This window comes from Laspinema sp. D2d, from assembly GCF_025370755.1.
Lineage (GTDB): Bacteria > Cyanobacteriota > Cyanobacteriia > Cyanobacteriales > Laspinemataceae > Laspinema.
Genome location: NZ_JAMXFC010000001.1, coordinates 288,358 through 346,028, shown reverse-complemented (window position 1 = coordinate 346,028; position 57,671 = coordinate 288,358). Strand labels below are relative to the sequence as shown.

Sequence of the window (57,671 nt, the reverse complement as noted above, 5' to 3'; positions counted from 1 at the left end):
CCAAAGCCAGTTTTTTGAAACAGGTTGCCTCGCACTTCCCCTTTGGCATTGTCAACGAATGACATCCCGTTGCCCATGTTTTCGGAAAAGACGTTGGTAATGATCGTGGGTTTGGCAATACCACTGGCGAAGACGCCTTCGCGACTAGATTTAGATAAGGTGCTATTGGCGATCGTGGCGGAAACGCCGTGGATCCAAACCCCAACCCCAGAAGTCCCCGGGTTCGTGACGGTGACGCCGCGCAGTTGGGCCCCTTCTTCCAGATACATCGTGATATTTTGGCTGGGCCAATTGCCCATCGTCTTTGTACCACCCCCTTGGATGATGATGGCTTTCCCCTTAGTGGCTTCATCACCCACAATCGTCACGCCAGCTTTGACCACGAGGGGGAATTTTTCCCCTGATGTTGCGGTATAAGAGCCGTTGGCTAACTTGATTGTGCTGCCGGAGGTAGATTTAACCAAGGCTTGGCTGAGGGTTTTTAACGGTGCCAGTTGGCTACCGGCAGCAGAATCGTTTCCGTTGGTGGGATCGACGTAAAATGTAGCCATAATTGATGAGAATTCCTGAGTATTTGCTGGTAAAAACCGGGTCACACCAAGGGGAATGGGGGCGGATTGTTGGGCATTAGATAGGGTCAGTGATAGCGCACCCAGCGGGTTGGTAATTGCACCGATCGCCGGAAAGAAAAGAGGGTAGATGATGAAGCCCAAGCCCGTTACCTCGTCCTTGGTCGTCCGATTATGTTTACACTGTACGAAGCGCTTTCTGAAGGATAGGGAGGATGACGGTCACAAGTGGAATTGGCACAAGGAGGGCGATCGCCTCGGGCAAGGGTCAATCTACTTTTTGGGTGAGGGGGTATGACACTCCCCTGATTGTCCCCAGAACAAGCTATTCTATAGGGTGACTTTCTGTACTGTGGCCCCCGCCCTGTGACGAATTCACCCCACTGCAATGGGCTGAAACCCCAAGAAAATCTACGGTCAGTCCTCTTGAATCGGATTAAAACCCCTAGGAATTGGCGATGAGGTTCCCAGGGATCGGTCGGTGGGGTCCCGGTGGGGGAGTTACTCCGGGGGAATATCTTGTCTATTATTAATCATTGGTTAGAAAAAACGCGCACAATATCCGTTCATGATTGAAGTTGAGCATCTGAGCAAAATTTATGGCTCGACACCAGCCATTCAGGATGTCACCTTTACGGTGGAGCCTGGGGAAATTTTAGGATTTCTCGGTCCTAATGGTGCAGGAAAAACCACGACAATGCGGATTTTGGCGGGGTATTTACCAGCCAATAGCGGCACCGCCAAGGTTGCAGGTTACGAGGTCCATGAAGATTCGATGGCAGTGCGGCAACGAATTGGTTATCTGCCGGAGACGCCTCCTTTATATCCCGATATGACGGTGGAGGGATTTTTGTATTTTGTGGCGCGACTGAAGCAAGTGCGCCCCGGCGATCGCCCAGAACGGGTAAATTGGGCGCTCAAGCGTTGCAATCTGGAAGAAAAGCGATCGGTTCTGATTCGCAAGCTGTCTAAGGGGTTTCGCCAACGGGTGGGGATCGCTCAGGCGATCGTCCATGACCCCCCGGTAATTATTTTGGATGAACCCACCGTGGGTTTGGACCCCCGGCAAATCATTGAGGTGCGGAATCTGATTAAAAGTTTGGCGGGAGACCATACGATTATTTTGTCTACCCATATTTTGCCCGAAGTCAGCATGACTTGTAGTCGCGTGGCAATTATTAATCGGGGTCAAGTGGTGGCAACGGGTTCCCCGGATGAGTTGATGGTGCAACTCACGGGGGGGGCTTCCTATGAATTGGAAGGCGAGATGGCAGAACCTCGGGATGAGGTTGAAGAGGGGCTTGATTTTCTCCACAGTCTGGAAGAATTGCCGGGAGTGCGATCGGCAGAATGGGTTTCGGATCAGAAGTTGCCCCCTTCTCGGCGCAAGATTCGGGCGATCGCAGAACCGGGGATGGAACCGGGTCCCGAAATCATTGGTCGGTTGGTGACGAGCGGATTTCGGGTGCATGAGATGCGACGCACCCAAGCGAGTCTGGAAGATCTATTTTTGCAACTGACGACGGAGGAAACGATCGCCGAGTCCGATGCAGAGTCCGATTTGGTGCTGTCTGGTGGATCGGTATCGGAGGAAACCGATGAAGCGGCGATCGCCGATGCTGAAGTCATTGAAGAAGTAGCAACAGAAGCAGAAACCGAAACTGAACAACAAAAAGAACAAGAAGGAGAAGAAAACTAAATGGGAACGATTGTTGCCAATATTGTGGCTATTTATCGCAAGGAGCTACAGAGTTATTTCATCTCCCCTTTAGCCTATTTAATTGCCGGTTTTTTTTGGTTCATTTCTGGCTTATTTTTTGTTGCCATGTTACTTGGTGATGAGGGCTTGATTCAACAAGTAGCCATCATGGATGCTCAAGGGCAACAAATGGGAATTCCGATTCCCCCTTTTGATGTTCCTTACGAATTCTTACAACAATTTTTGCAAACCATTGGTTCCCTCTCTTTATTCATCCTGCCGATGTTGTCGATGGGACTCTATGCTGAAGAACGCAAGCGCGGAACTTTGGAATTGTTAGCCACTTCGCCGATCACGAATTGGGCAGTAGCAACGGGCAAACTCTTAGGAGTCGTGACGTTTTATACAACGATGATTCTACCTTTACTGGTCCTCCAACTGATTGCTCTGAATAGCGCTACTCCTCCCATGCCTCTAACGGTTCCTTTGCTGGCCCATTTTGGCTTAATTTTGTTAGCAACTGCGGTCCTTTCTGTGGGAATGTTTATTTCTTCTTTAACTGATAGTACAATTTTGGCGGCTATCCTCACCTTTGTGTTGGTGCTGTTTCTCTGGGCGATCGATGTGGTTGCTCAAGCGATCGGCGGACCTGTCGGCAGTGTTTTAGAGCATTTATCGATTCTCAAACATTACACCAACCTGATTCGCGGAACTTTGGATACGAGTAGTATCATTTTATTAGGCAGTTATGTGGTTTTGGGAATTTTTCTCACGGCTCAATCTATTGATGCTTTGCGCTTCCAACGGAGTTAAAATCGGTGATTGCCCGTCTCTAAGTAGCTCGATTAGGTAAAGTATTTTCCTGATTTTTATCCAAAAATTGGGCAGTTAATACCGCACTATATTGAGTCGCACTTGCTCAGAAGACACTGAGAAAAACACTCCTAAGAACAGAACTGTTTATTGCTTTTCCCTAACCATGAAAACGATTGAGAAAAAGCCCCGAGGCTTAACCAAGTATTTCAAATATGCAGTCTATTTGGGACTGTTCCTGACGATTGGCGGTGCTATTCCAGGACTTTTGACGGGATGGCAACCTGTGACCAGTGGATTGGTGATTGCAGGGGGGATCGTCCTATTGCTATGGCTGTTGTGGATGCTGACTAACGCTGAAGGGGGATGGAATCCGCGATCGGCACAAGCGGGGACTAATGCCTTCGTTGCAACGGCATCGGTTCTGGTGATTTTAGGGCTGATTAATTTTCTAGGGGTTCGCTATACAGAACGCTTTGATTTAACGGAAAATCAGCGCTTTACCCTAGCCCCGCAAAGCCAACAATTAGTGCGAAATCTGCCTCAGCCGGTTAAAGTTTGGGTGTTCGCCGGGGAACCTGAACGGGGGGATCTGGAATTACTGGAAAATTATCGCAGCCAAGCGCCTAATCTGTTTGATTTTCAATATGTGGACCCTTCCAAGCAACCGACGGTGGCGCGGCAATTTGGGGTTCAAAGTTTTGGCGAGGTTTATCTGGCATCGGAGGATGGCACAAGGCAGCAATTTGTGCAGACGGTGAGTTCTGCTTCCTCCCTCTCAGAAGCTCGTCTTACGAGTAGTTTAGAGCAGTTTACGAGCGATCGCAGTTACAAGGTATATTTGCTCCAAGGTCATGGGGAACGTCCTTTAGAAGCGGGACGAGGTGCGATCTCTCAAGCGGTTGCCAGCTTGCAGGATAAAAATTTTCTGGTAGAACCCCTGAACTTAGCCCGTTTGCCTCGGGTCCCTCCCGATGCCGCAGTGGTGGTGATTGCCGGACCCAGACAACCTTTATTTGCAAGGGAAGTGCAAGCGTTACAAGCCTATCTACAACAAGGCGGGAGCCTATTTGTGGCGATCGACCCGGATACCAATACCGGACTGGATCCCCTGCTGAAGGAGTGGGGAATCCAAGTGGATAAAACGATCGCGATCGATAGTTCCGGCAGTGGTGGATTGGTGGGATTAGGCCCTGCGGCCCCTTTAATTACCAATTATGGAGATCATCCCATTGTCCGCGACTTTCAAGGGGGGTATTCGTTCTATCCCTTAGCGCGTCCCCTCATTCTCAGTGATGTGGAGGGGGTCGAAAGTACCCCGCTGTTGCTGACTGGGGAGCAAAGTTGGGCGGAGTCCACCCCAGAAAATCCGGATCTGAAGTTCGATCCCCAAAGCGATCGCCCCGGACCTCTCCCCTTGGGGGTCGCCAAGACAAAAGCGATCGCCACGGATACTCCAACTCCAGAACCAGCAACTCCAGAACCAACCACTCCAGAAGAAACTACTCCAGAAGAAACTACTTCAGAAGCAGCAAATCCAGAGGAAACTACGCCGGAAGAAACTACTCCAGAGGAAACTACGCCGGAAGAAGAAACTTCCGAAGAAGAAACTCCTGAAGCAGCAACTCCCGAACAAGAAAATCCTGAAGCAGCAACTCCCGAAGGAGAAACTCCCGAAGAAACAACTCAAAGGGAAGCAAGACTGGTGGTGATTGGCAACTCAGAATTTGCGATTGATGGAAACTTTCAATTGCAATTAAATGGAGATGTTTTCCTCAATTCGGTAAGCTGGTTAAGCAAACAAAATGAGCAAACTTTATCCATTCGGCCCAAAACTGTTCTGAATCGTCGGATATCGATGACTCCGCAACAAGCTCAACAGTTAGCTTGGGCTGCTGTGGGAGTTTTACCCTTATTTGGATTGCTGACTGCTGCCGGTTTCTGGTGGAAACGACGTTAGATCGAAAGAGCGAACGACAAAAAAGATGAAATTTCAACGGTCTACTTTACTACTGTTATTCCTGGCGGTTAGCTTTACAGGTGCGGTTTACTTTTATGAGGTGAATGTCGTACCATCCCAGGAAGCGGCCCAGGAAAATCAGAAGCAAATTTTTACCTTTCAAGAAGACCAGGTAAAATCTTTTGTGCTAACGACTGAGGAAAGAACATTGCGCTTTCAACGAGGGGCGATCGCAGAAACTAGAAAACCCGGCGAACCCCTTTGGATTATGGAAGTCATCGAGAGTACACCGACTCCTGTTGAAACCCTTCCTCCCGAAACCCCAGAAACAACAGAAACAACAGAAATCCCAGAAACAATAGAAACACCCGAAACAGCAGAAACAACAGAAATACCAGAAACCCCCGAAACAATAGAATCAACAGAATCAACGGAATCAACGGAATCAATGGAATCTGCTCCTACATCGCCTTCTATTCCGGCGACTTATGCTGCCAATGAAGCCTATGTTGCCTTCTTGTTGAATGAAGTAGTCAGAGGAAAAAGCGATCGCATTCTGAGCGCAACCCCTCAACAAATTAGAGATTATGGGTTAGAAAATCCCCAGGCAACGATTGACATTACCCTCACAACCGGCGAAACTTATCAACTGGTTGTAGGTAATCGGGACTTTACCGGCAGCAATCTTTACGCTCAAGTCGATCCCCGCCGAGGGACCCTCACGGCTCAACCTGTTTTATTACTCTCAACTAACTTAGAAAATGCCGTCGATCGCCCCCTAGAAGAATGGATTCAAACTCCCGAAGAAAGTATCGAACAAAATCGGACCGTTCCTGAACCTTTACCCCAAGAAGGAGAGAATCCGCAACCACCTGTTCCTGAACCTTTACCCCAAGAAGGAGAGAATCAGCAACCACCTGTTCCTGACCCTTCCCAACAACCAGAACCGATAGAACCCGAATAGAAATACCGCCACTTCCGGTCCCCTCCCCTGTGTTTTGGGGAGGCGTCAGGTGGGGTTCCTCTGCTGATTTAGAGGCCGTTTAAATGCGTCAGTAGCTTAGGAATCATGATGCATCAATCCTATGTCATGTTACCTGGATATTCAGAGTGTATTAACTAATGACCAGTCCAACTGCAACATTACTTGTTTCTTGTCCCGATCGCCGGGGATTAGTGGCGACGATTGCCAATTTTATCTATTCCCATAATGGGAATATTATTCATGCCGATCATCATACGGATTTTGCCGCTGGGTTATTTTTAACTCGGATTGAGTGGCAACTGGATGGGTTTGATTTACCCCGGGAGGCGATCGCCTCTACGTTCAAAGAAACCATCGGCGACCCCCTCAATGCCAATTGGCAACTGCATTTTTCCGACACGATCCCGCGTCTCTCGATTTGGGTGAGTCGGCAAGATCATTGCTTACTCGATTTGCTGTGGCGGCAGAAGGCAAAAGAATTTCATTCTTCCATTCCTTTAATTATCAGCAACCATCCGGATCTGGAAGAGATTGCTCAACAGTTTGGGGCTGATTTTTATTGTATTCCTATTAGTAAAGGCAACAAAAATACTCAGGAAGCGAAGCAAATTGAATTGCTTAAACAGTATAACATTGATGTAGTCGTTCTGGCTAAATATATGCAGGTTTTGACCGGAGATTTTGTCCAAAAGTTTCCGACGGTAATTAATATTCACCATTCATTTTTGCCTGCTTTTGCGGGAGCAAAACCGTATCATCAAGCCTATAAACGGGGGGTAAAAATTATTGGGGCAACGGCCCATTATGTCACAGCGGACCTGGATGCAGGACCAATTATTGAGCAAGATGTCGTCCGGGTCAGCCATCGCGATGAGGTGACCGATTTAATTAGAAAAGGGAAAGATTTAGAACGGATGGTGTTAGCGAGGGCGGTTCGTCTACATTTGCAAAATCGAGTCCTTGTCTATGGCGATCGCACCGTCGTTTTTGGGTAAAGCTAGGCTATTGATACAACACAGGTTAGAAACTGGGTTTCTGAAAAAAGTTTCGGTTAATTTGTCAAAAATTAAGGCAATAAACCCGGTTTCTGGTCCTATTGTTTAATAGGTTACTGAACGTTGGATTAAGGGCAAGGCTGATTGAAAAGTGTTTTTTATTCTATACTGCTATTAATTTTATATCTCAGAGTAAAATGCTGAATTCCTTTCAACCCGAACCATCCTAAAAAACATCCCATAAAATAATAGGGGAAATCTGACCAAACAAAGGTTGACCCTAATACCATTTTCCCGATAAATGTGGCCCGAATGGCTTGTAAAAATGGGGGATGCCAAAGTTGGAAAAACTCTAAAAGGCAAGTGGCAATTAAAACCCCTATTGCTGCCCATTTTGCGGAAACTTTCGGCCAAATCAAAACAACGAGCAGTATCCAAAAAATTTCGTAGGGAATTCCGCCAAATGAATTATTGAGCCAGGATTGACCCGGACCGCGATAAAATTTGGTAAACAACCCGAAGGGGACGAGAATTGCTATACTGAGGAACAAAGCAAGGCGGTATTGAAAAAAGCGATGATTGGGGGAAAAGGGAGAAGTCATAGCGGATCAACGGTCCAATCTATTGATACCTGCCTCAACTATAGCGAGTTTCAATTATTCCGGCAAGGCTTGAGGAATAAAAGCAGTGGAAATTCCTTTCTCTATTTTTGTTAAGTTTTTAATTAAAACAATTTAAACCGATGACTTATTTCAGTGGATTGAAAGAATTTATCGAATCCTGGGACGATCGCTTTGTGGAAGCAAATCCCGCCGAGATATTTCGGCAAAGTCCCCTCGGCAATATCAACACGGAGGGAACTGCCGCTTGTGCAGATTCTCCCATTTTATCTAAATACCATCGCCAGTTTAAAAAATCTATTGAACCGGGTGTTCGGGATTTAACAATTGCCTTAATTTTTAAATTTAATTGTATCACTTATTCCAGTTGTCAAGGGCATTTTTCCACCTCAAAATCTCAGATGCGGCCTCGCTATGTAGGCATTCTTCCCCGAAATATTAATGAATATGATGATTTGGTGGAACAGTTGACAACGCTAATAGAGTTTACGAATGGCGTATTATCCCAAAATACCGTAGAAGTGGTTCTTACGCCGGATATCCTAGAATCTGAAAATTGCGTGATGCCTTGTTTTAATCTATTTTTTATCTCTAAATCAGCCGATGAAGCCACCTATTTTCAAGAGGTAGAAGCGGTTTATCAAACCTTTTTAAACCTGCTGACCGATCGCATATAATATTAAACCGACGAGTTTGGGAGACTATCCATGACAGAAATTCCTCGACCTTTGAATGAGGATGAACTGAAGGAGTGGCAGTGGCGACTCAATGAAGCGAATCGTCACAATGTTTTTTGTCACTGTCGTCACTGCGGGGAAGAATGGGTTGATTCTTTTACGGATGTACCTTGTAAATCCTGCGGCAGTGGTGATGTAGAGCGTATTGCTTGTTGGCAGTTTCCCGATGGCTGATTGAAGGGAGTATCTAGTTATTTTAGGGATTTATGCGGCCAAAGGATTGATAAAATATGCCCTTGGGTAGAAGCTAATAACCTAGAAATCGGTTAGCTTTGTAAAAGGAACGAAAGTTAGTTTATGAGTTTACAAGGGTAAACTCTAACTCCCAACCCTGGGAACATTGACTTTTAGTAAAAAATTTACCAATCTTTGCTGATTTAATAGGGATAATTATGACTAAAAATAAACAAGAAAAGCCCAAAAATATGGCCCGAGAAGAGGGCATTGTAGAAGATTTACCCCAAGTTGAAACAGAATCTTTGGGAACTGGAATAGCGAATCGCCCGGGCGCTAATAGTGGCGATCGCAGCATGGGAAATAAGATGAAAGAATATACTCATACCAGTCCTGAATTAACCGGGGGAGATGTGGATGCGGCATGGTCCGAAGCTCAAAATGTTGGGGATGAAGCGGTGGGAGGAACGGCACCAACTCCCGACCAAGATATTGTAGATGAAATCGGTGCAGCAGCCGGAGTGGAACAGGCCGATCGCCAAGAGTTAGGGGTTCGCGATGAATTGTCAGAACGAGATGAAGAACGCTGGGAATTAGACCCGGAATCCTCAGAAGAATATGAACTGCGGCGTGATAGTGTGGTCGGCGATCGCCTCGGTCAATTGTAGGAATTGAGCAAAATTTTACGTCAAGGAGCGAGGGGTTGAGCGCTCCTTTTTTTATCAAATTTCAGTTAAAAACTAAGTTTCTGAGTTAACTTTTGGACAGGAGGTAAAAATTGGGTTAGAAACCCGGTTTCTTGTCCCGGTGAAAGGCAGTCGGAATCCAAACTCTTCCTAACTCCTGAACACCCCCAGGAAATTTCCCCCTCCAGTCAGATTGGCATTTGCGGCCATTTTTTTTTAGACTCTAACCACTTTAGTGATTCCATCAACAGATTAAATTTCCCTAAATCTGCTATGACCCAGAGTAAACTGACGATCGCCTTTCCTCTAAAAAAGCCTCTATTTTCCGAATACCTTTCCGAGAATTCCCTCATTCTTCCCAATGGGAAACGCTCTAAATCGGCGATTCGCAACAGCTTACAAGCTTCTACCTTGGATGGCGTGTTTGCCACGTTTTTCTCCTGCGCCACTGGGGGGGTCTTGCTGAGTAATTTTTTGCTGGATCTTGGCGCAAGTAACGTCGAAATCGGGTTACTGGCAGCGATTCCGATGCTGGTGAATTTTCTGCAACCTGTGGGGGCTTATCTAGGCGATCGCACCACGAGTCGTCACTGGTACACCCTCTTGATTTTCAGCATTTCTCGCCTGCTGTGGCTGTTTTTACTCCTGGGAATTGGCTGGTTTCTCGTGGATCCCCGGCAAGCCCATAATCTGCTTGTCGGAACCCTGGCGATCGTTGCCCTCACCCATATTTTGGGGGCCCTTGGGAGTCCCTCCTGGGTGAGTTGGATGGCTGCCTTAGTCCCCGATCGCCTACGCGGGCGTTACTTTGGCTTTCGCAACAGTGCCGCGAATCTCACCAATTTACTGACGATGCCAATCTTGGGGGTGATGGTATCCCAATGGGATGGAGGGACCATTGAAGGCTATGGAATTATCTTGTGTGTGGCGATCGCCGCTGGCATTATTAGCTTATGCTTTCAGTTTTTGATGGCAGATGTTAACCCCCAAATTTGGGGCAGCGACAGCCGAAGTCTCCCCAAAACTGAACCCACTCCCCCCTCATCAGCGATCGCCCTGCCGAGTTTTTTAAAAGATAAAAATTTCCGGATGTTTCTGCTCTATTTTGGCGGTTGGATGTTTGCCGTCAACCTCAGCGCCCCATTTTTTAACCTCTATTTACTCAAAGATTTAGAAATTGATGTGAGTTGGGTTACCCTCTACAACAGCCTCGCTGCTGGTGCTAACTTGCTGATGCTGCCGATTTGGGGAAAATTAGCCGATCGCCTGGGAAATCGTCCCCTGTTACTCTTTGTCGGTATCCTTGTCGCCATTACCCCAGTGCTCTGGCTGGCAACAGGAACCCACGGGGTGGTGTTATGGGTGGGATTACCGCTATTGCACCTGATTAGTGGCGCAACTTGGGCAGCCGTGGATCTGTGCAGCAGCAATATCCAAATGGAAATCGCCCCGGCGAAACAGCCTTCGAGTTATTTTGCGATCGCGGCTGCCGTTAGTGGATTAGCCGGTGCCGTCGGGACCACCCTAGGCGGATTTATTGCCACCCAATCAGCCTTTGGCGGATTCGTTGGCTTATTTGCCTTCTCCGCACTCTTGCGACTAATGGCCCTACTTCCCTTGCTGTTCCTCCAGGAACCCCGTAGCCAAAGCCTCCGCCAGATACTTGACAACCTTGCAAGTTTTTGGTTAAAACCCCGGTTAAATTCTGATTCATAAGGGCATAATAAAAAAGTATCGGCTATTACATTCAGGACGGCCCAGCTTTACCCGAGAGCAGGATTTATGTCAAAACTTTATCGGCTTCTGTGCCAGTGGGCGATCGTCCTGCTGCTGGTTCTCACTCTCACCGCCTGCGGCAGTTTTCCCGGTGAAGATGTTACCACTCTTACTCTCAGTGGTTGGCAAAGTAGTCCCGTGGAAAAACAGCTTCTTGAACAGCTACTCCGGGATTTTGAAGCCACCCATCCTAAAATTAAAGTCCGGTATGAAGTCATCACGGATCAGTATTCTGACGTCATCAAAACGCGATTAATCGGGGATGCGGCTCCGGATATCTTTTATTTAGATACCCTAGAAGCACCGTTACTGATGCATCGAGGCGTATTAGAACCCCTTGATCGCTATATTACCCCAGATTTTGACCTCAGAGATTTTCAACCGGCGATGCTCAATGCCTTCAAATATAAGGGCAAAATTTACGGGTTACCGAAAGATTTCTCTACCTTAGGGCTCTATTACAATACTGAATTTTTCCAGGAAGCGGGATTAAGTGAACCGCCAAAAACTTGGGCGCAATTACAGGAGTATTCTGAACAATTAACGGTGCGACGCAATCGCGATCGGCGCATCCAACGGTATGGCTATGGCATGGTTCCCGAATTAACCCGTCAAGCCTTTGTAATTAAAGCCTTTGGCGGGCAATTTGTTGATCGCAAAGGGTTCGCCGCATTTGCTCAACCCAAAGCCTTAAAAGGACTCGCCCCGGTTATCGAACAATATCAACAAGCTCGCACCGCAGGCATTCCTTCCGATACCGGCGCAAGTAACGTCAGCGAAATGTTTGGACAGGGAAAAGCAGCGATGGTTCTTGATGGAAATTGGGCCATTCCTTACCTGCAAGAAACCTTTCCTCGGATTTCTTTTGCTATTGCTCCCGTCCCTACCATTAACGGCAAAAAAGGCACAATGGCGTTTACCGTTGCCTACGTCATGAATAAGCAATCTACTCATAAACCAGAAGCGTGGGAATTGATTTCTTATTTAACCGGAAAAGAAGGCATGAAAGCCTGGGCGAGTGGGGGATTAATTTTACCCACCCGCAAATCAGTCCTAGCCGAATTGGGATATCTCAATAATCCCCTCTATGCGCCTTTTGTTGCCGGTGCTGACTATGCCACCCTTTGGCAAGCCGGGGAAAATTTGTCCCTCGTTACTCAAAATTTTAACAATCAGTTTCTCAGTGCTTTATTAGGGGAACAATCTTTATCAGAGGCTATGAAAAAAGCCCAAGCGACTGCCAACCAGGAAATTAAAGCGAGTCTGTATTAATTCCCTGACATGAAGGTAGTTCTGTCCTCAGTCAAAGAGGTTCCTAAACTATGACTAGCATCCCACTCAAATCTATGCCTGTGTCTTCTTTAAATCCAGCGGCTTCTCGGGCTAAAACCCATCGAAATTTTCGCTTTTCCCCTTCCCTATCCGGTTATCTATTTATCGCCCCAGCTTTAATGATTTTAGGGGTGTTTTTGGGCTTGCCAATTTTGTATGCGATTTTCCTCTCGTTTCACAAAGTTGAGATTTTAGGGGAAATGAGCTATCGATTTGTTCACCTGCGGAATTTTACCCGGTTGGTGGATGATGGACGGGTTTGGATTGCGTTGAAAAATACCGCTGAATATGTGGCGATCGTCGTTCCGATTCAGACGTTCATTGCCTTAATGTTAGCCTTGGTCCTGAATGCTCAAATTCGCGGGAAAAACCTGTTTCGGGTGGTGTTTTTCCTGCCGACGATTACCTCATCGGCGGTGTTAACCCTGATTTTCATGTGGATTTACAATGCCGATGGGCTACTGAATCATTTTTTAGAAGGGTTTGGTTTACCGACTTACAATTGGTTGGGAGACCCAAATATAGCGCTGAAATCGATTATGATTATGAATATTTGGGCAAGCGCGCCCTTTTTCATGGTGATTTATTTGGCAGCGCTTCAAGATATCCCAGAATCTCTCTATGAAGCGGCCAAAATTGATGGGGCGAATGGGTGCGATCGCTTTCTGAATATTACCTTACCCTTACTCAAACCTGTGACCTTTTTTATCATTGTCATGGGTATTATTGGCACGTTTCAACTCTTTGACCAATCCTATATTTTTTCGGGAGGGTCCGGCGGTCCCAATAACTCCACCTTGACGGTAGTTTTGTTGATTTATCAATATGCTTTTAAGAATTTAGAGATGGGATATGCGGCTGCTTTAGCCCTCTTATTAGCAACGGCGATCGTCTTAGCGACCCTGGTGCAACGGTATTTGTTTAAAGAAGACATTCCTCAGTAATCGTCATCACAGGAGACTCACGGAGAATGAAGCGAATTTCTGGATTAAAAGCGCTGCTGTACGGATTCTTAATTCTATACGCGATCGTCACCTTTATTCCCTTTGCCTGGGCAATGTCGGCATCCTTTAAACCCTTAGCAGAAATTGTGGAAGGGGGGATGAATTTTATCCCCCAGAATTTTACCCTAGAAAACTATCAATCCATCTTTACCCGAGAACGCCTATTCGGGCGCTGGTTGTTCAATAGTGCCTTTATAGCCGTGTGCGTAACCGGGTTTAATATTGTGTTTAATTCAATGGCAGGTTACGCCCTAGCCCGGATTCCGTTTCGGGGAAATCGAATTATATTTGGGATGATTTTAGCTGTATTAATGATTCCCGGACAAATCACCTTAATTCCCACTTTTTTAATTTTAAAATCTTTGGGATGGTTGAACACTTATCAAGGATTAATTGTCCCCAGTATGGTCAATGCCACATTTATTTTTATGATGCGTCAGTTCTTTGTAAATTTCCCCAAGGAACTGGAAGAAGCGGCGGCATTGGATGGATTGAACCGATGGCAAACCTTTTGGAAAGTGGTAATGCCGTTAGCAAAACCGGCCCTAGCGGCTCAAGCTATTTTTATTTTTATGGGAAGTTGGAATAATTTTTTCATGCCCTTAATTGTCGTATCCAGTCAAGATATGTTTACCTTACCGTTGGGATTGAATACCTTTAAGGGTCAATATATCAGTTATTGGAACTATATCATGGCCGCTTCGATGGTATTTACATTACCCGCCTTGGCTATTTATGCATTTTTTAATCGTTATTTTGTGCAAGGGGTAACCTTTACCGGAAATAAGGGATAAAGGACGAAGAGGGAAATTTATCCCAGCTTTTTGGGAGGAGAAATGGGGATGATGACGGCGAATTCTGTTTCTTGTCCCGGTTCAGAATGAACCTCTAATTTTCCCCCATGTTTATCGACAACTATTTGATAAGAAATAGTTAAGCCGAGTCCTTTTCCCGCCCCAACATCTTTAGTCGTAAAAAAGGGATTAAAAATATTAGGGACCGTCTCTTTGGGAATGCCGATACCATTATCAATGATCCGAATTACGGCATGGGAAGCGGTGCGAGTTTCGGTACAAATGCGAATCCGAGGGGGGGTAGAATTTGGGAGAGGGGTACGTTTTCCTACAGCATCGATCGCATTATTGAGAAGGTGAAAAAATACTTGATTGATATCACTTGGATAGCATTCGACCCGTGGTAATTCTCCATAGGTAATCTCAGTTTCAATCCCTTCTAAACGACCTTTTAAAATTGAGAGGGTACTATCCAACCCTTCATGCAAATCTACATCCTTCAGTTCCGCTTCATCCAAATGAGAAAAGGTTCGCAACGATTCTACAATTTCTCGAATCCGCTTCGCCCCTCGCTTCATAGATTCGACAAGGGGAGGAAAATCCGCCATTAAAAATTCTAAATCTAATTCTTCGGCTGCTTCTTTCATCTCCGGCAGCGGATTGGGATAATGTTTTTGAAACAGTTGAATAAACTCTAGTAATTCTTTAATATATTTGCTGGCATGATTCAAATTGCCATCAATAAAGGTCACGGGATTATTGATTTCATGGGCAATTCCGGCCACCATTTGACCGATGGAGGACATTTTTTCGCTTTGGATTAACTGAGCCTGGGTTTGTTGTAAATCCCGTAAGGTTTGGCTGAGTTGTTGATTAGATTGGCTTAATTGTTGTTGGGAATGATAGAGTCGCAGTCCGGCCCTGACCCGGGCTAAAAGTTCGGCTGGATTGACGGGTTTGGAGAGAAAATCATCGGCCCCGGCATCAAGTCCTTGAATACGGTCCTCTAAATCGACTTTGGAGGTCAGTAAAATAAAAAAAGTAGAGGCTAATTCAGGGTTTGATTTAACGATCCGACAGACTTCTACGCCATCAAAATAAGGCATTACCCAATCGCAAATAATTAAGGCGGGATGAAGTTCTAGGGCGAGTTTTACCCCTTCTTCCCCATCTTTAGCAACGGTGACTTCATGCCCTTCTAATTTTAAGTCTCGTTTAAGGAGTAAGCGGGTGGCGGAATCATCATCTATGACCAGGATTTTATCCATAGTTTTTAGAGGAACTTATCATATAAGTTGGAGGGTCAATTTTGTATGGTATCATAATTTAAAAATCTCTAACTCTTTCCGTTCAAATACATGAAGAGTTAGGATGCCTATCCGGGACACTGGGGGAGGATTCAGGCTTATTCCTCGGGCCTGTTTCCGGGACGGATTTGAATGACTTTATCTTTCAAGTCAGAGGTGAGGCGGGACAGGGGGAAGCGGGGTAAAATGACCGTTAAGGTAGTGCCGCCCGATCGCTCTTTCGTGCTAACTTCACTCTGGACAGAAATTTCTCCCCCATGAATTTCTACACACTTTTTCACAATGGCTAGTCCCATGCCAGTGCCGGAAATTTTACCGACATTTCGGCAGCGTTGGAATGGCTCAAATAGATGGGGCAAGTCTTCCGGGGGAATGCCGATTCCACGATCTTTGACGTGAAAAATGGCTAGGTTTTGGCGATCGCACAGTTCTAGTTGAATCGGCATCCCTTCAGGGGAATATTTGAGAGCATTAGAGAGTAAGTTGGTCAGGATATGCCGCAGTAATTTTTCATCCATACAGGCAGAGAGACTCGGTTGAGATAAAATTAACTCAATCCCATGTAACCCGTTATCAATAAACTGCATATCCTCGACTAATTGCTGACAAAACTCCACTACATCTAAGGGATGGCGGTTGCATTGTAGGTTACCTGATTCAGCATGACCAATTAATAGAACATCATCAATCATTTGCGTCATATTGACGGAAACACTTTGAATCCGTTGGATGGCTTGGAGCTTTTTATCCTCTTTGGAATCGGGAAAGTCTTCTTGGTAATATTCCAACAAGTCAGCGGAGGAAAGAATAGTGGTGAGGGGGGTACGGAATTCATGGGAAACCATAGATACAAAGTGAGTTTTAAGCTGATTGAGTTCTTTTTCTTTCTCCAGGGCTTTTAGGGTTTCCTCTTCGGCTTGTTTGCGTTCGGTAATATCTCGCCCAACGGCTTGAAACTCAACGAGTTCATCTCCAGAAAAGACCGCCCGTTCAGTCCAATGATGCCATCGCACTTCTCCATTGGGTAAAACGGCGGATTCTTCTCGGTTGATCACGGGCTGGTTGACAAAATCCCGCTCAAAATCGGGGCGAAAGGGAACCAGAGAGCCATCCATCAGTTCCTCTCGACTCATGGTAAAATACCGACAGTAGGCATCATTAACGAAGGTCACGGTCCCATCGGGGGCAAAGCGACAGATAAATTCCGTTTGGTCTTCGATAATCGCCCGATAGCGGGCTTCACTGGCTCTGAGGGCGAGTAAGGCAGCGGAGCGATCGCGGTGTAGGCAAATGGCAGCGGCGGCGGCGCGCAAAATCGGCAGCAGAGAATCCAGATCGGCGATCGCACAATTCTCAAAGCCGATAAAGCCCACTAATTCATCCTTGAGGGTGAGGGGTAACATTAATACGGACTCCAGGCAGGCTTGCTCCAAAATCTCTCGTTCCACAGCGGGAAAATCGCTCACTTTCCCGGCTACAATTCCACCCTTGTTGAAGGTTTCAATCCAGCGCGAAGGTAAGGGATTGGGCGGAATTAGACCCTCTGTCGGTTGGGAAGTCTGTGGGCTAGAATTACCCCTGCGGTCTTTTGCAAACCACTCGCATAATATCAAGGGTTCAATTCCCGCCTGATCCTGATAGAGTTCGCTCATGTAAGCGCGACTTGCTTGCGCAGCTTGTCCCAGGGGGGCAAGTAACTGAATATAGGAGGAATTGGCTTCTTCAGGGTTAGAATCTACGGCACTTAATAACTGTTGTTGAACTTCTACGAGAGCCGATAACTGTTGATTCGCTTGGCTTAATTGCTGGGTTAACTGGCGTAGTCGCAATCCCGCCCGAACTCGGGCCAGTAATTCATCACTTTCTATTGGTTTGGAGAGAAATTCATCGGCTCCTGAATCAAGACCTTGAATCCGATCATCGACTTGTCCCCGGACGGTGAGGAGAATAAAAAAGGTAGTGGCTAAGATGGGGTGAGCTTTAATGCGGCGACAGACTTCCACACCATCTACTAGCGGCATCATCCAGTCACAGACGATTAAATCTGGACGGAGTTCTTCGGCGAGTCGCAATCCTTCGGCTCCATTTTTAGCCAAGGTTACATTATATCCCTGCATTTGGAGGTTCCGTTTCAGGAGTAAACGAGTTACCCCATCATCATCTATAACGAGTATTTTTGACATAAGTAGGTGCCGGGGCAATGGGACAATAAACCAAGGACAAACGATAATAAAACCATACCTCTTCTTCACTGTACATTTTTTCTGATTTTTCTTCAATTTTATATGGATTCTCGGCCTTGATTTGGGGGGGGATAGAGTACCTTTATCCTAGCCAGCGCCAGGGTTTCATAAAGGGTTAGACGGGCCAATCCTTCACCCATTTCTCAATATGGTTTAAAATCGTTTTCAATTGTCCCAGCAGTTCCTCGGCCTCCTTAAAATTACTCTGTTTGGCTTGTTTTTCTAAGTTTGCAGCTAATGTCGGCATGGCGATTGCGGCAATGGTGGCGCTTCCCCCTTGAATTTGGTGTGCCTTACGCCCGAGGGTGACGGCATCGCCTTGGATTAAGGCTTGATGGGCATCTTCTAGGTACTGTTTGCCATCCTCGATAAATGCTGTGATCAGTTCCACCGCAAACAGGCGATCGCCTCGGGCAATCTCTAATAGATGTTGTTCATCAATGGGATGTTCCCCAACTGATGAGGTAGATTCCGAAGAGAGGTCCAGTAGAGGTCCCTCAGCCGTCAGGTTGATGGGAACGGCAGTCACCTCCCCCGAGGTGGGGTGGCCCCACTGCGCGATCGCCTGTTGTAAATCTTTGACGGAAACGGGTTTTGTGAGATAATCATCCATACCGGCTGCCAGACATTTTTGGCGATCGCCTTCCATTGCGTAGGCGGTCAACCCAATGACCACCGTATGTCGCTGGTCTCCTTCTCTGTCCCGAATGGCGCGGGTTGCATCATACCCATCTAATACAGGCATTTGGCAATCCATAAACACGATATTATACGCTGTGTCCTGCATTTTGTCCAGTGCCTCTTGTCCATTATTCGCACAATCGGCTACAAACCCTAGGGATTCTAACTGATTCAATACCACTTTTTGATTGATACGAGTATCTTCCACTAATAAAATATTCAACCCATTATTAGACTGAGGTTTCTCGCTGTTCTCAGGGATTGAAGAGGCTAATCCCTCGCGATCGGAAGGGGGAGAACCAGAACCCTCATACCCGTCTGAACTAATTCCTCGAATTAAACATTCCAGCAACCGTGATTCTTTAATCGGCTTAATCAAATAGGCAGAAAACCCCAAATCTAAAAACTTTTTAGCTTGATAACTTTCATTGATTGACGTCATCATAATTAATGAAGTATTGGCTAAAACTGGTTCTGTGAGGATGAGCTGACCAAGAATTTCCCCATCCATTTTGGGCATTTGCATATCCAACAAGGCTAGATTAAAAGGCTCCCCGGTAGAGACCGCTTTTCTTAAAAGCTTAATGGCCTCTAAACCATCTTCGGCTTCAGATACTGCCATGCCCCAGTGACTCGCTTGCTGGCGCACAACTTGGCGATTAATCGGAGAATCATCCACAATTAATAGCTTTTTTCCCCACAGAATAGAGCAGGACTCATCTAAGGAAGGGGGTTGGGTAAACCCGATATTCGGATTAACAGTTGCCACCGATTCAAACTGCACCGTAAACCAGAAAGTTGAACCGACCCCAACTTGACTCTCTACGCCAATTTCACCGCCCATTAATTGAGTTAATTGCTTGCAGATAGCTAACCCCAGGCCAGTTCCTCCATATTTCCGAGTGGTAGAAGCATCGACCTGGGAGAACGATTGAAAGAGCTTTTTACGATCGCTAGGGGCAATCCCAATCCCACTATCCCGAACTGAAAAAGTGAGGGTAAATCGGGTGGATGCTTCCGGTGTTTCAAGAGATTGTTCGGGGGTTGATTCTGCCCAAGTGACCGTAATGACGACTTCTCCCCGTTCCGTAAATTTGATGGCATTCCCCAGCAGATTGGTAAGGATTTGCCGCAGGCGACTGGCATCCCCTTTAAGATATCGGGGAACATCGGGAGTAACCAGAACCGCTAATTCAATTTGTTTAGAAGCTGCCGATAAGGTAAATAAATCAACAGCATCTTCTAAGGTCTGGTTCAAGTCAAACTCATGAGAATCTAAACGCATTTCTCCGGCTTCGAGTTTGGAGAAATCGAGAATATCATCAATCAGGGTTAATAAATTTTCTCCGCTAATTTTTAGGGTTTGCACAAAATCCCGTTGTTGGGCCGTTAGTTGGGTTCGCAGTAACAATTCAGTCATGCCTAAAACCCCATTCATGGGAGTCCGAATTTCGTGACTCATGTTCGCTAAAAATTGCGACTTCAATCGAGCGGCTTCTAGGGCTTGTTCCCGCGCCTGGACTAATTCATCAATGTCAATACTCACCATCACAATTCCCCCGATCGCCATGTCTGGAGAATACCAAGGATGAATCGCCCAACTCACATAATGGGGGCTACCATCGGCATTTTCCCAGACATCTTCAGAACTGGACATCACGGTTCCTGTGAGTGCCTGTTGATGAATATTAATCCAGCGTGAGTTGAGGTTGGGGAAAATTTCATAATGACTGCGACCTAACAACGACGGCTGAGTAATTTGATAATCCAGACACCAGCGATCGCTATAGGCTAGATAGCACATTTCCCGATCAAACATTGCCATTGCGACCGGCGCATGAGTGACGATTTGCCGTAATTGCTGGCGTTCTTGTTCCAGTGCCGCTTCGTACCGCTTGCGTTCCGTAATATCTGTAGCCAGCCCATCAATCCGGATGGGAGAACCGGAGGCATCATAAATAATCCGCGAGCGATCGCGCAGCCAACGAATTTCTCCATTCGGTCGCACAATCCGATATTCAATATCTTTACTCTGGGGAGAAGTGAGAACATCAAACAACGGTTCTAGTTGGGCGGAATCCTCGGGATGAATCATCGTCGCCCAAAGATTGGGATTATTAAAAAACTCTTCCACTTTGCGCCCGTAGATTTTCTCAGCCGCCTGATTCATATACAACAAAGTGCGATTAGGCAGCGAGACAGACCACAAGGTATCATCAATCGAACTCAGAATGTTATCCAGCCGTGCACTGGTTTCAAGTAAGGCGGACTCGGCGAATTTGCGATCGCTGATATCTGCCCAATATCCGACGATTTCTAAAGGGTTTCCCGCGTCATCCCGGACTAATTTCTGTTCGTCTCGCATCCATCGCCATTCCCCATTTTGATGTTGAAAGCGGTATTCATCGCGGTTTTTACCGGACTCCAACAAGTGAGTTAACCCGAGTTGGAGGCAACTGGATTCCTCGGGATGGACTCGATTGACCCAAAAACTAGGGTTTTCCATAAATTCCCTTGGCGCGTAACCCAACAATGTGCTAACATTGGAACTAATAAAAGTAACGGCATGATCTCCAATGGCTTTGCGGCTATAAATCACCGCTGGACTAGACCGGAGCAAATATTGCAGGCGTTCCGTTGCCATCCGTTGCTCTAAATCCGCTTGCTTGCGATCAATGCCAATGGCAATGCGATCGGCGATCGTCCTCAGATAATCCAGGGTTGTGCTAGAGAACGGGTGAGCCGCAAAAATTTCCATGACCCCCACCACGAGATCATCTACAATCAAGGGATAGCCTGCAAAAGCGACGAGTCCAGCTTGCTGCACCCAGGCGCTCACATCGGCGTGAGTGAGGGCGTCATTGCTCCAGTAGATTTGGCGTAATTGGGCAATCTGTTGAGGGTTAAATTGACCTAAAAGGGCGCGATCGCCCTCGGGAGGCATACAGGGTCCGGCACTGGCTTGCAATTCCAAATTTTGACTGGAATCTACAGTCCAGATGGCAACCCAGGCAGCATCCAGATGGCGGACGATTTCCACCGCGCACCGTTGGATAATCTGACGTAAACTTCCTACCTGAGTGAGAGCAGCACCGACTTCAGCACCGAGGGTGGCTTGTTGCGATCGCTCTCGCAATTTGTCTTCAGTCCGCTTCCGTGCGGTTATATTTGTCGCCGTCCCCGTTGTTCCGACGACATTTCCCTGTTCATCCTGCAAAGCGACGGCATTAAAGCTGAGATAAATCGCACTCCCATCTTTACGAATGTGTTCCGTTTCATACTGAGAATACGACTTTCCAGCTAAGAGGTTTTGAAAAATTCTCCAATCAGTTTGGGCGGCCCGTGGGGGCTGAAATTCGGTGAACGATCGCCCTAACATTTCTTCGGGTTCATACCCGTAAATATGACGAGTTGCCGGATTCAAAAAAGTCCAACAGCCGTCCCGATCTACGGACCAAATTAAATCTTGTGAGGTTTCCACTAAATCGCGATATTTACGTTCGCTGGCTCGAATCGATTCTTCGGCTTGTTTGCGATAGGTAATATCAGATAACGTCGTCAACATGGCAGCTTCGCCATTAAAGGTAATAAACTGAATAGAAATCAAAACCCAAAATGGAGTGCCATTTGCCTTTTTAATATGCAATTCATACCCGGAAAGAAATCCATCTTTCCTTAATTGAGCCAACATCACTGCGCGATCACTGGGATTCACATAAAAATCTGGAGTTCTTGTACCGATTAACTCTGAGAGTGACATTCCTAACAGTTCCCCCAGGAGTTCATTGGCATAGACAATCGTGCCATCAGAAATCTGGCTAATCAGTAAGGGAACGGAAGTACCCTGAGCAATGGCGCGAAACCGTTCCTCACTTTCCCGTAAAGCTTGCTCAACTTGCTTGCGTTCAGTGATATCATCCAGCGTCCCATAAAGACCCAAAACGGTTCCGGTTTCATCCAAGTAATGGCTGCCACAAACATTTACCCATCGCCGCTTGCCCTCCAGGGTCCGCAGTTGAATTTCAAAGCAATTGTAGTGAATGGGATCATCGGTGAGTAAGGCTAATCCTTCGCTCCCCTGAGACTGTTCTTCTTCCACAATAAAGGCTAAAAATGATTTTCCCAGGCTTTCTTCTACGGTAAATCCCGTCATTTCGGTCCAAGCCGGATTGAGAAAGGTCCAACAGTTTTGTTTGTCAGTTTGAAAAATAACTTCTTTAATATGATCGACTACCGAGCGATATTTAGATTCGCTCGTACGCAGGGCTAATTCAGTTTGGTGACGTTGTTCAATTTCTGCTTGTAATTGTTGATTAATTTGTTGAAATTTGGCGGTGCGATCGGCAACTAACTCTTCTAAATGTTCCTGATAATGTTGTAACTCTTGTTGGGTCCGGAATCGTTCGCACTCTTCCATTCCTAATGCTACAAAGTCAGCGAGGGACGAAATCAGTTGTTGATCTTCTACCAACCAATTTCGCGGGATTTCCATTTGTTCGCAACAGATGACCCCCACCACTTGACCCCCTAAGCGAATGGGTGCATCCAACAGGGAGGCAATTCCCAAGGGTGTGAGATAACCCGCCGAAAATTCTTGGGTTGCGGGATGGGTGTGAGCGTCATCAGCGGCGATCGCCCGGTTATTGGCTAGGGCCTTAAAATAATTGGGGTAGTCCTGGGCAAACAGTTCAAGTCCCTCGGAATGCCGTTGCTGGCGACTCTCGAACAAATCCACACATCGAATGGCGGTGCGATCGCGATTATACCACCAAATACTCACTCGGTCTACTTCTAGGGTTTGTGCCGCAACTTCAGTAATTTCCTGGCAGATTTTGGTAAAATCCCCCTCTTTCCCCCGGTGAGAGCTTGTGAGGGCTAATAGGGCGTCATTTTGTCGTTGGATAATCCGTTGTTTGTGCGGTTCAAGCTGGCGATCGCGGATGATCCGGTTCCTCTGCTCAATCCCCCGTCGGATGGTCCGAATTAGCAAGGATTCGGTGAGTTCCGGGGTAAACAAACAGCCGAGGGCTCCAGCGGCGATCGCCTGTAATGCTAATTCCTCATCCTCCCCCGGAATCACGGCTACAATTCCCGGGAGAATGGGGGTTCTCGAACCTGGGGATTCTCCCGCTAATCTCATCTCATACAGGCGATGCAGGCGATCAAGTTCCCCCGTCTCCTCCCGGGACAACTCCAGGGCGATCGCATCAAACTGGTGCTGTTTTAACTCGGCGATCGCCGCCTCTACGGAGTCGATACAGGTTAACTCACTTTTCAGGGTCGGAGTTGTGGATAAAAGTGTTTGAATCGGTTTATCTTTGTTCAGGGTATTCTCAACCCACAGAATTTTCAGAACCAAAGGGTTTGACATAAAGTAAATTTTATAGAATTGACGCGAGCAATGAACGACAAGTTACCCCGTAACCCGCCTTTTTCATCTCCCCCTTTAAAAATAGTAACCTATTCCCATTAATTTGCCCTTAATCCCTTGGGATTAAATCGCCCTGTTCCGAGCAGCTAATAGGCATTTTCTCTTAGATTCTGGCTTCAATCCTCTACAGGTTAGACATGGAATGGATTAAATGAAAGGTTCTTTGTATCTATCAAGACTCGCTATCAATCCCTTTAAAATATTTTAAATTCCGTGAACTTTTAAGCCAAAATAAGTTAAAATTAAATCTTGCGAACTATTGTTTACGACCTCATGAAGTTCTCCCGGTTCTATGGCAATACAAGTTCCGGGTTCTAGGGAATAATCTATGCCATTCACCCGAATTAATCCCGATCCTTGAGAGACAAAAAATACCTCACACATATCCCCATGAGCATGGGCAGTAGCCACTTGCCCGGGCGTAAATTTAGCCTGGGAAAAATTGGTGAGGTGGGGCAGTTCTCCCGCCTTGAGCATCACTTTTTTTTGAATGGCTGGATTATGGGAAACCGATTCGGGAGTCAGCGTATTTAGCGAGGTAATTTTCATAAACGATTCACCTAAGTTAGCGCAATTGTTGAGCAGCAATTTTGAGGGGTTCAAGCAACTCTAAGGGCAAATGAAATTGATTGAGTTGACTTGAATGTTTGCCATCAATACTGGGTCCATGATAGTCACTTCCACCCGTCATCAACAGCCCATATTCTGCACATAATTGTTCTAACTTATACACTTGATTGGGGGTATGATGAGGATGATAAACTTCCACCCCCATTAAACCCGCTTCCACCATTTCTTGTAAGACCATTTCTACAGGTCCACCGCGAAACAAATAGGGATGTGCCCAGACTGGAACTGCACCCGAGTTCCGCAAAAGATTAATCCCATCTTGAATGGAAAATTTTTCATAATGAACATAGGCCGGTTTATCTTCTCCAATCCATCGTTCAAACGCTTCCTGACAAGTTTTAATATAACCGGCTTTGAGTAAGGCAGCAGCGATATGGGGACGCCCGGGGGCCATTCCACCTTTTGACGGGGGTAATTCCACCGGGTAGCCGAGGGCAGCTAATTTGTCGAGGGTTTGTTGTGCTCGGTTAATTCGGCCTTGCAGTCGTTCGTTTAAGGGGTCTTGTAGTTTTTCGCGATCGGGATAAAAGCCTAAAATATGCAGCGATCGCCCGTGATGCACCGTACTCAGTTCTAGTCCTGGAACGATTTCTAGCCCTACCGATTCCGCAGCGGCGATCGCTTCGGGCCATCCGGACATGGTATCATGATCTGTAATCGCTAACGCCCGGACCCCTGCGGCCACGGCCTGTTTCACCAGTTGAGTCGGGGTCAAAGTACCATCAGAATAGGTCGTGTGACAGTGAAGTTCTAGCATGATTTAAGTCTACCGAAAATCGCCCGGTGATTGCTTCTTTAGTTCTTCCCAATTATAGCTGATTGTCGGACTCAGGCAAGAGAAAAACCGCAGTAGTATCACCGGGGAGTTGAGCGAATTAGGGCACTTCGGAGTCAGAATTTGACCCCCTGGTAAGAGGATTGGGAATGCCCCTCCGTTTTACAGAAAGAAGAAACTCGCGAAATCACTCATTCTTAAGACATGAGCCAATTTTTCAAAATATTAATGACCACAGGAGTAAAGGGCTCCATCTTATCTGTTCGAGGTTGTGATAGGTCACTGATTAACTCCTCTAACAGTTCTTTATCCTCTAAGCCTTCTGCGGCATTTATACCGTTTTTCCATAATAAAGTCCACACTAATTGCTTACGTTTTTCTATCAGGACACGGTTATTTTTTTCATGGTCTCCAAGGTTTAAAACTTGAATCGTAGCGATCGCCCGTTCGGTCAAACCTTCTACCCGACCACTCATTTTGAATCGAAATTCTGTTTCGCATTCTGCCATCAGTGGTGTTAGGGGTAGGGGCTGAGATTGATGAGCTTTACCACATTGCTTATCTGTATTACAACTGGCAACAATATTGGAAAAATCAAGGGTGCGTTTAGGATTTAAGTTTTGAGGTTCTATATGCTCATTATGGCAACCCTTAATATCTTCTATTCCCTTACAGCAATACGCACAGAGATAGAATTGTTCTTTGAGAGCATATTCCCGGATAAGTGAGCGAATGGGGGGGGGGATCTGGTTGTAGGCTCCATGAGGATTTTTCTTTTTCCATTGCGTTAACTCTGGTGGAACAGACCCTTTATTAATCTTTCGCATGACGTAACTCTTGTTTACGGATGAGTAGTTTGGCCTTGATTAATTCGATATGATGTGCGGGTAGTTTAGCCGTTAATTTTGCCAATAATTCTCTAGCTTCGGTTAGCTTGACCTCTTGTATGGCATCTAGTAAATCGTTGAGTTCAATCTCAATGGTTTCATTCCGAAAGCTGGTATTCATGACCTCTAGTAAAACCGTATTTGCATCTTGCCCATACTGGGAACTCTCCCGCTTCAATTCACCTTCGTTTAAGGTGTAAACTAATAGATTTTGACAATCACTGATGACAAGGGGTGAATGGGTTGTTAGCACAAATTGACAATTTGGAAAAGTTTCGAGGAGGCGATCGCATAAGCTACGCTGCCAAGACGGATGTAGATGCAAATCGACTTCATCAATCAAAACGATGCCATCACCTTCTAAAGGATTCTCTAGGGCTGGATTCAGCATGGCTAGGCGGCGAGCAATATCGCCAACAAGAGCCATTAGAGATTTTTCACCTTGTGAAAGCTGCGCAACATTTAGTGTTTCACCGTTTTTGTCGATCGCCATATAAAGACGTGGTCTCCGACGGACTCTCAGATTGTCCATATCAGGCATAAATCGGCGAATCGCTGTGCGAACTGCCCTTAATTGTGGATCTTTAGCTGAGTCACTGAGTTGCTCAAGCTGTTTCCATGCTTCTTGATTAGTTTCAAGTAGCGGTTTGACTTTATTTAAAGTTTCTTCAGAAATCCCGGATTCATTTTCCGTATCTTCCCGTTCCCGAAACCATTCAAAAAACCGGCGAAAGTCTATTCCCTGACTGAAGGAGTTATCGTAACCATCTAACTGTAAAAAATTGTGCTTAGTTCTAATTTTTAGGGGAATATCCAGGACGACGCGCTCGACCGGGTAAAAGGCAATTAGAGGCAAGCTAGTTTGGTCATTATGGCTAAGTAATTCCCGATACTGTTTCGCTAAACGAGTGCATTCGTTAAGGTAACTCTTATATTGTTCTTCCCGTCCTTTTTTAGTTTTGGCTAAGGTCCACTCAAACTCATGATTCTCCCTTGAATTAGACGGATCTGATGCGCCCCAAGAATCGTTAATTTTGATTTTAATGCTGGCCGAATGAGCTCTATTAAGGATGATATCTTCAGGTATAGGGTTACCACTGCCTTGGGTACTGCGCAAACGAGCAACAAACCAGCTAAGAGAAGTAGCTAATGCGGTCAAAATCAAGGTTTTACCCGCACCGTTATTACCCACCAAGACGGTGATATTGCTTGGGGTTTCCGGAGTCGGTGCTAAGAGAATTTCCAGATTTTCAAATAGCCCAATATTGTTTAAAATGACCCGTTTGATTTCCATAGCGGTCAATCAGACCTCTGCGGTCTTTAAGGTTTACGACAGCACCTTAAATAAAGTTATGAAGGTTCTGACCTGTGGTAGTATATCAAAATTATTGCTTAAAGTCAACTATTCGGTGATTTAATCTCGCTAAGGGATAGGGGAAACCAACACTTATGTATTGTGATTTAGATAAAGGTTTTTACAATCCATGTAACACACTTAAATGAATAATTGATTTGGGGTTACCATGCATTTTATCCAGTCTCCAATTATAAGAACCCGTGAAAATTTTTGTATAAATTTAAGTCGATCATGAGACCCCAAAAAATGGATTGGCATAAAACCCATCCATTTTTTGAGACACATACAAAACGGGATAATATCACCGGAGAGTTGAGCGAATTAGGGCACTTCGGAGTCAGAATTTGACCTCGAAGGCAAGAGCTTATCCGTTCTTAAAAAGCTGACGATCGCCTAGAATCAGGTTTAAAGCCGTTTCACTGTCCACGGGTTTCGAGAAAAAGTATCCTTGAGCGTAATCACAATCTAGGGTACGCAGGAGTTCGACCTGTTGGGCGGTTTCGACCCCTTCGGCGATCGCATCCAAACCGAGGGTGTGAGCTAAAGCAATGGTCGTCTGAACGATGTCGCAACTTTCATCTAATCCGCGCATTCGGCTCACAAAACTGCGGTCAATTTTGAGGGTATCGATCGGTAATTCGTGTAACCGCGCCAAGGACGAGTAACCTGTCCCAAAATCATCAATGGATAGGTTAATTCCCAAGGCTTTAATCCGGTCGAGAAGTGCTAAGGCGGCCCCGGCATTTTTCAAAATCACACTTTCGGTAATTTCTAACTTTAAGTAACGGCCAGAAAGCCCGCTGGAACGCAGGGTTTGCTCAATCCGTTCGATGGTACCCACTTGACCGAAGTTGACCCCGGAAACATTCACACTCACGGTCAAATTCGCTGCCGCCGGATATCGCTGTTGCCAGGATCCCAACTGACGGCAAGCTTCGGTCATCACCCAGCGATCGATCGCCCCAATCTGTCCGGTTTCCTCGGCGACGGGAATAAATTCCCCGGGAGAGACTAAACCCCGAGTCGGGTGATGCCAGCGTACAAGGGCTTCAAATCCCACAATGTTTCCCGTGGATAAGGAAACGATGGGCTGATAGTACACTTGAAAGGGCTGGCTTTCTGGGGGGTTGGGATGGACGGTCCTGGCGATCGCTCGTTGTAGATCGGTTTCCAACTGTAAGCGAGAGATCGCCCCGTCATGCATATCCCGGGCAAAGGGCACAGACTGACCTTGACCTTGCTGTTTGGCGTAATGAAGTGCGGTATCGGCGTCGCGCAGGAGTTCCCCCGATCGCTCATACCCGCCGTTATCGATAGCAATTCCGATACTAACTGAGGAAAAAATTTCATGTTCATCAAGGGAAAAGGGAAACCGCATGGCGGATTGGATGCGATCGGCAAGCTGGGTCACAGTGGCGAGGGCGGTGATATCCGTCAGCAAAATGGCGAACTCGTCTCCCCCAATGCGCGCTAGGGTTGCCCCCGGATGTAAACAGGACCGGAGACGTTGTGCGGTGGCAATTAGCAGGCGATCGGCCACCCAATGACCTAAGCTATATTTGACAATGCGGAAGCGATCAATATCCAGTAACAGGATGGCAACTTTAACTTTAGGCGATCGCTCTTCCCCGGTGGATGCGGCGGCACAGGACTGGTTGTGAGCCTTCTGCATGGCAATTCCCAGGGATCTCTCGAATGAACAACGGTTCGCCAATCCCGTTAAGGGATCGATGAATGCATAGCGCCGCAGGAGATCTTTGATATGTTTGCGATCGGTGATATCCCGGGCCACCCAGAGGACTTGATCGCGATTCAGGGGGGAGACTTTGGCGGAAAATGCTACCGGGCGATCGCCCAGGGTGAGTTCATACTCCACATCGAAGGACTTTTGTTCCCGGATTGTTCGCTGGATGTAGTCTAAAAAGCGATCGGCTAAGGAAGACTCAAAAATCTCATGGAGGGTTCTACCCAAGAGTTGGGAGGGTGAACGTTCCAGCAAGGGTGAATCCGTCGGCAGAATTTTTAGATAGCATCCTCGGGCATCCAACAATAGGACCACCTCGTTAATCGCCGTTAACAGGGTGTTCATTTCCGTATTCATGGATTGCAGGGTGACCTCACTCTGCCAGCGATCGGTGATATCTTGTACCATTGACAGAATGCCGGTGCATCCCCCGGGGTCGGTAAACAAAGGGGTATTATACCACTCACAAACAATCGTATCCCCGGATTTCGTGAGGTTTTCATTAATACTATGGGCATTCAGGTCCCCTTGGGTGAGACGCTGCAACAGTTGGGCAACCTGCGATCGCGTCTGGGGGGGGACAATCAGATCCGAGGTTTGACCCAATACTTCCTGGCTAGTATAGCCAAACAGTCGTTCTGCCCCGGCATTCCAGCCCAAAAAGCGACCTTCGGTATCTAAGAGAATATGTGCGATCGGCATTCGCTGGATATGGAGTTCCCAGAATTGTAGGCTCGGATCTCCCGATTCCCTGCCTAGAGGGAACAAGGGGTTGAATTGAGGAGGTTCGGCCCTGGGGAGGAAACTCCCGGACGACTGTTTAGCTGTTTTCTGTGCTATATTTCGGCGAGGGCTGGGTTCTGCGCCATCCAGCGTGTCAAAAAGGACCTGAGTGGTTTCCCCGGGTAGGGCTGGAGCGAGTTTCTGCTCCTCTGGGAGATCGGCCTGTTGCGCGGTGGTGGCGGTTAACCGTGAGGTTCGGTAGAGAGTAATCGCCAAATAAAGCAATGCAAGAGTTGCGACAACTAAACTAAAGATCCCCTCCACCTCCGCGACTGGGGTCAGGGCGATCGCCTCGGGTATCAGCCTCACTTGGAACGGTTCTAAGCAGAGTAGGCAAGGACTGGTCCAGACTATCACTCTAGCTGGACTGGCGAAGTTCAATTCCCATTCATCGGCGCGATCTCGTTTCATAAGCTTTCGCTTCTTTATTTTAAATCCTTCTGACTTTTGTGAGTTATGCCCTCAAACTCATAGATAGGCGAGAGCTATCCAGCTTTGAAAAAGCCCCTCACTTTTTAGAGAAAATGCCGTCAAATTGTTCAGCTTAAAATGAGACTTTAAATTGGATTTTTGCCTTCTATCCTAATGCAGCAGTTTGTCTGGGCTATTCCCTGGCCGGGAGTTGCCCCTCTCAGAAAGCATAAAGGGGTAAATCTGCTGTGATTTTATTAAATTGTTTGGGTCAATTCTGCACCTCCATGATATAATTTTACTGGCTCTTTTACCCGGTTTTGCGATTCCGGTCCGTGACAGAATTCTACTGTTGTTTAGAAGTTAGTCGCCACAAGCGGTGGAATGACTTTCATATTTTAGCAGATTTTTATCCTAATTTAGGCTCGGTAACACCCCCCCTCTAAAAATGGATGAAATCGGGTCTTTAGGAGAAACAATCAATTGATTAATAGCGATTAAGTTGAATGTCCGGGGTCAGTCCCAACAGGAGGCAGATCTCCCTTTAAATCATAGCTTAAAGAAAATCCACCCCATTCAGGGACCGATCCCCGGGTGGCGATCGCCTCCTGTTGCGGAGTGGCGACTGCTCTAATTCGGGAGCAAAATCAGGGTATCTCTCGTATTTGCTTCTACCTCAGAACGACTGCTCACCATTGGATGGTAGTCCAGATTGCGCCACAGGGGGATCAAATCGGTATAATGAGGGTGGAAAGCATGACCGGATTGCCCAGTAGAGGAGACGGCAACCGAAGTATTCCAATTGCTCAAATCCAGAATCATCCGCATTGAGGGAATCGCGGTCACTTCAAAGGATTTTTGAGCATTCCAGGCGGTTGCATTTACAATGGCATTGCCACCGGCGATCGGGACTCCACCGCGATTAAAAATTGCCTCAAGGGGAGCAATTCCCGACTGACCTAAACTTTGATTTCTAAAAGTCACCTGATGCAAATTCCCCCATTCCCAACTCTGGGGATTTTTTCCTAAGCGGTTTTCGAGTTCTGCCACCGCTACGGCAAAAGCTTGTTTAAAAATAAAATCGCGATTTTCCACTTCGGGAGTCAGCACGTTATCCCACCAGAAACTATCCGGATGCTCAACTAAATCGGCCATAACTTTGATCCATCGGTGACCTCCATTGGGCCAAAAATCCACTGAAAAATTGTCATGAAAAGTTGCGGTTAGTAACTCAGACCAAAACGTTTCAAAAATAGCGGCACTGGCGCTTTTTTCTTCTAGTTGAAAATCCCAAGGGGTTAATAAATCTCGAATCTTTTCGGTTTGAGGTGCATCAAGGGAGAGATTCAGCAAAATCGGGACTAAGGTTTGAGCATTCAGATTGTAATTATCTCCTTGAATGGCTCGGAAGGATTCAACGTCAAATCCCGCTTTCTGGGCGTTCAACAGGTCTACAATCCGTTGAGCGCGAAATCCATAGTCCCAATCTTTAGTAATCACATAGGGATAACTCTCATCAACAACCGCATTATTAGCCGTGACAATATAACCGGAAGGGGGATTGAAGGTAAAGGGGAGTTGCTCAAACGGAATATACCCATTCCACTCCTGTTCATCAGTCCAACCGGGCACCGGATAGCGGCCATCACTATGAGTTCTAATGGGTAGTTTCCCCGGCATTTGATAGCCGATATTCCCCTCAATATCAGCATAGAGAAGGTTTTGCGGAGCAATATCAAAATCCTGGGCTGCTTTGCGGAAATCCGGCCAGTTTTGGGCTTGATTCAGTTGGATAATGGCGGGAAAGAGATGGGCGGGTTCTAAAGCGGTCCAACGCAAAGCGATCGCATAAATGGCGGGGTTACTGCTGGCTAAATCAGGAACCAGCAACGGTTTGAGTGGAGGATAAGTTTCAGAAATTAGGGGTCCATGTCGGGTGTAACGAACGGTTTCTACAACGGGTTTTCCCCCCGCAATTTGAATGGTTTCGGTGACTTGATCCATGTCCACCCATTTCCCATTAACTTCATATTGATTGGGATTTTCAGGATTAATTTTTTCGATATAAAGGTCCATCGTATCCGCCCCGAGATTGGTAAAACCCCAGGCAATGCGATCGCTGTGACCAATAATCACTCCTGCCATACCAGGGAAGGAGAACCCGGTTATATCATAAAGACAATCCGGGGTTTTAGACCGACAATGCAAGCCCATTTCATACCAAATTGAAGGCATTTGTACCCCTAAATGAGGGTCGTTGGCTAACAAGGGTTTTCCTGTAGAAGTTTTTGCACCGGAAACGACCCAACTGTTAGAGCCAATTTCTCCACCTCGGGGACCCGTCAGGGTTGCTAGATTGGATAGTTGGTCAGCAATAGAATTGAAACTGGGGGAAAGCAGTGAGGCGATCGCCGCCCTAGAAACTTCGGTTTTTTCTGATAGAATTTCCCCGAACTGATTCCCGATTAACTCAGGGTCTCCTTGCGCAATTTTCCAATCCGGCAGAATAACTGGGGCTTGATTAGAATAGGGGGGAAATAGCTCATCTACCTGTTCTGGAGAATAGGTTTGGAGTAATACAGCCCGTTCGATTTCATCATCCAGATTTGCACCTAAATCCCAAGCCATCACCTTGGCCCAAGTTAGGGTATGTTCCGGTTGCCAAGATTCCGGTTGATAGCGGGGATTCATCCCCTTTAAAACCCCATATTCTAAACTTAAATCTGTGCCTTGATGTTCCTGGAGATAGGCATTCACTCCTTCCGTATAAGCGGTTAAAAGGGCGAGGAATTCATCGGGTAAAGTTTGCACTTCTTGGGTGGCAATTCTGGACCATCCTAAGGTGCGTAAAAACTGATCGGTTTTGAGTTGGGATTCCCCAAACAGTTCCGAAAGACGACCGGACCCCAAATGTCGCCAAAAATCCATTTGCCAAAAGCGGTCTTGGGCGTGAACGTAGCCTTGTGCTAGAAATAAATCATGAGAATTTGAGGCATAAATATGGGGAATTCCATAGGCATCCCGTCGCACCTCAACGCGATCGCTCAGTTGGGGTAATAGAATCAGGCCCGATTGTTGGGGCCAAGAATCGGTCACCCAATATAAGGTAAGCGAGGCCACTGTAATTGTAAAAATCACAGCGATCGCCCCGAAGATTTGCAAGCTTTTACGAAACTGGGGTATCATGAAATCAGTGCTAAAAGTAGGGGATAATTTTCACAGCGCATTCGGTTCCAATTCTCTCAGATTTTGACAACTCGCAACCCCGAGCCGCAACCCAAACTCTGCGGTGAGTTGCTCCCATCAAATCCCGGATATCTCAACCCCTTGGACTGGCAAAATTTACAATTCACCAGTCCAGGGGACAGACTTTATTCCTTCACGGCCAAATTTTTGACTACCGTAATCAGGCGATCGGGTTGAATCGGTTTAGAGATATGCTGGTGAAAGCCCGCATTCAGGGCGCGAGCGCGATCGCTATCCCGAGCATAAGCGGTGAGTGCCAATGCCGGAAGGAGCGGCTCAGAATCCGACTCCTGACTTCTCACTTGGCGGATCAAAGAATACCCATCCAATTCGGGCATTCCAATATCGCTCACCAAAATATCGGGTTTTTCCTCGGCGATCGCGGCTAATGCCTGAGTAGCAGACGATACCCCCTGGACGATCGCTCCAGCCATTTCCAGGGTCGTAATCAAAAATTCCAAGGTATCCGCTTCATCCTCCACCACCAACACGCGCAACCCAGCTAAGGGAACGTCATCCTCAGCCAGATTAGCATCGTCAGGAATCAGATCAGAACCCGCCTGCACCGCTTCGTTCCCCTGGAGGCGTTGTAACAGGGGTAGAGTCACCGTAAAGGTTGCACCCTTGCCGGTTCCCTCACTGTAGGCGCGAATACTGCCCCCATGCATTTCTAACAAATGACGGACGATCGCCAAACCTAAACCCAAACCCCCGTAGGAGCGCGTTGTGGTACTATCCGCTTGGCGGAAGCGCTCAAACACAAAGGGTAAAAAGTCAGGTGCGATTCCCATTCCCGTATCTGCCACTTCCAGAATGGCAAAATTGCGCGATCGCTTTAACCTCACTTCCACCCGTCCCTCACTTGGGGTAAACTTAATCGCATTCGAGAGCAAATTCCACACCACTTGCTGAATGCGATTAATATCCCCAGAAACCACCCCCACGGATTTTGTGACATTATGGATGAGCTGGATCTGCTTCGCCTCCGCACTCGGACGCAACGACTCAATCGCCGAGGCGATCGCCACACTCAAATCCACAGGCTCCAAACTCAAAGCCACTTTCCCCCGCAGAATCCGGGAAACATCTAATAAATCCTCAATCAACTGAGTTTGCACCCGTGCATTGCGCTCGATTGTCTCCAATGCACGCTCTGTCGTCGCCTCGTCAAACTTGCGAGTTCGGAGTAACTGCGCCCAACCTAACATCGCATTCAACGGCGTGCGTAACTCGTGAGAGACGATCGCCAAAAACTCGTCTTTCATGCGGTTGGCTTCTTGGGAGTCGCGATACAACCGAGCATTATCAATGGCAAATCCTGCCCGCCGTGCCAATTCTTCGGCCAACATCAGGTCCTCGGCTTTGTACCGCCGCCCCGATTCAGCAATGGCAAAGCTAATCGCCCCCAATGTGCGACCCCGAGCCACCAAGGGAACAATTGTGGAGGACTGACAGCCCAATTCCCGCATCAGTCGGAGATGTTCCGGATCCCGTGCTGCTGCCACCCGCATTTCGTCGGTCAATTCCGGAATCAGGATCGGCTTACCGGAGGAAACCACCTGAACAACTCCATCCTCATGATTTAAGTCCAGAGGATAATACTGTTCCATCTCACCTAACAACGCCTCTTTCTCCCGATCGGTATGTGCCATTGCCAATCCAGAGATTTGTCCGGCCTCCTCCACAATATAAATGACGCAGTAATCGGCGATCGTCGGCACCACCAGATTTGCCAAACTCTTGAGGGTAGTCGGGTAGTCCAGGGAGGAAGCCAGAACGGAAGAGACTTCCGCCAAGAAATATTGCCGTTGTTCTGCTTGCTGCCGTTCCGTAATATCCCGTCCTACACCGACAATCCCCGTAACTCGACCCTCGCGATCGCACAAGGGAGAGAGAGAGGTTTGACAGTATTGAGTCCCCGCTTCCGTCTGGAAACTCCATTCATAGATTACGCTCTCTCCGGTGAGGGCTTTTTGATTAGAAGTGTTATGAATCTCTGCCGCTTTCGGACCAAACAGATCCCCAGCACTTTTGCCGAGAAAATTTTCCGGGGTGATCCCGGTGCGCTCGAACCAGCGGCCAAAAATCGCCGTATGCCGACCTTGACGGTCCAAAGTGAATACAATGTCATCCATCGAGTTAACCAAGGTGCGGAAGCGTTCCTCACTGTCGCGCAGGGCTTCTTCAGCTTGCTTGCGATCGCTGATATCCGCCAAGATTGAGAGGTAGCTGACATTTCCCTTCGCATCCCGCAAGGGGGCCGTCCAGATGGCAACATCAATTAGCTTTCCGCCTTTAGTCAGACGACGAGTTTCCGCGCCCATTAAGGGATTCCCCGCGAGGGTAGCGGAAATATTGGCTTGTAACTCCTCTCGTCTTTCAGCGGGGATGCCTGGGAATTGACGGCCGATCGCCTCGGCTTCACTCCAGCCCAAAATCCTTTCGGCGCTTCTATTCCACATTTTTACCTTCCCGGTGGGATCTAAAACCATCACCGCCAAGGGACAAGCTTGAATCAGGGCTTTGAGGGTTTGATTCGTTTCCCGTAAGGCTTCTTGGGTTTGTTTGAGGTCCGTGATATCGCGACTGATGCAGATGGCATGGTCTAGGGACCCATCAAGAGCCTGTTCCGGAACCAAACGAGATTGATAGTATCGCGTTCCCTTCGGCGTGGGTAAATAGCCTTCGACAATCCCTTCTTGTGCCGTGGTGAGGACCTCGCTCACGCTTTGTTTCCACAAGGCATCAATTTCGTCGGGGAATCCTAACTCAGAAAACGTTTTACCGATAAAGGCGTTTTGGGAAATGCCTGTTACTTGTTCGATCGCCTGATTCACATACTGATAGCGCCCTTCGGAATCCATCCTAGCAATGATATCCGGGGCATTTTCGGCTAAGGCTTTAAATTCCTGTTCACGCCGGTAGAGTTCCTGTTCGATTTGCTTGCGTTCAGTGATATCCATGCAGACCCCGATCAAGCGATCTCCATTTTTGGCTTTATCCGGGAGTCGTTTGCCAATACTGGCAACCCAGGCAACCGTGTGATCGGGTTTCACCACCCGGAATTCCACATTAAAATCTTGACCCCGTTCCATCGTGGCGATCGCGTGTTTATTGAATCGCGCCCGATCATCGGGATGAACAATTTTGATTAAGCTATTGTAAGTTCCGCCAAAACTACCCGCTTCCAACCCCAATAGGCGATCGACAATCTCAGACTGGGCAATTTTGCCCGTGGCGATATCCCAATCCCACATTCCCATGTGGGCCGCTTCCAAAGCGAGGCGGAGTCGTTCTTCGCTTTCGCTTAAAGCCGCTTGAGCTTGTTTGCGTTCGCTTAGGTCCAGAACAAAGCTGATCCCCATATTCGTGTAGTCTTGGAGTGGCACTTGGCCCATCAAAACCGGGACGCGACTCCCATCTTTGCGAATTAATTCCGTTTCCGTGGGGATGCAGACGGCTTCCACCAGACTGACAGTCATATCGTCATCATCCCGATTAACCAAGGGGTTAAGATTCTGCCAAATCACCCGCCGCGATCGCAAATCTTCCGGCGTGTACCCCACAATATTAAGAAACGCATTGTTAGCTTCGCTAATATTGCCATTGCGATCGCCAAACACCAATCCAATCAAATTCGACTCATAGATGTGCCGAAATCGTTCTTCACTCACCCGCAGGGCTTCAGCGGCATAGCGACTTTCCGTCACATCCATGCAGACCCCGAGGGCTCGCAGGGGCTTTCCATCATAATCCGGCAAGACTTGACCCTTACATAACACCCAACGGATCCCCAGATGACCTCTGGGGATCCGAAATTCGATTTCATAATCTTCCTGATTTTTGATCGCCTGTTGAACCGCCTGCTCAAAACTGGGGCGGTCCTCGGGATAAATCCCTTCAACAAACCCTTCATAAGTGCCATCAAAACTGCCCTGGTCAGTGCCAAAAATCCGCGCCACCATCGCCGATCGCTTCACCTTGCCCGTTTTGAGGTTCCATTCCCAGGTTCCCATCTGCGCCGCATCTAGGGCTAATTGACTCCGCTGCTGAGACTCGCGCAGCCCCTCTTCCGCCTTCCGTTGCTGAGTAACATCTTCAATGAAGGCAATAAATCCTTTGACCTCTTGGCGGTGACCCCAGTCCGGAACGTAGGTGGCGCGAATATAACGGGACCCTCCCTCTTGATAGGGAAGGTGGGTTTCATAAGTCACCGACTGTCCGGATAATGCCACTTTGACATAAGGCCGAATCACTTGATAGGCCGACTCTCCCAGAATCTCCTTGAGGTGCTTCCCTCCCAAGAAATCCCGGGAATGTCCGAACCAGTCTTCGTAGCGTTGATTGTTGAAACGATAACGCTCTAAGCCATCCACATAAGAAATTGCCACAGGTAACGAATCGGTCATCACCTGCAAAAACTCTTGTTTTTTTTGTAATTCCTTGACCGCTTGTTGTTTAGACTCGTTGAGGGAGCTAATCAGAACGGTGATAAAACTTAAGACCCCGACCCAAACCAGGTCACCCCATCCCATGCTCCAAGTAAAGGGGGTGTTGGTCAAAAAATGGTCCATCGTCGCGACCGAGAGGACCGTTGCAAATAACCCGGGCCCGATTCCGCCATATCGAGCACAGACTGCCACCGCCACAACAAACAGAAGGGAGGGAGTCAGTTCAACTCGTGGGAATAGCAGTTGAGTCAGCACCAGTGCGATCGCCACCGATGCGGTAGCAGCACCATAATTTAGCAGATGGGAGCGCTTGAATTTCCAGAACATATTCCGCCCTCTGAGTTAGCTAGCCCGCGCTCTGGGCAGGAGCCTTACCTGCGCGTCCATATTTGCAGCAACGTCTTTTAGTTTAGCGTGGCGAGTGATCGCGCCTCGGTGTCTGAGTTGAAGGTACTTCTGTCCCGAGAGTAATTTACCCCTCCTTTGTCCAGAGACATAGAGTCTTGTACGTTGCTCTTTATAGGAACTGACCGATTCCCATCCAGGGGGTTCCTAATCAATTGCAGAATAATTCGGCAATCTCTCATGTTTTCTCGGTCATGTATCTCGGGGTTTTCCATTGGTTTGTTCGTCTTAATTTCTGTCCTCTGAATTGATTCTAATTGTATCATTTTTTGAAGTAGATTTCTAGGTAACTTGTACCGAGGGTCCATTGCCCAAGGAGGGCTGACCTCCTTTGCTGCTATAGCCCGGTCTGAAATCATTCTGGTCGAAAATTCAAGAGAATCACGCTGTGATATTGACCCAACAGACTCTCCCAGAATCGGCCCATTGATGGAGACTCACTCTAATACTTCTGAGATAGATTTCAAGTCAGTCCGTGGCGATCGGCGCAGGGATTAATCCTCATGCAAATCGAGGGAATTATCGCCTTAGCCTTGCTCACTACCTAGGCCGAACTCCCGTGAATCAGGGGATGGATTACCCCCATTTAAAGTCTTCCCCCTGATTAGACTTCTTGCACAATTTTCAAAAGCTCCCCTGTAGGTAAAGGGGGAAAGGGGGGATTAATCCGGATTTTGGCAAGAGGTCTATTCGAGATCCCCGCCCCTGTGGAAAGACGTAAAAACCCACACCCTAACAACCGGATTGGGGATGACACCGGGTTTCAGATGTAACGCGATCGCCAGGGGCAATTCATGACTGACTCTGGACAAGGGTAAATGCCCAGCCTAAAATCAACCGCTTCATTCCTAGAGGGACTAAGCATCCTCCTGTCCCTCCCCTCCACATTGGAAATTTTGTTTTTGGAAATCCTGATCGAGGTGAGGGGTCCGTCTGGGTGTATTCCCGTCAAAACGGACTCAAAAAATTAGTCAAAAATAAAGGAAGCGATTCGATTGCGTCGTTTCGCTTCCACGGGTCCGGATTAGAAGCAATCCGCTACTATCACTACACCGCTGCCAAGGGTTGCGCTTCCAATGCGGGACGCTGGCTATGGCGAATCTCCTCGATCGCCTTTTGATAGTCCGGAGCACCAAAGACGGCGGAACCGGCAACAATCGCATTCGCACCGGCTTCAATGACTTGCCAGGAATTATTTCCTTTGAGCCCGCCATCCACTTCAATCCAGGGGTCTAAACCGCGCTCATCGCACATCTGGCGCAGCTTCCGGATTTTGGGGACCACACCGGGGATAAAACTTTGACCGCCGAAACCGGGGTTAACGCTCATGATCAACACCAAATCGCACAGATCCAGAACGTATTCAATCAACTCCAACGGTGTGGAAGGATTGAGGACGACCCCAGCTTGTTTGCCGAGTTCTTTAATCTGACCGAGGGTCCGGTGGAGGTGGGGGGAGGCATTGTGTTCGGCATGAACCGAAATAATATCGGCCCCAGCTTTAGCAAAATCCTCAACATAGCGTTCAGGTTCAACAATCATCAAATGCACATCCAAAGGTTTGGATGTCACCGGACGAAGGGCTTTGACCACGAGAGGGCCAATCGTGATATTAGGGACAAACCGACCATCCATGACATCAACATGGATCCAATCTGCCCCGGCGCGATCGATGGCCTGTACTTCCTCTCCCAGACGACTAAAATCTGCTGATAGGATGGAGGGAGCAACGACAATAGGTTTGTTTGATTGCGTTTGGGTCATGGCTAACAAATATTTCATCCGTCCGTCAAGTCGTATTCAGTTTAACAAAATATGAAGAAACTCCCTAATAATTGGTTGGTGTGTGGAGCTGGAACCGGGAAGGGCTTAAAATTGAGCACAGGGTTAAGCGGACTCGTTGGCGGCGTCAGTATGGCTTTAATCGGAATTCCTGCTGTTGCCCTCCCGACTTCAATTAGTGAAATTGGCATTGATGCCCGTCGGCTGCATGATGCGCCCTATAACTTAACCGGGAGAAAAATTGCGATCGGTCAAGTAGACATTGGCCGCCCTCGAAAATTTGGCCTTGACAAACAAGCGGACCTACATCGAGAAATTCCAGTCCAACAAGTTTTCATGCAGGATGCACCGGCTAAAACCAGCCCCACAGATGATCCCGAGATGAAACCGGCTGAACAACACGCTGAACACGTCGCTTCGGTGATGATTAGTTCGGATAAAGCCTTGATTGGCGTTGCCCCAAATGCCACCCTTTATGCCGCTGGGATTGGCTTCTTGCGGCGCAGTGGACAACCGGAAGAATGTTTGGCCGCTCAAAATCTGGCGGAACAAAATAGCGGAGATGTGAGGGCGATTAATTACAGCTTTGGGGAATCCCTAGCCCAAGATCCCCGCCCCAATGCGGTTTTAGATGGGAATGCCCTACTGACTCAATGTTTAGATTGGTCCGCGCGGGTCCATAATGTGGTTCATGTGGTGGCGGGAAATCAAGGACGCGGGGGCATTCCCATTCCGACGGATAACTATAACGGGATCAATGTTGCTTTTACGACGCTCTATGAGGGCAAGTTTGCCAAAGTAGACTTGGCGAATATTGGCAGTGCCTTTAGTGGCACAACCAGTCGCTTGATTGGATTAGAAGGGAATGTCGATAACCGCCGTGCTATCAGTTTAGTGGCTCCGGGCAGTAACTTGGATTTATTGAGTTTAGATGGTCAAGTCACTCGGACCAGTGGTACGAGTTTTGCGGCCCCTCATGTGACGGCAACGGTTGCCCTGTTGCAGGAATATGGCGATCGCCAACTTCATCAACAAGCCAACACTCCCCAATGGACCCTCGATGCTCGCCGTCATGAGGTAATGAAAGCGGTTTTAATGAACTCGGCGGAAAAAATCGAAGACCCGGGCAATGGTCAGCATTTGAAAATGACTCGCACGGTTTTTGCGAACCAGAACCGCACCTGGTTAGATTCTGACGCTTATAGCAGTCAAGAAATTCCCCTGGATGGCGACCTGGGAACGGGCCATCTCAATGCTTACCGGGCTTACCAGCAGTTTAGTGCGGGTCAGTGGGGTCCGGGAAATGCCGTACCCGGAATTGGGTGGGATTATCGCACAGTTGAGGCGAATAGTTATCACGAGTATGTCCTAGACCAACCCTTAGAGGCGGGCCGTTTCGTGTCGATTTCTCTAACCTGGAATCGTTGGGTTGATCTAGTTGATGGGAATAATAATGAAAAATATGATATTGGGGAAGGGTTTCGAGATCGCGGTCTGAATAACCTGGAACTCTATCTGATGTCTGCGGATGAAACCGATGTTCGCAAGAGTGTTTGGTCCTCCGTTAGCAAGGTCGATAGTACGGAACATATTTATCACCCGATTCCCCAAACCGGGCGTTATAAAATTCGGGTGTACTTTCGCGATCAAGTCAATGAATCCACCCAACCTTACAGTTTGGCTTGGTGGATGACCCCGACTCCTTAAAACTGTTTAAACTAAGGCTGATCACCCTGATGGCTAAAACTCCCCGGCTATGACCCAGTTGCCGCCTAATTCCAATCCTGGCCCCAAACGCCAGTCTTCTAAAATCCTGGACGAGAGCGATCGGCGAGTTCGCTCTCGTTATGCTGCATCCAATTGGGCTGATGAGGACTTAGATAATCCTCCCCCAATCCTCACACCGGAAGACTTAGAAAACAAAGACCTCGCCCATTTAGGACTCTTTTTCTACTTCCTCCCCATCCTCGGCTTTTTCCCCGCCTTATGGACGTTATATCGCCACCCAGGTAACCGCGAACAAAAAGCTGCCTCTCGCCTCGCCATTACCCTAGCCTTTGGGTGGCTACTCGGACATATTTTCTTGGAAACCGGCGCAAGAAGTTCGGAATTACTAACAATTCCCTTGTTATTAATGAGTAGTGTGTTAACCTCGGGCTATTTTGTGGTAAATATTTGGCTGATGGTTCGTCTGTGGCAACGTCGGCCACTGCGACTACCGGGAGTATCACAGGTTGCTGAGGAGATTGTTGGCAAGCATTTATCCTAGACCTGTCGTGGAAGGGTCGTTTCTGGTGATTTCCATGCCTAAAGCTAACTTGAGGTTTAGGATCCGACAACGGTGAATAACTGCGTCGATGGTGACCCCCCAATCCCAGGGAACAGGACATAGCCCATCAACCCATCAACGGTACGGGGTGTTCAACACCTGCACAGCCGTTTGTCTAATTGAGCGTGAGGATGCTCGTCCGATTTGATCGATATATTGTTGAGTGTGTGAGGAAGCCCGTGCCAAATCAGAACGTATCCAAGCAACGCCCGATGGCGGAACCGACCGCTACACCCCGGACTAAAAAGCTCAATAAAGAAAATCGGGGACGTTGGCTTTGGCTTTGTTTTGGCTTAAGTGGTGTGGCAATGCTCTCGGCAACAGCAGGAGCCTTGCTCGCCGTATCTTTGTCCAGCACCCCTTTAATGCAAAGCCGACTCAGTGCTGAAGATGCAGCTATATTTTCTAACAGCGATCTGGCGCGGACCAATCTTAAATTACCTGAGCTCACTCGCTCAGTTAACATTTTAATCATAGGTACTAGCGTTTTAACTTCGGACCTCAAAGAAGAGAAGGTTGCCGAATTAGGATACCATGCCCAGGTTAATTCCCTGGATGGTCTTGCGGATGTGATGCTGTTGGTCCGCTTTGACCCTGAAGCTAATAAGTTAACGGTTCTTTCTATCCCCAGAGATACCCGCACTTTAGTGGAAGGATATGGCGTCCGCAAAATTAATGATGCTAACCATTTTGGAGGTCCGGCTCTAAGCGCTAAGGCGGTTAATGAACTCCTTGGCGGTGTTCGGATTGACCGCTATATTCGCATCAATGTTCAAGGGGTTGAAAAATTAGTGGATGCCCTGGGCGGGGTGAAGATGTATGTCCCCGTGGATATGAAATACCAGGATGATAGCCAACGTCTGTATATCGACCTCAAGCAGGGAGAGCAATATCTCGCGGGCAAAGAGGCGCTACAATTTCTCCGGTTTCGCTACGATCAGTTAGGGGATATCGGTCGGATCCAGCGTCAACAAATGATGATGCGATCGCTCATGGATCAAACCCTCAATATCAATACCATCACCCGATTACCCAAAATTCTCTCGGTGGTTCAAGAATTCATTGATACAAACTTAACCCTTGAGGAAATTGCTGCTTTAGCGGGTTTTGCTGCCCAAACCGAATCTTCTAATGTGCAAATGTTAATGGTGCCAGGAGATTTCAGCGATCCCAAGGAATATGAAGCCAGTTACTGGTTACCGAACTATGAACGTCTGGATGCAATGATCGCCGAACATTTGGATTTCGACCTTCATGGCAGGCATTATAATTCCGTGGATCCTGCTTATGTCCGGGTCGCTGTTCAAGATAGTACAGATGACTTGGAGGCGGTTGATCGGTTGCGCAATAACCTCTCTGAAAAGGGATATTGGAATGTTTATGTTTCCAGTCCCTGGAACCAACCCTTGGCGGTGACGCGGATTATTGCCCAAAATGGCGATCTCGAAAGTGCCCAGGCGATTCGCGATGCCTTGGGTTTGGGTGAGGTTCGGGTGGAAAGTACAGGCAGTTTGCGATCGGATATCACGATTCAAATCGGCAGGGATTGGCTGACTCAACAGAACCTCACCAATTCTAACCCCTCGGTTCAGGAGTCTTCCCCTCGGGACTCTGATTATGCCGAGGACTCGGTACCCTCAGTTTCGGAGTCTTCCCCTCGGGACTCTGATTATGCCGAGGACTCGGTTGCTCCCGCTGCAACGAATGAGTACCTGGGCGAACCGGCGGTCACTGAGGAGTATAGAGAGTGGAGCCCGGCTGAACCCTCTGTAGACCCTTATGCCGACCCATACGCCGACCCCTCCGCCAACCCTTATACAGAGCCAACGGTTCCACAGGAAGAAGGCTACTGGCAATCCCCAGGGTACTAACGCTTTGGTTCAGCATTAAATCCAGGGGGTCAGAAATAGGGTTTCTAGGATGTTGGGAGAGTATCGGTTAGAAACGGGGTTTCTGTCCTGCTCCTCCCCTGAAGACCAGACTACAGATTGGGGAGGAGGGGGAGAAGAAACCCTCCAGGGTTTAAGTTTCTCCCTCAACCCATCCCCCAGTTTTAGCGAAAATTCTCAGGGTTGAGCTGATGACTGGATCCGGTGCTGCTGTTTTCTGTAAGTTGCTCACCGGTCCCCCCATCCATTGGGTCTAGGAAAGGCCGTAAATCGATACTGCCCGGTCGGACTTGACTTGGGGTCCCGCTGCCGGGAATGGGCATCCCGAAAACATCCTCTAGGGTCTGTAATAGGTTCCCCCCTTGGCCGTTATCCACAAGGGCATTCACGGCTTCGGTTTGACGACCACTATCAGCAACGGTCAAGTTTTCAAAGACGCGATCGCGAATCAGTTGCGGGTTCTCTCCCGGGGGGACCGTCAAGACAATCTGACAGGTCGGATTTTTCTCGGTGGTTACGCAGATGGTGTCATACCCATTTTCTGAGCCGATCGCCAGTTCTTGCATTCCATCTTCCCGGTAAAACTCTAAGCGACGGGCAATTTCATTACAGCGTCGGTCTTCGGTCCAACCCCCGCCCAAGGTACTGGGTTTGGCCCACTCATAAACCTGTCCCGGTTGACTTTGGGGGGAATACATCACGGTGTACTGTCCATCCACGACTTGACAGGTAAACCGTGCATTATTGGCCGTAGGGGTATCGCCCTGATTGGAATCCCCGGTTTCCGTTGGGGAATTGGGTGGAACTCGCACGTTATTCCGAGGTGGCAACTCCTGGGCTAAAACTGCACCACTCGCACCCAGCAGCAGGGTTACTCCCAGGGATGCACTGATCCCTCGAATTGCTGCAATCGGACTCGATACGGGCGATTTATATTTGGGGTGAAACATAGCTAAAGATCTCCCATCATTTTATACGTCAATCCTTAATCCTTCCCTAATTATGACATGGCAATTCTTGAAGTCCCCCCATTCCACCTGGGCGATCGGTCACGGGGTTAATCAATAACCCCTGATGCAGTTCCAGAGTCAATAGAGATGAAAGACAAGAGTGCAAATTCATAAAAGAAGGGTCCTGTTTTTCCTAGACGTCTTCTCGGGCTAAAAAGATTCTGAATGGGGGAGGGTAATTCTCAATAGGGCGCTCTATTTTATGGTGGTGAGATAAAATAAAGTAGCGAAATGCCTAGGCCGTCTGTATAGCGTTGAAAACCCCAGGTTTTGGGCAAAATTGATGTTGTTTTGCCCCACATATTAGGTAAAAAACTGTTTTTTTCTTAAGGCAATATACCCTGAATCCAAATTCTATTCAATTTTTTGAAACCTAGGCTGATCCGCAACTTGGATATATTATGTATTCAGGCGTAACTATATTTTGTGTAAATCACTGTTCTTAGGTTTAGTTTTGGATGACAGACAGCAGGGCAATAGGTAAATTCTCACGAATAATACCTATCGTCCTTTCTCCAGATGCGCTGGATTTGTAACCAGACCCACCATTGAGAACGCAGGAAAGCTATTCCTCAAACCCAGTCCTTTGTCCTTTGATCCCATGCGATCGCCGATGCAATCCTGCTGAGAGTTCTAGCGGGCTCATCCCTTGGAAACCAAGTCACTCCAAGGCATTTGCCCCCTTTTAACGAGTGGGGATCTCTGTAGGTTGGGGGATCTCTGTGGGGAAAAGATGCCGACCTCCGGACGCTTCCCTCTAAAATAGAAAACGAAACCTCTCTCGCAACTGACTCATGACCCCAAGTTCAGACCTGGAGACCGTGACCCAGCAAGACCCCCCGCAACTTTATAACCCCGGTAACCTTAAACCCACTGAGGATGAACCTCTCAATGAGTTCCCGGACGAGGTGGAGATGTCCATCTTTGATCACCTCGAAGAACTGCGGATGCGAATCTTCTATTCCCTGATTGGTGTAGTATCCGGGATGGTTGGGTGCTTCATTTTTGTCAAACCGATCGTCCATTTATTAGAGGTCCCAGCACAAGGAGCCAAATTTCTGCAATTGGCACCGGGAGAATTTTTCTTTGTCTCCGTGAAGGTGGCGGGTTATAGCGGATTAGTCGTCGCCAGTCCTTTTGTGCTCTACCAAATTATCCAGTTTGTCCTCCCGGGACTGTCCCTGCGGGAACGTCGGATTATTGGTCCGATTGTTCTGGGATCAACCCTGCTGTTTAGTGTGGGTCTAGTCTTTGCTTATATCGCTTTGATTCCTGCGGCCCTCAATTTCTTCGTGAGCTATGGGGCCGGGGTGGTGGAGCAAATGTGGTCCATTGATCGCTATTTTGAGTTTGTGCTGCTGCTATTATTTAGCACCGGATTAGCGTTTCAGATCCCGGTGATCCAGGCGCTGCTGGGTCTGCTGGGTATTGTCTCTTCTACAAAAATGTTGGCAGGTTGGCGCTATGTGGTGTTGGGTGCTGCCATTTTAGGGGCGATTTTAACCCCCTCGACTGATCCCCTGACTCAAAGTTTATTTGCCGGTGCAGTCCTCACCCTATATTTTGGAGGAGTGGGATTAGTGAAGGCAATGGGCAAATAAGCGGTTTGGGTTAAGTTCTTGCGCGATCGCCAGTGGGCAGAGGGGTCCTGAAGGCGATCGCGCTTGTGCTATCTGTCATACAATTTTTAAGGTGAGCGTTTAGTATGACAAACCCTTTAGAGGTGAGGATTCTCGCCATCAGAGCGATCGGGGATCGAGTGCAAGGGCAAAATAAATGTCCCCTCTGTGATCTCAATTTTCGATAAAATTTTAGAGTTGAAAGTTGAGAGTGAAGATTTTACAACTCTTGCTCAGTCCGGATTCTGGCTTTCAGAGGGGCTGAGATAAAGTGCAACGGCAAAAATAGCGCTCCCTATGCTGGCCCCATCGTAGCAACAAGGTTAAAGTAGAAATTTTAAAGTGGAGATTTGAAATTTTCTAACTCTTTCTCAATCAGGATTGTGGTCATTCCCCGGATGGCACAAATAAAGTGAACCCTCGCTGTAATCGGTCCAAGTGCTTGCCAAATGGGGCGGTTGTGAGTTATGACAGTAGTCAACTGATGTTAACCTCAGCATGAAACCCCTTAGTGCGATTTATGATTTCTGGAGGTTGATCTAGTAAGTGTGATTTCCATCAATTTTTTTGATGATCAATTTAAGAGTTTGTAATGCTGAATACGATGCGAAATCTCCGATCGCTGATAGAATACTCCCACTCGGATGGAAACTTACTCAGCACGGACGCTAACCATCGCATTTGTTTTTGATTAATTCAGGTGGTGTTCGACATTGGATTGCCGACCCCTAAAAATAGAGCTGCGTATCGTTTTATACCAAAGCTTTCACCTATCATGATGAAAATTCTTGCGTTCGACTTGCCCGATTCTCCAAGTCTCAATCTCCAGCCAATCGTTCTCAAGTATTCCAGTTTTCTGGATACCGCTGCGGTTGGAATTTTTCAGATTACCCCGACGGGTAGCTATTTAAGGGCTAATCGAACTTTAGCTCGCATCTATGGGTATGAGTCGGGAGCAGAACTGATGGCGAGCATCAAAAATATGGGGAATCAACTGTATGTGGAACAGAGACGGTATGAACAATTAATGCAAGTGTTACGCACTCAGCGAGATGTGGAAAATTTTGAATCTCGGGTTTATCGTCAAGATGGAAGTATTGCCTGGGTAAGAGATACGATTCGGATTATGCGCGATCGCACAGGTCAGGTGATTGGTTATCAAGGGATCGTTGAACCAATGGAGGAACCCCGGAGCGATCGCTTAAGTGTTCCAGCAGATTCGGAACCGGAAAACTTACGAACTCCTATCACGCCCAACTTTGTGTCGATGCTATCTCATGAATTACGCGGTTCTTTAACGGTGATTGCAGCAGCGAATGATTTGCTCAAACTCCACAGTCAAAAAATGACACCTGAGCAACGCCTCAAGTATTTTCAAAAAATTGATGAAACCGTTAAACATACCAGCAATCTTATCGAAGGATTCCTGACATTAGGAAAGGCGGAATGTGGCGGATTACATCTTCAATCAGTTCCGGTTTATTTTGCGAGTTTATGTGAAGATGTCTGGCAGGATGTAGAAAAATTAACCGATGTGACTCATCGGATGATTTTGACCACGACGGGAGATTCTGAAGCACTGATGACTGATCCCACCTTACTCCGCCAAATTATTTTAAATTTGCTGGTGAATGCGGTAAAATATTCTCCCCAGGGAAGTTCTATTTATTGTGATTTTACCTTTGCCGAAGGGGAAATCATTTTCAGAATCAAAGACCGGGGAATCGGGATTCCCCCAGAGGACCGTGCAAATTTGTTTACCCTGTTTCATCGGGCGAAAAATGTCGCAGCTAATGCCGGAAGCGGTTTGGGATTGGCAATTGTGAAGCGCTCTGTTGATTTACTCGGGGGTAAAATTTGGGTAGAAAGTACCGTGGGAGAGGGGACAACATTTACAGTAACCCTCCCAAAACTACTGGGGCTTTCTAGTCAAATTGATGATTACCACTCGATCAGCGCTTGAGATGATTTCCTCTGTTAAGTCTGTTCGGTTGGTGGGTTAAATGTGACGTCAGACTGGAGTTTCTTAACTCAATATTCAAGATAGAGTGTGTAAGCTCAATTCATTAGGTCAGTCGTTGATCCCTGACCACGGGACCTTTACTCCTCTCTACAGTATGTATTTCAGGATATTGCAAGTTGTCAATTTGTTCAGAGGTTCAGGAATGAGTCTCACCATCGCCCCAGTCAAGCATTAGAAAAGCGCTCAAGACTCAGGGAGAAGTTAAGGAGATGAGGTGCGGTGCACAATTGGCAATTTAGAAATTTTCCAGCATCCATTCTGAAGCGCGATCGCCCAAATCAATCGGAATGCTAACGGCCTTTCCCAAGCGGGGACGTTCGCGGGTAGTTGCAAGGTAATGTTGCACCTGTTCGATGCCACCCCAGGCATTGAGATAACTGGCAACCACATCCAAATGAGCCAGGTATTCCGCCTCATTCATGGGGAAAGAGGCTTGTTCGAGGTATTTCCACATAATCAGGAGAAAAATTTTCCCCTGAGTGCGCCGCACTTGGATATCGTAAGAGCGGCCCCACTTAGAAAGCAAGAGGTGGTGTAAGTCCTGTCCGGTCATAGAGAGAGTCCGTAAAATCTGAATCTTTACAGTTTGTTACAAAAATTGACAGCGAAATGCAAAAATGCGATCGAAGTGTCAAAGAATGTAATAATCTGTTGAGAAAGGCTGGAGATTCAGCATTTCCCTGGGGATTGTCCCTGCCTAACCCGGTAGTGACAGACTCGATATGAGGAATTGTTTAAACTAGGGTTCGCCAATTTTAGCCCTTAGATGAGAGGCTAAGACATACAACTTAACACAGACGTAGCAAGATAGGTCATGGCTCAAGCTTCTGGAAATCCTGACGTCCCCAGCATGGGGCGTCGCCAATTTATGAACTTACTGACTTTCGGTGCCGTCACGGGGACGGCACTGGGAGCCTTGTATCCCGTTGTCAAGTATTTTATCCCGCCGTCTAGTGGTGCGGCAGGGGGTGGCGTTACGGCTAAAGATGCCCTGGGCAATGACGTCAGCGTTAGCCAGTTTTTAGGGAGTCACAACGCGGGCGATCGCGTTTTGGCACAAGGGCTCAAAGGTGACCCCACTTACCTGGTGGTGGATCAAGACAAAACCCTGACTGAATACGGGATCAACGCCGTTTGCACTCACCTCGGCTGCGTCGTACCCTGGAACGCCAGCGAAAACAAATTTATGTGCCCTTGCCACGGTTCCCAGTACAACAGTGAGGGTAAAGTGGTTCGCGGCCCTGCGCCCTTGTCCCTGGCGTTGGCTCATGCCACCGAGGTCGATGATAAAGTCATCTTTACGCCTTGGACCGAAACTGACTTCCGCACTGGGGAAAACCCCTGGTGGTCCTAAGCGCTTTGGCCGACCAAACGCTGCTGAATGCAATATATTTCAAATTCTCATTGTTTGACTGTTTAGCTTACCTCTTCTCTTTCCCGATGAAACATACTTCCTTGTCGCGGATCCTGCGGCAGAGTGGACGGACTTTAGCCAAAGGCGTGCTGTTGGCTGTGGCAACTCTCGCCCTTTTCCTTGCTTCTGACATCGCCGTACCTCAGTCAGCAGCCGCTTACCCCTTTTGGGCGCAACAAACAGCTCCAGAAACCCCCCGCGAAGCAACGGGTCGGATTGTTTGCGCCAACTGCCATCTCGCCCAAAAACCCACTCAGGTGGAATTGCCTCAAGCGGTTCTACCGGATACGGTGTTTGAAGCTGTGGTAAAAATTCCTTATGATACCAGTGTGCAACAGGTGGTCGGCAGTGGCGATCGCGGACCGCTGAATGTCGGCGCTGTGATCATGTTGCCCGAAGGGTTCAAAATTGCACCGGCCGATCGCATTCCTGAAGAAATGCAGGAAAAAATCGGGGGTCTTTACTTCCAACCCTATGCGGAAGGTCAGGATAATGTGTTAATTGTTGGCCCCTTACCCGGCGAACAATATCAAGAAATTGTCTTCCCAGTCCTCTCTCCGAATCCGGAAACCGATAAAAAGATCCATTATGGTAAATACCCCGTTCATGTCGGGGGTAACCGGGGACGTGGACAGGTATATCCAACTGGGGATAAGAGCAATAATACAGTCTTCAATGCTTCGGCTGCTGGCACTATTTCCCAAATTGCCAAAGTTGAAGGCGGCGGTTATGAAGTCACCATTCAAACTGCTGATGGATCGACCGTGGTTGATAGCATTCCCGCCGGTCCTGAGTTAATCGTCTCGGAAGGTGACGAAGTGACTGCAGCTCAATTGCTGACCAATAACCCCAATGTCGGTGGGTTCGGTCAGGTGGATGGAGAAATTGTCCTACAAAGTTCCGGTCGGATTAAAGGATTGCTGGCTTTCTTTGCGATCGTTACTCTGTCTCAAATTATGCTCGTCCTGAAGAAAAAGCAGGTCGAAAAAGTACAAGCAGCCGAAATGAACTTCTAAGTTCTGTTGCGAGTTACTTGAAAAAAAAGGGGGCAAATGCCCCCTTTTTTTTAGAGGCAACCGGAAAGCGTTAGTTTATAAAAACCCGCACCCTCAAAGGTGGAGGCGCATAGGACGTAGACGCTTTACTCGGCTTCCCGAAGGGTAGCCCGCGCAGGCGGACTAAGAAAGAAAATTGACTTTTAACAACTGGATTTTGTATTAGATTAAAACAATCCCCAATCCACAGAAAATCTGGGACAATTCAGATAGGTCCAAGGGACAAAAAAACGGGTTTTTGGCCTAGATTTGTTGCTAATAACAGTCATTTTTTCAAGAAACCCGTTTTTTAACCTATATTGAGACGCGCTATAGCAGTCCTAAATCCGTTGTGGAAGACCCTCACCCCCAACCCCTCTCCCAGAACGGGAGAGGGGAGAAGACAGATGTCACAAATCATTTAGGATTGCTATATACATTTTATAAGACCCAACAAATTACTCAGAGATACCCAAGGTAAGGCTTATGACTCGGTTTTTTAAATTTGAAGCGGATTTTGTTGAATCTCTCCATTGCATTCCCATGCAAGTTAGATTAAAATTAGATACTTGTGGGATTAAACTTAAACTGGATCAATGGAATCGGTTTAACAAAGAGGATCGAGAATCTCTGATTCAGAATCCTTGTCAGAGTCCAGACGAAATTACCCAATATCGCCAATTTTTGCAGGGGTTAGTTTTAGACCGGACTGGGGAATCGGCTAAAGATTTAGCCGTAGAGGATAACCCCCCTTGGATGAATGCGGGAGAGATACCGCAGGGGGTGCAAGATAAAGCCCAACAATTTGAAATGACTTTAACATTAGAACAATGGGCGAATTTAGAACCGATCGAGCGGTTTGCCTTAATTAAATTAAGTCGGTCCAGTCACGAAAATGCTAACTTTTTACCGGCTTTAAAAGAATTGAACCTGGTGTAAAGGCGATCGCTGGATTGAGATAGGAATGGGTTCGGACCGATAACCGGGTAATCTAGCCTCAGTTAGAGTGATTTTTGGCAATCGGGAGAACCCTTGCTGCCTTGTCCCTGGGGGAGTAAACTCATAACATTCATTCAGGTTGAGAAAATAGGATTGTGGGACTAGAAGAAAAGCGCATCGAAGTCGCTGGCGTGGAATGGTATTATCTGGAGCAACAGCCTGCAAAAGAAACAGACAAACCCCCGGTGGTCTTGCTGCATGGGTTGCCCTCCCTAAGCTTTTGCTGGACGGAAGTCATGCCTGGGCTCGCTAAGGAAGGATTTCGTTCAGTGGCCCCGGACTGGATTGGGTTTGGGTTGTCAGGGAAACCGGAAAAGAGCAAATTTGCCTATACTCCCGATGCCTTTGTTGCTGCCCTCGATAATTTTCTGACCACGCTGGAAATCGATCGCTGCTATCTAGTTGTCCAAGGATTTTTAGGGTCTGTGGGGTTACAATTTGCCCTGAGACATCCGGATAAAGTCCTGCGGTTAGCGGTGCTTAATGCGCCGGTAACACCGGATTCCCAACTGCCTTGGAAGATGCAGCAACTTGGGTTGCCGTTGATGGGGGAAATGATGACTCAAGACCCCTTGCTGGTCGATCGCACCTTGGAAGCGGGAAGCAAATATACCATCTCTGACGCAGATTTGGATATCTACCGTCGCCCGTTTCTGAAAAGTTCTGCCGCAGGGCGATCGCTGCTATGGACGATCCGCAATCTCAAGCTGAAGCAGGCAATGGCAGAAATTGCTGAAGGGTTTCCCCAGTGGGACAAACCTACCCTGATTTTGTGGGGGGTTCAGGATCCTTGGTTGCCCCTAACTCAAGGAGAAACTTTCGCCGGTTCGATTAATAATGCCGAATTGGTGAAATTGGCAGAAGCCGGACATTATCCCCAAGAACATTGGTCCGAAGAAGTTACCCAGGCCCTTATTCCCTTTTTTCGCCGGATGGAAGTTTAACCGGGGATATAGACTTTGGGGCGATCGCATAGAGGGGAGAGAATCATTACCCCTCGATCACCGTACCCAATCTTGATATATTTTGGTGAAGATCATTTTTTAGTGCAAGGCAAAAAACTGGCTATGAGACGTTATCGTTCGATTCTCGCTTCTATTTTGGCTTTGGTGATGGTATGTTTGGTCAGCTGCGGTTCGCCGCAAGCGGCCAAACCCCCCGCCTACTCGCCCACTCAGTTAGAAATCGTCAAGCAGTATGAAGGAAATGTACTGAAACTGCGCGATCGCATGGATGAACTCGAACAGTTCATCGTCAATCGGGATTGGGTGAATGTGGGGACATTTATTCATGGGCCTCTGGGTGACTTACGTCGCGATCTAGGCTACGTTTCCCGCAATCTCAGCGGCAAAGCCCAAAAAACGGCGAGTCAAACTGCTCAAGATTTATTTGTCCATTTCGAGACAATTGATGCGGCAGCGGATGCAGGCAACTATTCTCTAGCTGTGCAAAACTACGCAGAAGCGATTAAAGATTTTGACGCCTTTTTGAGTCTGATTCCCCAGGGATAAATTGATTACGGTTGAGTTATGAATGATAGGGTGAGTCTGGGAAATTTTCCCATGTTTCACCCTATTTTGACCTGTTATTGTGATCCCCTCTTGTTCTGACAATTAGGGGAGATGTTGAGAGTTAAACTATGACCCGGGTTGCGATCATTGGATGCGGTGTGGTAGGTGCGGCGATCGCCTATGAACTAAGCTTACTACCGAATTTAGAGATTACTGTAATTGACTGCCATCAACCGGCCCAAGGTTCGACACAAGCGGCGTTAGGGGTACTGATGGGGATTATCAGCCATAAAGTCAAAGGCCGATTGTGGCGGTTACGGGAACAGAGTATTCGACGCTACCATACCCTTATTCGTGAATTAGAGGCAATTGCGCCAATTTCCTTTAACCGGCAAGGGATTCTCATGCTCTGTTTTCCCGGGGAAGATATGGCACAATGGGAGAAACTGGCAGCCACTCGTCACACTCAGGGCTGGCAATTAGAGCTTTTAGAACCCCGGGAAGTGAGACAACGCTATCCGCAATTGGGAACGGTGGAAATCGTGGGGGCGGTTCATTCTCCTCAAGATGGACAAGTTGATCCCGTTGTTTTGACTCGTGCTTTAGTGCGGGCCGCCCAAGGAAATGGGGTGAGGTTTAGATTTAGTGAGGGAGTTGAACGGATTAATTATACGGAAACCGACTCAGGGAAACGTTGCGATCGCCTGGAAATGACAGGGGGTAATCTTGCAGTAGATTGGCTGGTGATGTCCGCAGGATTGGGGTCTACCCCGCTAACTGCCGGATTGGAGTCCCCCGTAGAGATTCGTCCGGTTTTGGGACAAGCGATCCATCTGCGTTTGGAAACTCCAATGGGGAATGGGGAGAGTCAACCTGTGATTACCGGGGAGGATGTTCATATTGTCCCCAGTCAGGGCGGTGATTACCCGGTTACTGATTATTGGGTGGGGGCAACAGTAGAATTTACTGGGGAAGGTGACCCAATGAAGGGAGATCCAGCCTTACTCCAGCAAGTGTTGCAACGGGCGATCGCATTTTGTCCCGACTTAGCCTCTGGGGAAATTGTGAGAACTTGGTCCGGATTGCGCCCCCGTCCGGAAGGGCAACCCGCGCCCCTTATCGGTCCCTTAGCAGGATTTGGGAATGTGTTATTGGCTACGGGACATTATCGTAACGGTGTGCTTCTGGCCCCGGCTACAGCGTTGGAAATTCGACAGGCGATCGCCGGGAGTTGACCCCTAAATTGAGGGGGATTGAGGGCGAGTTACCCCGCCATCAATCCCTGACGATGCTTTCGCACGTTTTCAAATTCGCGGGCTTTTTTTTCGATTTGGATTTGAGGACCGGAACGGGCTAGGCGCAGGATCATCCCATCAATCACCGGGGATTGGATAATCGGACTATCGTTCACATAAGTACCATTTGTCCCTAAATTCACGATTTTCCAGTTGCAGCCAATCCGATGGAGTTCCACATGGTAACGGGAGACAACTGCACTATAAAGAATGACATGATTATCCGGCGATCGCCCAATCCGAATCACGTCTTCATCTTGAAAGTCCCAGCTTTGGGAGGGGGAAGTTTGCGTAGGATGCACCAATTTCAGAGTAAGCACAATCTACTCCGGATTATTCATAAAAATATCACTCTTAAAATTTTAGGACTGATCGCGGTTCCAAATGTTCCTTACAAAAGAGAAAATTTTGTCACCTTTTCCTTGATTTAATGGGTAAAATATCAACCTTTTTTATGGTAAATTGGAGAAGCGTTTGGCGCTTCAGTAAATTTCCCTAATCTTTTAAATAAATTCGGGCAGCCTAGATTAAATTTTATCGAAAAAATAAAAAAAGCCTTGCCCTGTATTGCTTCTATTGCTCCAAGGAAATCTGCGTAAAATCACGGATGGCTATCCGACTCTAACCGGATTTACCCCATTAAAAACTGGAGAGAAAGGGTGATTTAGCTCAGAAAGAATTAAATTATAGATTGAGGTATCTCACCCCTCAATCCCATCACCCAGTATTTAAAGTTATAAATCTTAATCATTTTTTTAGGTGGTGGAACATGGGTCAAGTCACTTAAATGTGATCTCGATCGAGGCGATCGCCCTGATTGCACCCGAAATACACCTCGTCCTGGTGTCGATGAGCTGAAATACTCGGTAACCGGGTTGGAGAGAGACGAAGGGATTGATAGTAATTACTTGAACAAGGGGGTGAGTGTCCCTTTTAAATCGGGGGAAAATAGCGGGGGCGATCGGCAACTGAAGCGTTCTATTTTTCATCTAAATAGACCGAACAGACGTTTTTGAGGAGGATATAATATCAAGTCCGTTGGATTAACCTAAAAAATCCTTTATTCCTCTTCTCCGGTACAGTAAAGACATTTATTCCTTATACTTCCCTTTCCTCGTAGGAGAGGACCGGGGAGAGGTGGGAATGGGATTGGGAGGTTAAGTCAGTATGAGTGATCGAGCAAACATGATATAATAGATTAGGACAACAAGATGTTTACATTAAGTTTATCTACTGGATCGATTCGGAGAAGCGTCATGCGATCAGCATCAAAATTAGCGATCGCCTGTGGGAAGCAGACAATACCCCACCCTCACCATTTGGGGTCTGGTTCTGCCTCCCCACATCAAAACCGAGAATGCCCCTCCCAGGGGCAGCGAAGGCCCGTTCCTAGCGCGATCGCCCTCCTTCTGAGTCTTTCCCTGACTGGGGCGATCGCCGGGGCATTACCGGCAGTTGCCCAAACCAACCGTCCCGAAAATTATACAACTTTTGCCCAGTGGTGTGAGAATCGAGACACTCTGGCCCCCGAAACTCAAAAAACCGTCGATGCTTTATTAGTAGAAGCGGCAACCTCTGAGTGCGATCGCGCCTCGTCGATTCTTTCCCGACGACAAGTTCTCCCCTTTAGTAATCGCCAAATCTCGGATCTTAGACCCATTGCCTCCTTGACACAACTTACCTTACTCTATCTCAGTCGGAATCAAATCTCGGATCTTAGCCCCCTCTCCTCCCTGACAGAACTCACTTATCTCTATTTAAGTGACAATCAAATTGCTGATCTTCGCCCGCTTTCCCCTTTAACCCAGTTATTAACCCTGGATTTGTATGACAATCAGATTACAAATCTCAGTCCCTTGGAGTCTTTAACTCAACTGGATACCCTATTTCTAGGACGCAATCAAATTTCTGACCTTAATTCTTTACGGCCATTACAACAATTAAGGAGACTCTCTTTGGACTTTAATCAAATTGCGGATGCCACTGCCCTAACCTCCCTAACTAACCTATCAGAACTCTTTTTGAGCAGTAATACTCTTTCTAATCTTAGCCCGCTCAGTTCTCTAACGAATTTAAAGATTTTATTTTTAAGCGGTAATCAAATCTCAGATATCACCCCCCTGGAAAATTTAATTAACTTGAATACGCTGTTTCTAAGTGTCAATCAAATTTCAAATATTACCCCTTTAGCTGCTCTAAGTCGTTTGTCAGAAGTCAACTTAAGCAGCAATAATATTTCCGACTTGAGTCCGTTACAGAGCCTTACTAATT

Annotated in this window: 41 protein-coding genes (2 of these 41 only partly in view); 25 read left to right on the top strand and 16 right to left on the bottom strand. The window is 47.5% G+C overall.

The features are described from left to right. Positions 1-551 carry the 5' portion of an S-layer homology domain-containing protein gene (locus NG796_RS01460; protein WP_261204136.1) on the bottom strand. Its footprint begins 1,525 nt before the window's first position, so only the first 551 of its 2,076 coding nucleotides appear in the window; the start codon lies at positions 549-551; the stop codon falls past the left edge of the window. 148 nt (positions 552-699) lie between these two features. Here NG796_RS01460 and NG796_RS01455 point away from each other — a divergent pair, with 148 nt between their 5' ends. The 6 genes from NG796_RS01455 to purU all read left to right on the top strand — a co-directional run bounded on the left by NG796_RS01455 (position 700) and on the right by purU (position 7,021). Further along, positions 700-867: a hypothetical protein gene (locus NG796_RS01455; protein ID WP_261204135.1), complete on the top strand. Its 168-nt coding sequence runs from the start codon at positions 700-702 to the stop codon at positions 865-867. Positions 868-1,137: 270 nt separating this feature from the next. Further along, positions 1,138-2,268, top strand: a complete 1,131-nt coding sequence (locus tag NG796_RS01450) for an ABC transporter ATP-binding protein (RefSeq protein ID WP_261204134.1) — start codon at positions 1,138-1,140, stop codon at positions 2,266-2,268. Next, positions 2,269-3,081, top strand: a complete 813-nt coding sequence (locus NG796_RS01445; protein WP_261204133.1) for an ABC transporter permease — start codon at positions 2,269-2,271, stop codon at positions 3,079-3,081. A gap of 166 nt (positions 3,082-3,247) precedes the next feature. Continuing rightward, the gene (locus NG796_RS01440) at positions 3,248-5,041 is read left to right on the top strand and encodes a GldG family protein (protein ID WP_261204132.1); all 1,794 of its coding nucleotides are present in this window, start codon (positions 3,248-3,250) and stop codon (positions 5,039-5,041) included. Positions 5,042-5,066: 25 nt separating this feature from the next. Next, on the top strand, positions 5,067-6,005 hold the full coding sequence (locus NG796_RS01435) for a DUF4340 domain-containing protein (RefSeq protein ID WP_261204131.1): 939 nt from the start codon (positions 5,067-5,069) through the stop codon (positions 6,003-6,005). Positions 6,006-6,163: 158 nt separating this feature from the next. Then, positions 6,164-7,021: a formyltetrahydrofolate deformylase gene (gene purU, locus NG796_RS01430; protein WP_261204130.1), complete on the top strand. Its 858-nt coding sequence runs from the start codon at positions 6,164-6,166 to the stop codon at positions 7,019-7,021. A 158-nt stretch (positions 7,022-7,179) separates the two neighbouring features. Here purU and NG796_RS01425 read toward each other — a convergent pair whose 3' ends face one another. Then, complete coding sequence (locus NG796_RS01425; RefSeq protein WP_261204129.1) at positions 7,180-7,623, bottom strand: DUF2809 domain-containing protein; 444 nt, start codon at positions 7,621-7,623, stop codon at positions 7,180-7,182. A gap of 140 nt (positions 7,624-7,763) precedes the next feature. Between NG796_RS01425 and NG796_RS01420 the strand changes: the two genes are divergently transcribed. From NG796_RS01420 to NG796_RS01390, 7 genes are all read left to right on the top strand, one after another. Further along, positions 7,764-8,318: a hypothetical protein gene (locus NG796_RS01420; protein ID WP_261204128.1), complete on the top strand. Its 555-nt coding sequence runs from the start codon at positions 7,764-7,766 to the stop codon at positions 8,316-8,318. A gap of 30 nt (positions 8,319-8,348) precedes the next feature. Further along, positions 8,349-8,552: a hydrogenase maturation nickel metallochaperone HypA gene (locus NG796_RS01415; protein WP_261204127.1), complete on the top strand. Its 204-nt coding sequence runs from the start codon at positions 8,349-8,351 to the stop codon at positions 8,550-8,552. A gap of 218 nt (positions 8,553-8,770) precedes the next feature. Further along, the gene (locus tag NG796_RS01410; RefSeq protein ID WP_261204126.1) at positions 8,771-9,220 is read left to right on the top strand and encodes a DUF6335 family protein; all 450 of its coding nucleotides are present in this window, start codon (positions 8,771-8,773) and stop codon (positions 9,218-9,220) included. A 291-nt stretch (positions 9,221-9,511) separates the two neighbouring features. Beyond that, complete coding sequence (locus NG796_RS01405) at positions 9,512-10,954, top strand: MFS transporter (protein WP_261204125.1); 1,443 nt, start codon at positions 9,512-9,514, stop codon at positions 10,952-10,954. Positions 10,955-11,020: 66 nt separating this feature from the next. Then, a complete protein-coding gene (locus NG796_RS01400) occupies positions 11,021-12,286 on the top strand; it encodes an ABC transporter substrate-binding protein (RefSeq protein ID WP_261204124.1) in 1,266 nt (421 codons plus the stop codon). Between the two features lie 50 nt (positions 12,287-12,336). Then, entirely contained in the window at positions 12,337-13,290 is a 954-nt protein-coding gene (locus NG796_RS01395) for a carbohydrate ABC transporter permease (RefSeq protein ID WP_261204123.1), read from the top strand. Positions 13,291-13,316: 26 nt separating this feature from the next. Next, the gene (locus NG796_RS01390; protein WP_261204122.1) at positions 13,317-14,144 is read left to right on the top strand and encodes a carbohydrate ABC transporter permease; all 828 of its coding nucleotides are present in this window, start codon (positions 13,317-13,319) and stop codon (positions 14,142-14,144) included. Positions 14,145-14,161: 17 nt separating this feature from the next. Here the strand turns inward: NG796_RS01390 and NG796_RS01385 are convergent, their stop codons facing one another. From NG796_RS01385 to rpe, 11 genes are all read right to left on the bottom strand, one after another. Then, entirely contained in the window at positions 14,162-15,412 is a 1,251-nt protein-coding gene (locus tag NG796_RS01385; RefSeq protein WP_261204121.1) for a response regulator, read from the bottom strand. A gap of 137 nt (positions 15,413-15,549) precedes the next feature. After that, positions 15,550-17,634 carry an ATP-binding protein gene (locus tag NG796_RS26540; protein WP_261204120.1) on the bottom strand — a complete coding sequence of 695 codons (2,085 nt, stop codon included), beginning with the start codon at positions 17,632-17,634 and terminating at the stop codon, positions 15,550-15,552. 175 nt (positions 17,635-17,809) lie between these two features. Then, positions 17,810-23,746: a PAS domain S-box protein gene (locus tag NG796_RS01375; protein WP_261204119.1), complete on the bottom strand. Its 5,937-nt coding sequence runs from the start codon at positions 23,744-23,746 to the stop codon at positions 17,810-17,812. A gap of 264 nt (positions 23,747-24,010) precedes the next feature. After that, positions 24,011-24,355, bottom strand: a complete 345-nt coding sequence (locus NG796_RS01370; RefSeq protein WP_261204118.1) for a cupin domain-containing protein — start codon at positions 24,353-24,355, stop codon at positions 24,011-24,013. Positions 24,356-24,371: 16 nt separating this feature from the next. Next, positions 24,372-25,193, bottom strand: a complete 822-nt coding sequence (locus NG796_RS01365) for a PHP domain-containing protein (protein ID WP_261204117.1) — start codon at positions 25,191-25,193, stop codon at positions 24,372-24,374. 215 nt (positions 25,194-25,408) lie between these two features. Beyond that, positions 25,409-26,038 carry a retron system putative HNH endonuclease gene (locus tag NG796_RS01360; protein WP_261204116.1) on the bottom strand — a complete coding sequence of 210 codons (630 nt, stop codon included), beginning with the start codon at positions 26,036-26,038 and terminating at the stop codon, positions 25,409-25,411. Continuing rightward, positions 26,025-27,392, bottom strand: coding sequence for an AAA family ATPase (locus tag NG796_RS01355; protein WP_261204115.1), 1,368 nt, complete (start codon positions 27,390-27,392; stop codon positions 26,025-26,027). Before NG796_RS01355 ends, NG796_RS01360 begins: the two co-directional genes overlap by 14 nt. Before the next feature lie 427 nt (positions 27,393-27,819). After that, the gene (locus tag NG796_RS01350; protein ID WP_261204114.1) at positions 27,820-30,393 is read right to left on the bottom strand and encodes an EAL domain-containing protein; all 2,574 of its coding nucleotides are present in this window, start codon (positions 30,391-30,393) and stop codon (positions 27,820-27,822) included. 630 nt (positions 30,394-31,023) lie between these two features. Next, the gene (locus NG796_RS01345) at positions 31,024-33,579 is read right to left on the bottom strand and encodes a penicillin acylase family protein (RefSeq protein ID WP_261204113.1); all 2,556 of its coding nucleotides are present in this window, start codon (positions 33,577-33,579) and stop codon (positions 31,024-31,026) included. 185 nt (positions 33,580-33,764) lie between these two features. After that, entirely contained in the window at positions 33,765-38,417 is a 4,653-nt protein-coding gene (locus NG796_RS01340) for a PAS domain S-box protein (RefSeq protein WP_261204112.1), read from the bottom strand. 1,125 nt (positions 38,418-39,542) lie between these two features. Further along, positions 39,543-40,259, bottom strand: coding sequence for a ribulose-phosphate 3-epimerase (rpe, locus tag NG796_RS01335; protein ID WP_261204111.1), 717 nt, complete (start codon positions 40,257-40,259; stop codon positions 39,543-39,545). 111 nt (positions 40,260-40,370) lie between these two features. On the opposite strand from rpe, the gene NG796_RS01330 reads away from it, so the two are divergent. The 3 genes from NG796_RS01330 (at position 40,371) to NG796_RS01320 (ending at position 44,477) form a co-directional block, all read left to right on the top strand. Then, the gene (locus NG796_RS01330; protein ID WP_317619252.1) at positions 40,371-41,984 is read left to right on the top strand and encodes a S8 family serine peptidase; all 1,614 of its coding nucleotides are present in this window, start codon (positions 40,371-40,373) and stop codon (positions 41,982-41,984) included. Between the two features lie 49 nt (positions 41,985-42,033). After that, positions 42,034-42,546 (top strand): hypothetical protein, encoded by a 513-nt coding sequence (locus NG796_RS01325; RefSeq protein ID WP_317619251.1) that lies wholly within the window; start codon positions 42,034-42,036, stop codon positions 42,544-42,546. Between the two features lie 239 nt (positions 42,547-42,785). Then, complete coding sequence (locus tag NG796_RS01320) at positions 42,786-44,477, top strand: LCP family protein (RefSeq protein ID WP_317619250.1); 1,692 nt, start codon at positions 42,786-42,788, stop codon at positions 44,475-44,477. Between the two features lie 182 nt (positions 44,478-44,659). Here the strand turns inward: NG796_RS01320 and NG796_RS01315 are convergent, their stop codons facing one another. After that, complete coding sequence (locus tag NG796_RS01315) at positions 44,660-45,445, bottom strand: COP23 domain-containing protein (protein WP_261204109.1); 786 nt, start codon at positions 45,443-45,445, stop codon at positions 44,660-44,662. Between the two features lie 854 nt (positions 45,446-46,299). Here NG796_RS01315 and tatC point away from each other — a divergent pair. Both tatC and NG796_RS01305 read left to right on the top strand, forming a co-directional pair. Further along, entirely contained in the window at positions 46,300-47,106 is an 807-nt protein-coding gene (gene tatC, locus NG796_RS01310; RefSeq protein ID WP_261204108.1) for a twin-arginine translocase subunit TatC, read from the top strand. A 793-nt stretch (positions 47,107-47,899) separates the two neighbouring features. Continuing rightward, positions 47,900-49,087: a PAS domain-containing sensor histidine kinase gene (locus NG796_RS01305; protein ID WP_261204107.1), complete on the top strand. Its 1,188-nt coding sequence runs from the start codon at positions 47,900-47,902 to the stop codon at positions 49,085-49,087. Positions 49,088-49,382: 295 nt separating this feature from the next. On the opposite strand, the gene NG796_RS01300 is transcribed toward NG796_RS01305, so the two are convergent. After that, positions 49,383-49,700: a DUF3067 family protein gene (locus NG796_RS01300; RefSeq protein ID WP_261204106.1), complete on the bottom strand. Its 318-nt coding sequence runs from the start codon at positions 49,698-49,700 to the stop codon at positions 49,383-49,385. 261 nt (positions 49,701-49,961) lie between these two features. Between NG796_RS01300 and petC the strand changes: the two genes are divergently transcribed. From petC to NG796_RS01270, 6 genes are all read left to right on the top strand, one after another. Beyond that, positions 49,962-50,501 carry a cytochrome b6-f complex iron-sulfur subunit gene (gene petC, locus NG796_RS01295; RefSeq protein WP_261204105.1) on the top strand — a complete coding sequence of 180 codons (540 nt, stop codon included), beginning with the start codon at positions 49,962-49,964 and terminating at the stop codon, positions 50,499-50,501. Between the two features lie 86 nt (positions 50,502-50,587). Next, positions 50,588-51,577, top strand: a complete 990-nt coding sequence (petA, locus tag NG796_RS01290; RefSeq protein ID WP_261204104.1) for a cytochrome f — start codon at positions 50,588-50,590, stop codon at positions 51,575-51,577. 504 nt (positions 51,578-52,081) lie between these two features. Continuing rightward, entirely contained in the window at positions 52,082-52,534 is a 453-nt protein-coding gene (locus tag NG796_RS01285) for a nitrate reductase associated protein (protein ID WP_261204103.1), read from the top strand. 155 nt (positions 52,535-52,689) lie between these two features. Further along, the gene (locus tag NG796_RS01280) at positions 52,690-53,538 is read left to right on the top strand and encodes an alpha/beta fold hydrolase (RefSeq protein WP_261204102.1); all 849 of its coding nucleotides are present in this window, start codon (positions 52,690-52,692) and stop codon (positions 53,536-53,538) included. 123 nt (positions 53,539-53,661) lie between these two features. Next, positions 53,662-54,105: a photosystem II protein PsbQ gene (gene psbQ / locus NG796_RS01275; protein WP_261204101.1), complete on the top strand. Its 444-nt coding sequence runs from the start codon at positions 53,662-53,664 to the stop codon at positions 54,103-54,105. A 128-nt stretch (positions 54,106-54,233) separates the two neighbouring features. Further along, a complete protein-coding gene (locus tag NG796_RS01270; protein ID WP_261204100.1) occupies positions 54,234-55,340 on the top strand; it encodes an NAD(P)/FAD-dependent oxidoreductase in 1,107 nt (368 codons plus the stop codon). Between the two features lie 29 nt (positions 55,341-55,369). On the opposite strand, the gene NG796_RS01265 is transcribed toward NG796_RS01270, so the two are convergent. Beyond that, positions 55,370-55,720, bottom strand: a complete 351-nt coding sequence (locus NG796_RS01265; RefSeq protein ID WP_261204099.1) for an FHA domain-containing protein — start codon at positions 55,718-55,720, stop codon at positions 55,370-55,372. Between the two features lie 936 nt (positions 55,721-56,656). Between NG796_RS01265 and NG796_RS01260 the strand changes: the two genes are divergently transcribed. Beyond that, positions 56,657-57,671 carry the 5' portion of a leucine-rich repeat domain-containing protein gene (locus tag NG796_RS01260; RefSeq protein WP_261204098.1) on the top strand. Its footprint extends 80 nt past the window's final position, so 1,015 of the gene's 1,095 nt are visible here — the first part of the coding sequence; its start codon is at positions 56,657-56,659; its stop codon lies beyond the right edge, outside the window.

What these genes read in the sequence shown, in the direction of transcription:
- NG796_RS01455 (WP_261204135.1), top strand. Translation starts at nt 700, where the DNA reads ATGATGAAGCCCAAGCCCGTTACCTCGTCCTTGGTCGTCCGATTATGT.
- NG796_RS01450 (WP_261204134.1), top strand. Translation starts at nt 1,138, where the DNA reads ATGATTGAAGTTGAGCATCTGAGCAAAATTTATGGCTCGACACCAGCC.
- NG796_RS01445 (WP_261204133.1), top strand. Translation starts at nt 2,269, where the DNA reads ATGGGAACGATTGTTGCCAATATTGTGGCTATTTATCGCAAGGAGCTA.
- NG796_RS01440 (WP_261204132.1), top strand. Translation starts at nt 3,248, where the DNA reads ATGAAAACGATTGAGAAAAAGCCCCGAGGCTTAACCAAGTATTTCAAA.
- NG796_RS01435 (WP_261204131.1), top strand. Translation starts at nt 5,067, where the DNA reads ATGAAATTTCAACGGTCTACTTTACTACTGTTATTCCTGGCGGTTAGC.
- purU (WP_261204130.1), top strand. Translation starts at nt 6,164, where the DNA reads ATGACCAGTCCAACTGCAACATTACTTGTTTCTTGTCCCGATCGCCGG.
- NG796_RS01425 (WP_261204129.1), bottom strand. Translation starts at nt 7,623, where the DNA reads ATGACTTCTCCCTTTTCCCCCAATCATCGCTTTTTTCAATACCGCCTT.
- NG796_RS01420 (WP_261204128.1), top strand. Translation starts at nt 7,764, where the DNA reads ATGACTTATTTCAGTGGATTGAAAGAATTTATCGAATCCTGGGACGAT.
- NG796_RS01415 (WP_261204127.1), top strand. Translation starts at nt 8,349, where the DNA reads ATGACAGAAATTCCTCGACCTTTGAATGAGGATGAACTGAAGGAGTGG.
- NG796_RS01410 (WP_261204126.1), top strand. Translation starts at nt 8,771, where the DNA reads ATGACTAAAAATAAACAAGAAAAGCCCAAAAATATGGCCCGAGAAGAG.
- NG796_RS01405 (WP_261204125.1), top strand. Translation starts at nt 9,512, where the DNA reads ATGACCCAGAGTAAACTGACGATCGCCTTTCCTCTAAAAAAGCCTCTA.
- NG796_RS01400 (WP_261204124.1), top strand. Translation starts at nt 11,021, where the DNA reads ATGTCAAAACTTTATCGGCTTCTGTGCCAGTGGGCGATCGTCCTGCTG.
- NG796_RS01395 (WP_261204123.1), top strand. Translation starts at nt 12,337, where the DNA reads ATGACTAGCATCCCACTCAAATCTATGCCTGTGTCTTCTTTAAATCCA.
- NG796_RS01390 (WP_261204122.1), top strand. Translation starts at nt 13,317, where the DNA reads ATGAAGCGAATTTCTGGATTAAAAGCGCTGCTGTACGGATTCTTAATT.
- NG796_RS01385 (WP_261204121.1), bottom strand. Translation starts at nt 15,412, where the DNA reads ATGGATAAAATCCTGGTCATAGATGATGATTCCGCCACCCGCTTACTC.
- NG796_RS26540 (WP_261204120.1), bottom strand. Translation starts at nt 17,634, where the DNA reads ATGTCAAAAATACTCGTTATAGATGATGATGGGGTAACTCGTTTACTC.
- NG796_RS01375 (WP_261204119.1), bottom strand. Translation starts at nt 23,746, where the DNA reads ATGTCAAACCCTTTGGTTCTGAAAATTCTGTGGGTTGAGAATACCCTG.
- NG796_RS01370 (WP_261204118.1), bottom strand. Translation starts at nt 24,355, where the DNA reads ATGAAAATTACCTCGCTAAATACGCTGACTCCCGAATCGGTTTCCCAT.
- NG796_RS01365 (WP_261204117.1), bottom strand. Translation starts at nt 25,193, where the DNA reads ATGCTAGAACTTCACTGTCACACGACCTATTCTGATGGTACTTTGACC.
- NG796_RS01360 (WP_261204116.1), bottom strand. Translation starts at nt 26,038, where the DNA reads ATGCGAAAGATTAATAAAGGGTCTGTTCCACCAGAGTTAACGCAATGG.
- NG796_RS01355 (WP_261204115.1), bottom strand. Translation starts at nt 27,392, where the DNA reads ATGGAAATCAAACGGGTCATTTTAAACAATATTGGGCTATTTGAAAAT.
- NG796_RS01350 (WP_261204114.1), bottom strand. Translation starts at nt 30,393, where the DNA reads ATGAAACGAGATCGCGCCGATGAATGGGAATTGAACTTCGCCAGTCCA.
- NG796_RS01345 (WP_261204113.1), bottom strand. Translation starts at nt 33,579, where the DNA reads ATGATACCCCAGTTTCGTAAAAGCTTGCAAATCTTCGGGGCGATCGCT.
- NG796_RS01340 (WP_261204112.1), bottom strand. Translation starts at nt 38,417, where the DNA reads ATGTTCTGGAAATTCAAGCGCTCCCATCTGCTAAATTATGGTGCTGCT.
- rpe (WP_261204111.1), bottom strand. Translation starts at nt 40,259, where the DNA reads ATGACCCAAACGCAATCAAACAAACCTATTGTCGTTGCTCCCTCCATC.
- NG796_RS01325 (WP_317619251.1), top strand. Translation starts at nt 42,034, where the DNA reads ATGACCCAGTTGCCGCCTAATTCCAATCCTGGCCCCAAACGCCAGTCT.
- NG796_RS01315 (WP_261204109.1), bottom strand. Translation starts at nt 45,445, where the DNA reads ATGTTTCACCCCAAATATAAATCGCCCGTATCGAGTCCGATTGCAGCA.
- tatC (WP_261204108.1), top strand. Translation starts at nt 46,300, where the DNA reads ATGACCCCAAGTTCAGACCTGGAGACCGTGACCCAGCAAGACCCCCCG.
- NG796_RS01305 (WP_261204107.1), top strand. Translation starts at nt 47,900, where the DNA reads ATGATGAAAATTCTTGCGTTCGACTTGCCCGATTCTCCAAGTCTCAAT.
- NG796_RS01300 (WP_261204106.1), bottom strand. Translation starts at nt 49,700, where the DNA reads ATGACCGGACAGGACTTACACCACCTCTTGCTTTCTAAGTGGGGCCGC.
- petC (WP_261204105.1), top strand. Translation starts at nt 49,962, where the DNA reads ATGGCTCAAGCTTCTGGAAATCCTGACGTCCCCAGCATGGGGCGTCGC.
- petA (WP_261204104.1), top strand. Translation starts at nt 50,588, where the DNA reads ATGAAACATACTTCCTTGTCGCGGATCCTGCGGCAGAGTGGACGGACT.
- NG796_RS01285 (WP_261204103.1), top strand. Translation starts at nt 52,082, where the DNA reads ATGACTCGGTTTTTTAAATTTGAAGCGGATTTTGTTGAATCTCTCCAT.
- psbQ (WP_261204101.1), top strand. Translation starts at nt 53,662, where the DNA reads ATGAGACGTTATCGTTCGATTCTCGCTTCTATTTTGGCTTTGGTGATG.
- NG796_RS01270 (WP_261204100.1), top strand. Translation starts at nt 54,234, where the DNA reads ATGACCCGGGTTGCGATCATTGGATGCGGTGTGGTAGGTGCGGCGATC.